Consider the following 57,671-nt stretch of genomic DNA (forward strand, 5'->3'; position numbering starts at 1 on the left):
CCCGGCGTCGGCTGGCAGGATCGCCGCGACGAGCGGGGCAGGCGCGTGCCGTTCTGGATCGACGGCGAGCCGCTTGCCGTTCGCGAGGTCGCGAGCCTCCTCTGGCGTCAGGGTGAGTTCAGAGAAGAGTCCGCGAGCTACCGTCACGGGGGCATGCAGTGTGCCTGGATCGCCCGGCGTCTCGGCGTCACCGACGAGCTGCGCGTGCGCGGTCGCGTCGTCGACGCTGAATGGGCCGACCGCTGATCGCCGCAGCGCGGTGAGGTGGCCTCCGAGCCCGAGGTCCTCGCCAAGATCACGCGCGAGCGCGCGAATGTAGGTGCCCGTGGAACAGCGCACGACCGCATCGATGTCGATGACGTTAATTGGGTCACCGTCGGGTCCGGCAACGCTCACGAGTCGTGGTTCACCGATCTCAAACGCGTGGATCGTCACTGGGCGCTTCTTCAACACCACGTCCTCGCCAGCTCGCACCCGATCGTAGGCGCGTTTGCCGTCTACCTTGATAGCGCTCACGGCGCTCGGGGACTGCTCGATGGCCCCCGTAAGCTTCGCGACGCCAGCGGCGATGAGTTCAGGCTGGGCGAAGACGGCTGCGACCGACCCGGGGGTCGCCGTCGCGGTGATATCGCCCTCCCTGTCGTCCGTGACGGTCGACTGACCGAGGCGGATCGTTGTGGTGTAGGTCTTATCGAGGCCGACGAGGTGCGTGAGCAGTCGCGTCGCAGGGCCTGCTCCGAGCACGAGGAGGCCCGTGGCCATCGGATCGAGTGTGCCCGCGTGCCCGACTTTCTTCGTTCCGAGCGCTCGACGGGTCTTCGCTACGACGTCGTGGCTTGTCCAGCCCTCGACCTTGTCGACAAGCAGGATAGCGCCCTGCGGCATCTCTTCAAACGTCACCCCACCAGCCTAACGTCAGCGGGGCTCACCGTCGGCCCGGGCTCATAGACTCGTGGGGTGACAATAGGCGAAACACCAAGGCAGCAGACACCCGAGCTGAGCCGCGCGCTCAACGAGTGGTTCGAGCGTGAGGCACGCGACCTGCCGTGGCGCGCACCCGAGACGACGGCCTGGGGCGTGCTCGTCTCCGAATTCATGTCACAGCAGACTCAGGTGGATCGCGTGATCCCCCACTGGCTCGAGTGGATGGAGCGCTGGCCGACCCCATCGGCACTCGCGGCGGACGAGCCTGGCGAGGCGGTGCGAGCATGGAAGCGGCTCGGCTACCCGCGGCGCGCGCTCTGGTTGCATCGCGCCGCGGTCGAGATCGCTGAGCAGCACGGTGACGAGGTGCCAGCCGATGTCGACGCGCTGCTCGCGCTCACGGGCGTCGGCCCGTATACGGCGCGCGCGGTGGCAGCTTTCGCGTTCGGTGACACGCACCCGGTCGTCGACACGAACACGAGGCGTGTCATCGCAAGGGTTGTGCACGGCCGTGCCGCCGCCGGCATGCCTGCTCCTCGAGACCTCGATGACATGTCGGCCTTGCTCCCAGCGGATCGGGAGGCCGCGGCGGTGTTCAACGCCGCGGCGATGGAGCTGGGAGCGATTGTGTGCACGGCGAGAGCGCCGCGCTGCGGAGACTGCCCGATCGCCGATCTCTGTGAGTGGCGCGGCGCGGGCTACCCTGACAATGCTCCACAGAAGCGACCGAAGCAGGCGGCGTTCGCGGGCAGCGACAGACAGGTACGCGGGCGGATCATGGAGCTCATGCGATCCGCCACAGCGGCGGTAACCCAGGACGAGGCGCTCGCGGCCGCGGCGGATGGGTCGGTCCGCGAACCGGAGCAGCCGCAGCGGGCCCTCGACTCACTCGTCGCCGATGGGCTCATCGTTGAGTTCGAGGGGCGGCTGCGGCTGCCCTAGGTACCGTTACGCGGCGTCGGGAAGGCCAGGCAGCGTGCCGAGGCCGTCGACTGCCGGAATCGCGGCGAGGAGGCGCTGCGTGTATGGATCCCGCGGGGAACGCCACACCTGTTCGACGGGGCCGTGCTCGACGATCTCGCCCTTGTTCATCACCGCGATGTCGTCCGCGATGGTTCGCACGACCGCGAGATCGTGGCTGATGAACAGCATCGACGCACCGGATTCGAGCGCCAGCCGGCGCATGAGGCTCGCCACCTTCGCCTGCAGGCTCGCGTCGAGCGACGCGATGGGTTCATCACCGATGAGCAGCTGCGGGCCGGAGGCGATTGCCCTGGCGATCGCGATGCGCTGCCGCTGCCCACCAGAGAACTGGTGCGGGAATCGGCTCTGCACGTCGCTCGGCAGCTCGACTTCGTCGAGGAGCCCCGCGACAGACCACGAGTCCTTCTGCGGGTTGATCCGCAGCCCGTCGGCGATCTGCGACCCGACCGTACGCCGCGGGTTCAGCGAGGCGTACGGGTTCTGGAACACCATCTGGATGCGCAGCAGCTCCTTGGGGCGGGTGCGCATGCCGAGGGTGCGAATCGGGGCACCGTTGAACCGGATACTGCCGGAGTGGATCGGCTCGAGCCCGCACACGGCGCGCGCGAGGGTCGACTTCCCACAGCCCGACTCACCAACGAGGCCGAGGACCTGTTGCGTCTCGAGTTCGAAGCTGACCCCGTTGACCGCGGTGAGCACACCGCGCCCTGGCAGCTTGTACTGCACGGACAGCTCGTCAAGGCGTAGCAGCGGCTGCCTAGCCGCCGAAGCGTTCTGCTCAGTCATTGCGCGCTTCCTCCTCGTTCTGGGCGTCCTCGATGGCGCCGGCGCCGGCGCCCTCGTGGCTCGGCAGCGCGTCGATGAGCGCGCGCGTGTACTCGTGCTGCGGGTTGCGCAGCACGTCGTAGCGGGTGCCCTCCTCGACGATCTCGCCCTGCCGCAGCACGGCGATCCTGTCCGCGAGACTCGACATGACGCCGAGATCGTGCGTGATGAGCATGACCGCGAGACCGAGCTCGTCGCACAGCCCACGCAGCAGGCGCAGCACGCCGGCCTGCACGGTGACGTCGAGAGCGGTCGTCGGTTCGTCGGCGATGAGGATGCTCGGCTCGCAGATGATCGCGACCGCGATCGCGATGCGCTGCAGTTGCCCGCCTGAGAACTGGTGCGGGTACTTCTTCAGCGCGGTCTCCGGCATCGGCACCTTGACCTTTTCAAGCGCTTCAAGCGCACGCACGCGCGCTTCGGCCTTCGAAACGCCAGTGTGGGCGCGCAGGTGATCGGTGAGCTGCCGCTCGATCGTGAGCATCGGGTGGAGGCTCGCGGTCGGGTCTTGGAACACCATGCCGATGCGCTGCCCGCGGATCTTGCCGAGCTCGCGCTCGGGAAGCGTGAGCAGGTTGCGCCCGCCGAACCGGATCTCGCCGCCCGTGCGCGCGTTTGCCGGCAGCAGCCCGAGCATCGCGAGCCCGGTGATCGACTTGCCCGATCCGGACTCCCCCGCGAGGCCGGTGATCTGGCCCGGGATGAGATCGAGCGATATCCCGTGCAGGATCTCTCGCTCACCGATCGAGATCGTGAGGTCGCGGATCGCGAGACCGTCTTCGACCGACACTTCGCGTGCGCCGTCGTGGGTCACTGGTGTGTGGCTCACATTGCCCTCCCCTGCACCGCGTCCTGTGCGCGCGGATCGAGGGAGTCGCGCAGCGAATCCCCAATGAAGTTGAACGCCATCACGACGGTGAAGATCGCGAGGCCAGGGAAGGCCGCGATCCACCACGACGAGAACTGCTGCACGCCGTCGGAGACCATCGCACCCCAGTCTGGCGTCGGCGGTGTCGCGCCGAGACCTAGGAAGCTCAGCCCGGCGAGCAGCAGGATCGCTGTGCCAACGTCGAGCATCGCGAGTACGAATACCGGCGACAGCACGTTCGGCAAGATGTCGCGGCGGAGCGAGGTGAACGGGCCATTGCCCAGCAACCTGCCAGCGACGACATACTCCTGCGTGCGCGCGGACAGCACGAGCGAGCGCGTCACACGTGCGTATGCTGGCCACGAGACGATGAGCATCGCGATCACCGCGTTCGTGAGGCTCGGGCCGAGGGCCGCAGTGATGACCATTGCGAGGATGATCGTGGGGAACGCAAACACGAGGTCTGCGATGCGCATGATCACTTCGTCGACGACCTTGCCGAAGTACCCGGCGATCGCGCCGAGCGTGCCGCCGACAATCATCGACGCAACGACGAGCGACAGCGCGAGCGGCATCGAGATGCGCGCACCGCTCACGACGCGGCTCAGCACGTCACGGCCAACCGCGTCCGTGCCGAACAGGTGCTCGGCGCTCGGCGGCTGCAGGCGATCGAACGCCTGCGCGAGCGGATCGTGCGGGGCGATCACCGGCGCAAAGATTGCGATGACCAGCCAAATGAGTGCGATGGAGACACCCGTGATGGCGAGTGGCGTGCGGAACGCCGGAGCGATCTTCAGCCAGCGGCGCCGCTTGGCGCGCTCGGCCAGAATATCGGTGCTCATGAGACCCTCACTCTCGGGTCGATGACCCCGTACAGCACGTCGACGAGGAAGTTCAGGCCGATGTAGACGACGCCGACGATGAGGCCGACGCCCATGATGGCTGGCAGGTCAAGCTTCGTGGCGGCGGAGAAGGAGTATTCCCCGAGCCCGTGCCACGAGTACACCTTCTCGACGAGCACTGTTCCCGAAAGCAGGGAGCCAAATGCGAGCCCAAGAACGGTGATGATCGGCACCATCGCGCCCCGCAGGACGTAGCCGAAGACCACCGTGCGGCGCGGGAGCCCCTTCGCGGTTGCGGCCTTCACGTAGTCCATGTCGAGCACCTCGAGCACCGCGGAGCGCGCGAAGCGGGTGAGCAGACCGATCGTGTAGAGCGCGAGCACTGAGGCAGGCAGCACGAGGTGGTAGAGGGCGTCCCAGAAGGTGCCCCACTGGCCGGAAAGTACGGAGTCGACCGTGTACAGGCCGGTGACGTGCGGCGGCGCGATTGCCGTCGGGTCGAGCCGGCCAGAACCGGGGAAGATCCCGAGCACGAAGAAGAAGACGTAGTAGACGACGAGCGCGAGCCAGAAGGTTGGCCAGCTCAGGCCGATGAGGCTCACAACGCGGATCACCTGGTCGACAAAGGTGCGGCGCTTGAGCGCAGCCCAGAGGCCGAGGCCGATGCCGATGATCGCCGAGAACACGATCGCGGAGAGCGCGAGTTCGATGGTCGCAGGGAACGCTGCGGCGAGCTCGTCTGCGACGGGCACGCGCGTCTGCGTTGAGACGCCGAGGTTGCCCTGCAGCACGTTGCCGAGATACGTGAAGTACTGCACGATGAGTGGCTGATCGAGCCCGTTCTCGGCGCGGAACTTCGCGACGATCTCTGGGTTCGCGGCGGCCTGCTCACCGAGCGCGGCCTGCACGGGATCGGCAGGCACGAGGTTGGTGAGCACGAAGGTGACGATCGTCACCCCAACCATAAGCAAAACCGTCAGGCCGAGGCGGACGGCCACGTACCTCACGAACGGGGGAAGCCCCCGCCGTGAGGTACGCTCGGCCGTCCGAATCGCGACGGTGCTGTTGTTACTTGATGAGGGCAAGATCCACTGTCCACACGGGGTTCGTCGTGATCGACTCGATCGACGGCGACGTGACCACGTTCTGGGCGGGCTGCAGCAGCGGCACGAAGGGTCCGCTCGCGTTCAGCTCGTCCTGCCACGCCTCGTATGCCGGGGCGCGGTCTTCACCCGTCGCAGCCTTCGCAGCGTTCGAGAGTTCGGTGACCTTCGGGTTGGCATCAGCAGCCCAGCCGGAGCGCAGGCCGACAAGCTCACCAGGGGAGAACACGGTGTAGTTCGATGCGTCCGGGAAGTCGGGGCCCCAGTACCAGAGACCGATGGTCTCGGTGCCGTTGCGGTACGCGTCGAGCTCGGTCGCCACGGGAGCCGGTGCGAGGGTGACCTCGATGCCGACCTCGCTGAGCTGTGCCTGCACGGCCTCAGCAACGTTCTGCAGTGACAGGCCCTGGACCGTGATGTCGTTCGGGAAGTTCAGCGTGACCTTCTCGCCGGCGTAGCCCGACTTTGCGAGCGAAGCCTTCGCTGCGTCGACGTCGCGCTGGTTACCCTGCTTCGCGTCAATCGCGCCAACGAACAGCGAGGGAATCGGGCCGCCGGGGCGAACCGAGCCTTCACCTGCAAGGGCAACGATCTTGTCGTAGTCAAGTCCGAGCTTGACAGCCTCAAGGAAGTCCGGGTTGCTGGTGATGTCGCTGACCTCAGGGTTCTGGTTGAGCAGCAGGAAGATCATGTAGCGCGACGGGTTCGAGACGACCTTGACGTCAGCGCCCGAGAGTTCGGCAACCTGGTCGGGGTTGAGATCGAGCGCGACCTGCGACTCGCCCTTCTCCACGTTGAGCTTCTGCGTCGGGCCCTCAACGTTGCGGAGGACGACGCGATCATACGCTGGCTTGTCGCCCGTGTACTCGGGGTTCGCCTTGAATACGACCTGAGCTGCCGCGTCAAACGATTCGAGCGTGTACGGGCCCGAGCCCGCGGACTCGCCGTTGAGGAATGCCTCTGCGCTGTCAGACTCGTCCGCGGAGCCGCCGTTGGCCTCAACGACCTCCTGGTTGACGACCGAAAGCGCCGGGTTCGGCAGGATGAACGGCAGCGCCGGGTTCGGGTTCTCCGAGGTGAGCGTGAGCGTGTCATCGCCGGTCTTCTCGACGGTGACACCATCGAGCAGGAACGAGGGGTTGCCGAGCATGCCCTGGACTCGCGTCAGGGAGAACACTGCATCGTCAACGGTGACGTCGGAGCCGTCGGAGAACTTGGCTCCCGGCTTCATCGTGAGGGTGAGTACCGTGTTGTCGGCGTTCATCTCGTAGCTTGCGAGCCCGTCGATGGGCTTCGTGACGTCTTCGCCTTCGAAGGTGAGCAGCGTTTCGTAGAGCGCCTTCGCGACGATCGAACCGGTCGTCTCGTACTGGCGACCCGGGTCTGCGGTCTTGAGGTCGAAGGATGCGTCAACGACGATCGACTTCCCGCCCTCACCCGCCGAACCCGTTCCGTTGTCTGCGCTGCCTGCGCAGCCAGAAAGTGCAAGCGCAGCAGCAGCAACCAACCCAGTTACTGCGAAGACGCGCTTCATCGAGTGCTTCATGTGTGGCCTCCATATTGTGCCATCCCGCGTTGGATAACTCTTTACAGAAGTTACGCGATCCGCGATTATTGTGTCAACTCAAGAACATGAGGACGAAATATGTCCTCTTCTATGCGAGTATGTGCGCAATAGATCCAAATATGAGTCGAGAAAGAATCGCTGGTGTAGACAGAATGCAACTTGACGACACACACATACAAATGGTCGACCTGCTCCGCCGCAATGGCAGGCTCTCGATCGCGGCTCTCGCAGAGCAATTGGGGGTTTCCCGGTCAAACGCGTACCAACGATACGATGCGCTGGTCGAAGCCGGCGTCATCACCGGATTCACGGCGACCCTCGACTTTCGCGCTGCCGGGTTCGGCGTCGCTGCGCTCGTGTTCGTCTCACTCAAACAGCAGCGGTGGCAGGAGTTCCGCGAGCGGCTCCCATCGGTGCAGGAGCTCGAGTACTTCGCAGTCACTGCGGGGCAGCACGACGGCATGCTGCTTGTGCGGGCGGCAGACGTTGCGGCCATACACGAGCTCGTCGCGACAAATCTCGCTCAGTGGGACTGCATCAAATCGACGGAGACCGTGTTCATCATGGACGAGCAGTGGGATCGGGTGAATCTCCGCTCCGGATTCGCAGGCCGGGCCCTCCGCGCCACCCGCGACCTCACCGACGGTTCGACCGGTGGCGGCCTGACCCTCGGGAGCCTCGTTGAGCCCGGTGAGGAGAACGAGGTGGCCCGCTAGCCGGACGCCTCAACGCGCAACGCCCCTCGGAAGTTCCGAGGGGCGTTGCGCGTTGAGGATTCGCTACGAACGATCTTCGTCGTCCTTCAGCTCTTCTTCGTCGAGGCCGTCTTCATCTTCCTCGTCGAAATCATCGTCAATTTCCTCATCGAGGTCGTCATCGAGATCGTCCTCGTCGTCTTCGCTTCTGGGCTTCTCATACGGGTCTGCGTCTCCCGCGTAGTTCGCACCAACAGCGAGCTCTCGCGCAGCGTCGTCGCGGCGCTGCGCCTCAGCGAGCAGCTCATTGAGGTGGTCAGCGGAAGCTGGCAGTTCATCGTGCAAGAACTCGAGCGTCGGTGTCAACCGCGTCCCCAGCTGCTTGCCCACTTCACTGCGGAGCATGCCCGTCGCCGCTTTCAACGCAGCCGCGGTGTCCCGCTGAGTCGCATCGTCACCGTAGACCGTGTAGAACACACTCGCGTTCTGCAGGTCCCCCGTCACACGCACCTCGGTAATGGTGACGAAACCGAGCCGCGGATCGCGGAGACCCTTATCAAGTCGGCGGGCGATGATCTGGTGGATCCGCTCCGCGACCTTACCTGCACGTGGATTACTCATAGCTCAAGCCTACCCGCGTCGACGCGTTCACCGCTGCACTCAGGGCGTCTTAGAACTCAGGAAGCCCGGTAGTGACCGGGCCGCCGAAGTGCTGCACGACGCCCTCGTGGAGCTGGATGATCCGGAGCGGACCATCAGTGTCCAGCAAGATCGCGGAGTTTCGGACAACCTCGGGAACAATCGGAGCGCCGTCCGCGTCGACAGCGTCGATCCGCAGCCACCACGTCGCCGAGATCACGTCGCCGATGCGACGCGCGGTGAAGAGGCCGGGGACGAGTGCAGTCTCAGTCTGCGCCGGCGCAGCGTCGTCGCCCGCGCCCCGCCCCGCTCGCACCGCGTTGAGCTCGTCCATGCCGGAGATCAGCGGGGCGCTCGCAGAGTCAAACATCGTAAGTTCAGCGTCGAGGAGCTGGTCGATTGCGGAGCGGTCGCCTCCGAGGTATCCGCCGTACATCGTCTCCACGAGGGCCCGGACGCGAGTAACAAGTTCTGGATCGTTCATGCTTCGAGCATAGGGGCGAAGGCGTGCGGCTCCCGCCTCCGTTCGCTCCAGCTCCGCCTGCCGGGCGAGTCGCGACGACGGCCCACAGATACGCGAGAGGCCGGGGAAGCTTTCGCTCCCCCGGCCTCTCGCACTCAGCTACGCGTTAGCCGCGCGGCTTCTCGACCATTTCGGTGGTCTCGATCTCATCACCGGGCTGGATGTCGTTGAACTTGCCGAGGCCGATACCAGCCTCGAAGTCCGTCTTCACCTCAGTGACATCGTCCTTGAAGCGACGCAGCGACTCGATGGCAAGACCATCGGCGATGACGACGCCCTCGCGGATGACGCGTGCCTTGGCGTTGCGCGTGATCGTTCCCGAACGCACGATGACACCGGCAATGTTGCCGATCTTCGAGGAGCGGAAGACCTCGCGGATCTCCGCGACGCCCGACTGGACCTCTTCGTATTCCGGCTTGAGCATGCCCGTGAGCGATGCCTCAATGTCATCAAGCGCGTTGTAGATGACGTTGTAGAACCGGATGTCGATGCCCTCGCGCGCAGCGCGCTCGCGAGCCTTGACGTCGGGGCGCACGTTGAAGCCGATGACGATCGCGTTGTCGATCGTGGCAAGATCCACATCCGACTCGGTGATCGCGCCGACGCCGCGGTGCAGGATGCGCAGCTGGACCGAATCGTCCACCTCGATCTTCATGAGCGACTCTTCAAGTGCCTCAACGGCACCCGACACGTCACCCTTGATGATGAGGTTGAGCGACTCAACCTTGCCATCCTCAAGCGCCTTCGTGAACTCTTCGAGGCTGATGCGCTTGCGAGCCTTCGCCAGCATTGCGTTGCGCTCCGCTGCCTCACGCTTCTCAGCGATCTGACGCGCGGTGCGGTCCTCGGAGGTCACGATGAAGTTGTCACCGGCGCGAGGCACCGAAGACAGACCCTGAACCTGGACGGGGCGTGACGGCAGTGCCTCGAGTACGGGGTCGCCGTTCTCGTCGTGCATCGCGCGAACGCGTCCGTATGCGGTACCGGCAACGATTGCGTCGCCGACACGGAGCGTACCCGACTGGATGAGCACGGTTGCAACCGAGCCACGGCCCTTATCGAGCTTCGCCTCAATTGCGACGCCGCGAGCTTCCTTGTCAGGGTTCGCACGCAGGTCGAGACCGGCGTCTGCAGTGAGGAGCACGGCTTCGAGCAGTTCGGCGATGCCGACATTGTTCTTTGCCGAGACGTCGACGAACATCACGTCGCCGCCCCACTCCTCAGAAACGAGACCGAACTCGGTGAGCTGCTGACGAACCTTTTCGGGGTTCGCGCCTTCCTTATCGATCTTGTTCACCGCGACAACGATCGGCACATTCGCCGACTGTGCGTGGTTGAGCGCCTCGATCGTCTGCGGCATGATTCCGTCATCAGCTGCGACCACGAGGATCGCGATGTCGGTAACCTGCGCGCCACGGGCACGCATGGCGGTGAACGCCTCGTGACCCGGTGTATCGATGAACGTGAGCGCGCGGTCGAGACCTTCGTGCTCGGTGTGCACCTGGTACGCACCGATGTGCTGGGTGATGCCGCCGGCCTCGCCGCCGCCAACGTTTTCCTTGCGGATCGCGTCGAGCAGTCGGGTCTTACCGTGGTCAACGTGACCCATAACGGTGACAACAGGCGGACGCGGCTGCAGCACGTCGTCGCCCTCTTCGGCGTACTCAGCATCGATGTCGATGGAGAAGCCTTCGAGGAGCTCGCGGTCCTCGTCCTCCGGCGAGACGATCTGGATCTTGTAGCCCAGCTCGTCACCGAGGATCTCGAACGTTGCCTGATCGAGCGACTCAGTCGCCGTCGCCATCTCACCGAGGTGGAAGAGGACGGTAACGAGGTTCGATGCGCTCGTGTCGATCTTGTCCGCGAAGTCAGACAGCGAGGCGCCACGGCGCAGACGAATCTGCGTGGAGCCGTTGCCGCGAGGTACGCTTACGCCGCCAAGTGACGGCGCCTCACGCATCTCGAATTCTGCGCGCTTCGCCCGCTTCGACTTTCGTGCCTTGCTCTTGGAGCCGCCACGGCCGAATGCGCCGGCAGTGCCAGCACCACGGCCACCACGACCGCGTCCGGCAAAGCCACCGGCTGGGCGAGGAGCGCCGAAACCGCCACCGGGACCACCGGCACCGCCTGGGCCGCCGCCTGGACGGTTGAAGCCGCCGCCTGCGCCGCCGGGACGCGGAGCACCGCCGGGACGGGGTGCGCCGCCGGGACGCGGTGCGCCACCGGGACGTCCGCCTGGGCCACCCTGGCCGCCGGGGCGCGGGGCCGCGGGGCGCGGGATGTTACCGGGGTTCGGACGGTTGCCGCCCATGCCCTGGTTTGCCGCGAACGGGTTGTTTCCTGGCCTGGGTGGGCGAGGAATGCCCATGCCCTGGCTCGAAGCGAATGGGTTGTTGCCCGGACGCGGGCCGCCTGGCTTCGCAGCACCGGGCTTCGCAGCTCCTGGCTTCGCGTCAGTCGGCTTTGCGTCACTCTGCTTCGCGTCGGCAGGCTTCGCGGCGGAAGCCGCTTCGCCCTTCGCTGCTGGCGCAGCAGGAGCCGGCGTAGCCGTCTCTGGTGCTGCGGGAGCCGCGGGAGCAGGTGCTTCCTTCGGCTCTGCTACTGCGGGAGCCTCAGCGGCCGCGGGTGCAGGAGCCGGAGCGCCGGGCTTCGGAGCTCCCGGACGTGCGGGCTTTGGTGCGCCTGGCTTCTTCGGCGCGGCGGCCTTGGCCGGTGCGGCCTCAGCAGCAGCATCGTCGCTCTTGACGAGCTCCGGATGGTCCTTGACGAATGCCTTGAGCTTGCGCACAGTCGGCGGCATGATCGTCGAGGACGGGGTTTTGACGAACTCATTCAGTTCATCATTCAAAATCTCAACCGCTTTTTTGCTCTCGATACCGAGCTCTTTAGCGATCTCACTTACGCGTGGGTTAGCCACTTTTCTCCTGTCTGGGTTCACGCCAGACAGGCGAGAACCAAAATTACCGGACGGGTCTCATTGTGAGCCGCTCATTACTTGTCCATCAGCATTTTCAGCCTGTTCTCTAGTGGGTGAGCGTCGAGCTTCCCCGACACCCTAAGTGCCCGCGTGAAGGTCCCACGCTGCACTGCAAGATTCAAGCACTCTGCGGTCTCGTGCACCCAAGCGCCTCGTCCTGGCAGCACAGCACGGTCATCGATAAACAGATGACCGTCACGCACCACCAAACGAAGGAGTTCCGCGCGCGTTGCCCGTGTCCGACAGGCAACGCAAGTCCGAATCGGATCCATCTTACCAGCTTCCCGCTGCGCACATACCCAGGCATCCCCTTTGTTTGGGGTATGCCTGGGTAATGCGACTGAGTTTCTTCGCCCTAGGACTCAATCATTCATGATCGAATCTGGCTGAATATCGATCTTCGCGCCCGTGAGTTTTGCGGCGAGGCGGGCGTTCTGGCCCTCCTTGCCGATCGCGAGCGACAGCTGGAAGTCGGGAACGAGCGCCCGCACCTGCTTGAGCGTTTCGTTGATCATGAAGACGTCGGTCACCTTTGCGGGCGACAGCGCGTTCGCGACGAACTTGGGCAGCTCAGGCGAGTAGTCGACAATGTCGATCTTCTCTTCGCCAAGCTCGCTCATAACGGCGCGCACGCGGCTCCCCATCTCGCCGATGCAGGTGCCCTTCGCATTGATGCCTGCCTGCTTCGCGCGCACGGCAACCTTGCTGCGGTGTCCCGCCTCGCGGGCGAGCGACACGATCTCGACGAGACCCTCGCCAAGCTCGGGAACCTCACGTTCGAACAGCTTCCGAACGAGGCCTGGGTGGGTGCGGGAAACAACGATCTGGGGGCCCTTCAGCCCCTTCGACACGCTCGTCACATACACGCGAACGCGGGTTCCGTGCGCATAGTCTTCGCCTGGCACCTGCTCTTCTGGTGGCAAGATCGCCTCAACCTCACCAAGGTCGATGTGCACCATGCGAGGGTTTGGGCCCTGCTGGATTACACCAGAGACGACCTGGCCTTCCTTGTCCTTGAACTGTCCGAGAACTGCGTCATCCGACAGGTCGCGCAGGCGCTGGTTGATGACCTGCTTTGCGGCGCTCGACGCAACACGGCCGAACTCGTCGGTCGTGACGTAGGCCTCGCCAATCACATTGTCTTCGTCGTCGTGCTCTGGCACGAGCACGGAGATCTCACCGCTCCGCCGATCGAGGGTGACGCGCACGTCCTCGGTGGGGGGAACGGGAAGGCCCTGATTTTCAGCGTGCCGCACATATGCAGTCTGGATCGCCTGCTCGATGATCTCGGCGAGCTCCTCGAAAGGGATCTCCCTCTCACGCTCAAGCCCTCGCAGCATGGCAAGATCAATCTTCACGGTGTCCTCCTGGATATTGAGATGTCTATTCAGATGTTCCGGCGGATGCTCTCGCTCGGGTAGTCCTCAAGAATAGCTCACCAGTGCGAATAAGACCTGCCGGTACGCTTGCAACATGATCAGCGTTCACGAGCACGAGCTTTCCAGCGACGCCCCGCACGCCCTGTCAACGCTCGGCATCGTACTGGTGGCCGCCGGGCGCGGCGAGCGACTCGGTGCCGGCAAGCCCAAGGCCTTCGTTGAGCTGCAGGGGAGCACGCTCATCGAACACTGTGTGTCTACGATCACCGCGCTGCCACACGGCGGCCACCTCGTAATCGTCGTGCCAGAAGCGCTCGCTGCCGAAACGCTCTCGCTCGTCTCGGCGACGGTCGAGCCCGGATCGCTCTGGGAGATATCGGTCACCCCGGGCGGCCGCGAACGTCACGAGTCTGTGCGGTTCGGGATCGATGCGCTCCATGACACGGCCAACGTAGTGCTCGTGCACGACGCGGCACGGCCGCTCGCTCCCCGCACACTGTTCGAGCGCGTCGCCGCCGAGGTCGCACGCACAGGCGACTCGGTCATTCCTGCGCTCCCCGTCGCAGACACGCTCAAGCGCGTCGGGGAGGGCGGCATCGTCCACGAGACGGTCGATCGTTCTCCGCTGGTCGCGGTGCAAACCCCGCAGGGGTTCCTGCGGGAGCAGCTGGCCGCGGCACACGACAGGCTCGGATCCGCAGCGCCTGACTCGTCGGAGAACGGCCCAACCGATGACGCGGAGGTCGTGCAGCGCGCCGGCGGCACGGTAAGGGTCGTCGCCGGCGACATGCTCGCCCACAAGCTCACGGTCCCAGGCGATCTCATGCTCCTCGAAGCGCTGCTCACCACCGAGACGGGAAACAGTCAATGACCACTCTGCCCGATATCCGCGTCGGCACCGGCTTCGACGTGCACGCTTTCGATGAGGGATCCCCGCTCCGCCTCGCCGGCATTGACTGGCCCGGCGAGGTTGGGCTCTCCGGCCACAGTGACGGCGATGCGGTCTGCCACGCCGTCGTCGACGCACTGCTCGCGGCAGCAGGGCTCGGAGATATTGGGGGCCTCGTCGGTGTCGACGAGCCCGGCACCAAAGACGCTGCGAGCACTGGCTTTGTGCGACTCGCCCTCGCGCTGCTCGCAGAGAACGGGTTTCGCCCAGTGAACGTCTCAGTGCAGATCGTCGGAAACCGGCCAAAGTTCGCGCCGCGGCGTGCGGAGGCTCAGCGAGTGATGACCGAACTCGTTGGTGCCCCAGTGTCTCTCAGCGCGACCACGTCCGACGGGCTCGGCTTCACCGGCCGAGGCGAGGGCATCGCCGCGATCGCCACGGCGCTCATCGCCCGTTCCGCCTAGCGCCCGCTCCGCGCACCGGCAGCGCCACGTGCACGGGTGTGGCCGTGCCGCGTACGACAGCGAATCCTCTGCCGGGCGGAAAGGCCGCTCGAGAAACCCTGCCGAACGTCTCCCGGAACGGCGTCTGCGGCTCGTTCTCATCGGGCTGCAGCGCAAGACCCCAGTTCGGCTGTTTCAGCGCCGCAAGGAGATCCCACGATCCGCCGCCGCCCAACTCAAACTCGAATAGCACCAGCACACTCGCACGGCGTGCGGCCTTCGCGAGCGCGATGAGCTGGGGCAGCGCGTCGCTCTCCTCGGCATCGCCTGGACGCTCGACGACGATCACGCCGCGGCGGCCAGGCAGCGGGAACTCCAGCGGTGCTTCCGGCACGGCCTGCGTTGCCCCCACAGGAACCGGATCAGGCGCGACGCCGCCGCCGAGCAGCCCGGTGAACGCTGGCGATGCCTGATGCGGCCTCCCGCCGAGAGCGATGACCAGGCGCCGCGCAAGCTCCCCAACCGCGGCCGCACCTCGCGCCACATGCTCCCAGTCGAGCGGGTCCGCGTGCGTGCCCGAACCCGAATCGAAGCTGAGCAGTACGCGATCCACCTGCTCGCCGCGCGCCGCCGCCCACCGCTCAACCGCGATGGCGCAGCTCCGCGTCGCTGTGGACAGCCCGGCGCCCGGCGGCCCTGCAATGACACCGAGGCCAGCGTGCGGCATACCGACGGCCCGCAGCGTGCGAGTGTCGATGCCGAAGACAGGGAGACCCTCGTCCTCGGCGGGCAAGTCAGCGAGGGCGATGCGATCGGGTGCGTTTCGAATCCGCGGCGCAGCCACAAGGTCGCCTGAGCCGAGGCGCTCCGCGAGCCGCTCCAGCGCGGCCGCCTGATCCGCGAGCGCCGGCGTCTCTCCGGCGAAGGCGAGTTGAATCTCGTTCTGTTGCCCAGCGAACACTCCCCTCCCTGGGCCAGCAGATTCGAGCACCTCGGCCCTCACGTCGAGATACGAGTAGTCGTTGGGTGAGGCGAGACGTAAGACGAGGCGCTCCTGCACGCTCGCGGCGAGCGCGCTGGACAGTGCAGCGGAACGCTCGGCGGTGAGCACGACGTGCACCCCGACGGCGCGCCCAGCACGCATGATTTCGGCGAGCTGGGTCGCTGCGACGCCGCGTTCACCGAAACCCTCGATGGCCTCGGTGAGCGCTGAGAACCCGTCGATGAGGAGCACCACCCTTGCCTCGCCCGCGGCGCGTTCACCGCCGGTGGCGCGGTAGGCGGCGAGGCTGTTCGCCCTGGCGGCGGCGAACCGGGCGCTGCGATCGTTCACCACCTCCCAGACATGTCGGATGACCCGCTGTGTGAGTTCACCGTCGCCGAGCTGCGCGACCGCGCCGACCGTCGGCAGCGGGGCGAGCGGATCCAGATTGCCGCCGGCCGCATCGATGCCGTAGATATGCACGCCGTCGGCGTTCGCAGCCGCGCTCGCCGCTGCCGCGATCGTGAGGAGCGATGTTGTCTTCCCCGTACCGCTCGCGCCAAAGATCGCAAGGTTTCCCATCACGTCGAGATCGATGCGCACTGGCTCCTGCGCTTGCGTCTCAGGCAGATCAATCAGCCCAACGGGTAAGCCGCCAGGCTGCGCGATCCCGGTAGCTCCAACTTCCGCGTGCGCTGGGCGCGGGAGTACCGCGTCGAGTGGGAGGAGCGCTGGGAGGGTCGGCAGCCAAGGCTTTCGGGGCACTGCAATGCCGCCAGCAGTCGCGGCTCCGACGAGAGCGTCGCGGAGGCGTTCGATATCGCGAGCAGCGCGCGCCACCGGTCGCGGCCCGCCAGACTGCGGTTCGCCTGGAATGCTCCAGGGCTCCCCCTCAACGAGCCCGAGAGAGCGCACCTCGAGACGCGGGAGGCGGGGCGCGGCACTTGCCCGGCCGCCGAGATATCCCGTCTGGAAGTGCTCCACCCGCCCGGGCCCAACTTTCATCGCACCCCTGCCGGGTGTTTCCGCGTCGAAGAGTGCCGCGTCTGGGACCCCGAGCACGTCCCCGGAGTCCGCCTCATCGGCCATGCGCAGGGCGATCCGCAGGTTGGTGTTTGCTCTGAGATTATCGGTGACCACCCCGGCTGGCCGCTGTGTCGCCATCACGAGGTGGAGCCCAAGCGACCGGCCACGCTGGGCGACATCGATCACCCCGTCAACGAACTCCGGCACATCGCTCGCGAGCGCCGCGAACTCGTCGATGACGATGACCAGCACAGGGGGCGCGGCAGGGTCAGACCGCTGCTCCATGGTGATGAGGTCTTTCGCGCCGTGCTCAGCGAGGAGTTCTTCTCGCCGACGCAGCTCGGCCCGCAATGAGGTGAGCGCACGCCTCACGAGGTATGGCGAGAGATCCGTCACGAGCCCGACGGTGTGCGGAAGATCGACGCATTCGGCGAACGCAGCACCACCCTTGTAATCGACAAGCAGGTACGTGAGACGGTCGGGGCTGACATTAGCGGCAAGGCTCATAATCCAGCTCTGCAGAAATTCGGATTTCCCTGCGCCTGTTGTGCCGCCGACCAGCGCGTGCGGCCCGTGCGTGCGCAGGTCGAGGATCGCTGGGCCCTCGGCGCCCTGTCCCACGACGGCGGCGAGCGACACTGGCGCGCGCTCCTCCCCCGCGCGCCAGTCACGCACGAGGCTGCCTGATCGCTCCCAGTTTTGCAGCAGCGGCGATCCGCCCCCGAGCAGATCGACCCCGTGCACCTCTCGCAGGTTCACAGCACGTGGCAGGTCGCTTTCGTCGAGAGCTCGGGCGGCGGTGTCGTCGACCGGCGCTACAGCTCGGGCGAGCATCGCTGCGGTTTCCGCGTCGAGCTGTTCCATCCGAGTGAGCGGCACACGATCGCGCTGCCTGACAAAGTTGACCGTGGCCGGGCTCGTGTCGTCGGGCGCACCCACTTCGACAAACGTACGGCAGGCCGCTGGCACTCGTTCAACTCTGTCTGCGACCCAGACCATGTGCACGCCGAGGTCTGGCCCGTCCTCTGCGAGCGCGATGAGTCTTGCCCTGTGAGCTTGTTCGACACCGCCGTCGAGAACGAGCACCACGATCACCGGGGTGAGGGGAAGCACCGTCACGGCCTCGGTTGCAGCGTCCTCCCCCGAGTGCTGTGGGAGGTGGGACCGCAGCGACGCGCCGCCGCCCGGTTTCGCTGCGACCTGCTGGCGCTGCCCGATGACGCCTTCGAGCGCGATCAGCAGTGCGAGGGAAGCCCGTTCGTCGTCAGCGAGTTGCCATGCGGGGGTCGGCCCGCCAACGGGGTCGACGTGCGGGAGCCACTTCAACCATTCCCACTCGCCGGGCGAACGCGTCTCACCTGTGAACGCCGCGACCGTGAGCTCCGCCGGTGAGTGCAGGCCAGTGAGCTGCACGAGCAACGCGCGTGCGAGCGCGTGGGCGCCCGGCTGTGGGCCGGCGAGCCCGATGGATCCGCACTGATCCAGCCGCTCCGTCACCGGGACCGGCGCGACGCGTGAGAATTCTCGTTCGATCTCTTCAATCGCCTCCCACTGCGCCCCGGCAGCCTCACCGCGTTTGGGCATCACAACCGCAGTCCTGCTGGGCAATTCCCCCTCACCGAAGCGCAGCTCGAGGAAGCTGCGGTGCTCAGGGCGACGGGCCCACAGCAATCTGCCCTGGTCTCGCATCGCTGCCGCAATGTCGTCGAGCCGGGGCGTCTCGGTCGCCCGCGTGGCGATTTCCTCGTCCCGAAGCGCGGCGAGTTGCTCGCGCTCAGCTGCGAGCGTCTCGGTGAAGATCCGGTCTTCGCCGCGCCGCCGGCGTCGTGCAGTCAGGCGGCCGTCTAGCCACGAGCCGATCATCATCATCGGTGAGAACGCCACCATCATAAGACTCATCGGGGAGCGAGTGATCGCATACAGGGCGCCGCCCATGAGCATCGGAGCGAGCATCGCGAGCATCGGAATACGGCTGCCCGCGGCCTGCTTCGGCGGCGCTGGCAGCTCGCGTGTACTGGGCTCGAAGTGGGGGTCGACCCGCGGGGCGCGCGTGTGCGGGCGCCGGTGATCGAGCGCATCGTCACCCGGGTGATTGGCTGGCCGCGCCGGCGTAATGCGGATTCGCACTGACCCCAACAGCACCTCGACGGCATGGTCTATTGGGAGGCTTTCTACGCGATGCCCTCGAACCTCAATCCCGTTTGCTGACCCGAGGTTGCTCAGAATCATGCGATCTCCCGCTTCGATCACCGCGTGGCGTCTGGATACGCTTCTGCTGCTCAGCAGGATGCGACTCCTGGGGTCCCTCCCGATGCTGTTGTCCCCCGGGATCAGGCTAAAGCGCACGCCGTCTTCGTCACCGCCAATGACCTCAACGACGCCGACCGCGGGAATCGTGCGGGGCAGGTTGCGGTCGAACTCCCCCGCGACCCGAATTTGCCACCCAGACTGCAAGCCGGATTGCCCGAGTGGGGCGACCGGGTCGAGAAGGTACTCGGAGGTGCCGTCGGGGCTGCCAATGATCGTGACGTGTCCGTGTCGCAACGCATGAAATGCTTCGATGTTGGAGTCGCGGTAGAGCCCTGTCCTGATGAGGGCGGCTGCGGTGTCCCGCACGGTGGTGGTGACGTTGCAGGAGATCGTGACGTCGTGCAGCGCGCCGCTTGGCAGGGCGAGGGCGAGCTTCAGCTTCATGGCGCGGTGCGCTCGCTGTGCCACAGGGCTGAGGACATGACGGTCACTCTTCGGGCGGAGTGTAGGGCCGCTCGAGCATTTCCTCGAGGTACGCGTTGCGTTCTTCGAGTTTCAGCGGGCCAGTAGACATCGTCGCGTCCGCAGAGCACGGGCTCTCCACACTGAGGATCAGGCCCTCCGCCTTGGAATTGAGCGACAGTACCGCGCCGTCCCTCCTGTCAGCACGGTAGAACGGATTATCCGGGCGCTCGGGGTAGAAAACGCTTGTCACGACCCATCCCTCGCTCTCCCACGCGGCCCGCATGCGGTCCGAGATCTCGGCCCAGTCCGGAACGTCCCGGACGACAAGACTTTGCACGAGCAGGCCGCCGCCGCCGCACGCTCGAGGCAGAAGCGAGCCAAAGATCTCGTACCTGGACCGCGGGTCATCAGTCCACTCGATCTCCTCACCCGAGAACGACTTGAACCAGCCGTCTTTGATCCCGCTGACAGCGATGGCCTTGTCGATCTCGGCTTCAACCCATTGCAGGTGCTCAACAAGCGTCCATCCAACAAAACGAGTCGGTTCAGAAATAATGGGTACCTCCATCCGGTCACAGCCCGAAACCGCTACTGCCAGGAGCGCCACACCAGCCACGGCGCTCGCCCGGCGTCTCCGGTTGATCTTCTTCATAGGCTTGAACTCGCTCTCATCGGGTAGCGAACGTGCGTCTGCAGCCCGCTGAACGGATCGGTAAAGGTCTCCACTCTCATCTCCTCAACCGCGCTGAACGTTTCAGAGGTCGCCGCTGTGATTCTGTCCGTCGTGATCTCGGCCGTGACCCACAAGGACTGTGTGTTGCGGTCGAAATACCCGTGCCCCACAGACGTTGCTGCGCCCCAGAGCCCCGGGGCCCGCTTATCGCCGATCGCGGCGTGTCCGTCAGTCTCCTTGAGCCCGCGCGCCGGGTCCCCGTCGGATGGGAATACGATCGCTCCCCCGTACACTGGCGACCGCGCTCCGAGCCCGAGCAGGGAGCGATCGTCGGCCGTGGGAACCGCGCGCTCGGCAAGCCCCGCTCCGGAAGGGGCGATTCGGTCAGCGCTGGCATTCGTCGCGTATATCGCTTTCTGGCCTTCCGGAAGTGTCCTCACATTCAATCGTTCAAGGCCCGGCACAGCCTCCACATCGATGCCTGCCGAGCCGAGCATCACAAAGGAGTCGACAGGGTGAGTCGTCTTCGTGAGCGCGATCGAGGCCACGGTCGTGCCGTACGAGTGAGCAACAACGCTGAGGAGAGGCGGTTCCCCGCCCGCCTGCCTCGCAATTACGAGGCCGTCAAGCTCAGACGTGAGTCTCCCCGCCCCCTGTGCTGCAGCCGCCGAGCCGAGGACGCCCAAACTCGGAAGCGCGTCAGGCGCGTCATACCCGAGCCATGCGACCACCCCCGGCGCTTGCCCTCGCCCGAGGTCGAGCGAGGCGGCTTTGGCATCGAAGAGATTCCTACTCGCGGTATCCCACGTAGGCAAGCCGTCGGGTGCATCATTACCCATTCCTCCGACTTGAAAAGTGGTGTGTGATGCGGTGTCGAGGTCGCCGTACCCCACTGCGGCCATCGGGACGTTCTCGCTCAGGCTGAAGGAGAGCAGCTGGACGGGAGGTTCGGGCCGGCGCTGACTCTCCTCGAGGTCGAAGATTCGTTGCACCTCCGCAACGAGCTTGAGTTGTTCCGGGCTGAGCAACTGCGGGTTTGCGCGGTAGAACTCAACGGAAAGCCGGTTGGCCCGGTCACGCGCCCAGGCTGGGAGTCCAGGCAGGTTGCCGATGACATAGGGGACCGTCTGGGTGAGCGTCTCCTGTTCTGCAGCGCTCAGCGCGCCCCACCACTGCTCGACCTTCTCAGGGCTGGGTGGAGTGTCCCACACACCGGATCCATCGTTCGTCGGAAAGATTCGCGAGAGTAGCGGATGCTCGACGCTTAAGGCATCGACGACCCGCGTGACGCCGCCGAGCTCACCGGTTAGCCCAACCGCAATTGCGCGCTTGCGCCCGCCTGGTATCCCTGCGCCAAGGGTGATGAGCTGGCCAAGCGGGGTGTCTCTGAGGGACCCGACGAGGGTGTTCTCTGCCTCACGCCGCTCCTCAATGAGGTCACCCCAAGCGAGGACGGCCGCCCTGATGTCTTCGACGTCGCTCTGCCACCGAAGTGCCGTATTGCGCCAGCGCGCTTCGTGGGAGTCCCGCATGAGCCTCACGATGACTTCACGCTCGGGCGGCGAAGGTGGCGCGTCGGCGGGCCGCAGCTGGGGTTCTGGCATGGCCGGTGTTGGCGGGGAGTCCCATGGGTACCTGAACGGGGCCAGAATCGCGGCGCAAATATCCTCGATATCGGCCATCGCGCTGGTGATGCCGTCGATGCAGGCGGTGGTCCGAGATCGCAGCCTGTCTGCACGGGCGTGGATGCTCTCTATCTCGCCTGCGTATCGGTTTAGCGCCATGCCTGCCCGCTTCGCCGAAGTCTCGAGCGCGGCAGCGCCCGGCAAGACGCTCTGCCCGAGTTTCACTTCCACCCGAGCTACGGCCTCGCTCTCGAGCTGTTTCAGGCTCGCCTGCGCGGCCACCGTGGCAGCAGAAAAGCTCACGGCGTCTTGCCGGGCGTCTTCAACGAAACGCGCGGCCGCTCGAACGCTGTCGCCCGAACCCGCTTTAGGGGTTCCCTGGAGTATCTCGCCGATCCCTGGAACGCGCGCGCTCATGTGCCGCCCTCACCCAGTGTGAATCCGGCGGGCAGCGCCGAGGCAATGGCTGTGTCGAGTGCGGCGCTCTCCTCCATCACGGCGGACACAGCAACGCTCGATGATTTCGCCGCGTCCGCAAGTGCTGCCCGAGCGACAGGGAATCCTCGAAGGTAGAGACTCACCTCGCCGCCCGCACCGCTAATTGTCGAGATCACCGCCGGCCGCTTCGCGCCGCCGTTGAGCATTCCGGCCGCTGCCTCGACGAGCTTTCTCCCCGCCTGGGAAAGGGCCGCGTCGCTGAGCCGCATGGCGCCTGACATGATCTGTCACCCGCCGAGCCGGTCAGTTGATCCTTGCGGCGATCTCGTCGTCCATCGAACGGTGCGCAGCGGCGGTCTGCGTGATGAACTGCTGGATCTCCGTCAGTTTCTCGATGACCCTGTTCGCGCTCGTCGTGTACTCGGTGTACGCGCCCTCAAACCGCTTGGATGCGTTGTCGGTGACGAAGCCCGAGCTGACAAGACCCTGGATCTGTCGCTGCAATTGCTGCAGCTTTGCGGTGATCTCGTCACGACCAGCTCCGAGCTGAGACGCAGCTGCTTCCATCTCTTGGTATGAAATATTGATGTTTGCCATGTGCCTGCTTCCAATCCGTTTCAGATTGCGAAGAGCCCCAGATTCGCAGCGCCTGCCATTGGACAGGCGATCGCGCGGTGCGATGCACTCAGACTACGTTGCGCAACACTCGTCGCAAAGGACTATCCGAAAATGTGCACAACGTACTGTAGGTACGCAAAACCGGCGGGCTCTGGAGAAAACCCCAAACGCCCGCCGGCTGCGGAAATACTAGCTCTTGTACGAACCAACGAGACGCACGGCCCCGCCGTCGACACCCTTCGCGCCCTGCTCGAAGCCGGCGAAGTCGCGGGCTGAGGTCGAAACGGTCCCAACGAGCCACGGGTCGAGGCCCTCGGCGGTGAGCGCGGTTGCAACGAGCTGCGCCTTGTCGGCTGCGACGACCGCGAACATGCCGACGCCGAGGTTCCATGCACCCTCAAGCGACTCGAGCGAGTGCCCACCGAGCTCGGCGAGGTGACGGAAGACGGGAAGCGGCGACCAGGTCGAGCGATCCACTTCGATCCACGACCCAACCGGAAGCACGCGAGCGAGGTTCGCCGCAATGCCGCCGCCGGTGACGTGGCTGAGTGAGTGGATCGCACCGGCAGTCGCCGGGTCCTCAAGCACGCGCAGCAGTGGCGCCGTGTACAACGCGGTCGGGGTAAGGAGCGCCTCACCGTAGCTCGCGCCGAGTTCAGCGCTGTGCTGCTCGTAGCCAATGCCCTTGTCCGTGAGGATGTGGCGGACAAGCGAGAAGCCGTTCGAGTGGAGACCGGAGGCCGCCATCGCGATGACCACGTCGCCGTCTTGCACGAGCCCCGAGTGCAGCATCTTGTCGGCCTCGACCACGCCGGTCGCCGCACCAGCAACGTCGTAGTCGTCGGGGCCGAGGAGGCCAGGGTGCTCTGCGGTCTCGCCACCGACGAGGGCCGTGCCCGTCGCCTCGCACGCCTCAGCGATGCCCCGGACGATGTCGGCAATGCGCTCGGGCACAACCTTGCCGCAGGCAATGTAGTCAGTCATGAACAGCGGCTTCGCACCGACAACGACGATGTCGTCCACGACCATCGCGACGAGATCCTGCCCGATGGTGTCGTGCTTGTCGATCGCCTGCGCGATCGCCACCTTCGTTCCGACACCGTCGGTCGACGAGGCAAGCAGGGGGCGCTTGTAGCCGAGGAGGGCCGACGCGTCGAACATGCCGGCGAAGCCACCGACACCGCCGAGCACCTCCGGCCCGTGCGTCCGCTGAACTGCCGACTTCATGAGTTCGACAGCGAGGTCTCCGGCGGCAGTGTCAACACCGGACTGGGCATAGATCGACGAGTTTTCGCTCACCCCATAAGGTTACCCTGCCGCGGGAGGCCCAAACCGCACTCCCTTTCGCCACCCGGTTCGTTTCCTGATCGTTCACACGGGCCGAGGTGTGGGAAACTATTAGCTGCGTCATTTGGCGCAAACACCTTACTCAGTGGAGCGAACTCGCAACATGTGCGGCATCGTAGGCATTGTCTCGTCTGATCACGTCAACCAACAGATTTACGACAGCCTCTTGCTGTTGCAGCACCGCGGCCAGGATTCCACCGGCATCGCGACGCTTGAAGGAGATCATTTTCACACGGTGAAGATGAAGGGGCAGGTCCGTGAGGGCTACCGCACCCGCGATATGCGCATGCTCATGGGCAACGTCGGCCTCGGCCACGTGCGCTACGCAACGAAGGGCGATGCGGCCCGCGAAGAGGAGGCGCAGCCGTTCTACGTTGGCGCGCCCTACGGCATCATCCTCGTGCACAACGGCAACCTCACGAACACCCGCGAGCTCACCGCAGAGCTGTACAACGTTGACCGCCGCCATCTGAACACCCACTCAGACACCGAGCTCCTGCTCAACGTCCTCGCGAACGAGTTGCAGTCGAGCATCTCGGGCCTCTCGCTTGATGCAGAGCAGGTCTTCGAGGCGGTCACGCGCCTGCACGAGCGCGTCGAGGGATCGTACGCCGCGATTGCCCTCATCGCGGGTTACGGTCTCGTCGCATTCCGCGACCCCAACGGTATTCGCCCGCTCGTCCTCGGTCACCGTCTCTCAGAGACCGGGCAAGACGAATGGGTCGTCGCGTCGGAGTCGCTCGTGCTCGAATCGGGCGGGTACCGGATCGTTCGCGACGTCGAGCCTGGCGAAACGATCCTCATCTCCGCTGACGGCAACATGGTGTCGCGCAAGTGCACCCCGAACTCGCAGCTCGTGCCGTGCGCGTTCGAATACATCTATCTGGCCCGCCCCGACTCGGTGCTCAGCGGCATCTCTGTCTACGACGCGCGCCTTCGGATGGGTGATGTTCTCGCCGAGCGGATCCGCGAGGAGCTGCCCGGCGTGAACATTGACGTTGTCATGCCCATCCCGGACTCCGGCCGCCCGAGCGCGATGCAGCTGGCCCGCAACCTTGGCATCGAATACCGTGAGGGCTTCTTCAAGAACCGCTACGTCGGCCGCACCTTCATCATGCCCGGACAGTCCGTGCGCAAGCGCAGCGTCCGCCAGAAGCTCAACGCGATGCACATCGAGTTCAAGGGCAAGGACGTGCTGCTCGTCGACGATTCGATCGTGCGCGGTACGACCTCGCGCGAGATCGTCGAGATGGCTCGCGCGGCCGGCGCACGCTCGGTGATCTTCGCGTCAGCCGCTCCGCCAGTGCTGTTCCCACATGTCTACGGCATCAACATGCCGTCGCGCGAGGAGCTCATCGCGCACGGGCGCACGCCGGCCGAGATCGCAGCTGAACTCGGAGCGGATCACCTCATTTACCAGACCGTCGAGGGCATGAACCGCGCGATCCTCGCGGGTCAGACCGAGGTCACAAAGCTCGAGGAGAGCTGCTTCACCGGCGAGTACATCGCGGGCAACATCGACGCCGAGTACCTCGCCTGGGTCGAAGCGACGCAGACGAGTTAGCAGGCCGGGGTGGCCGAGCCACCCCAAGCCCCTGCACTCAACAACGCCGCCGTGTTCGCAATGAACACGGCGGCGTTGTTTGTGAGAGCGATTCGCGGCGGGCTAAGCAGGTTCAGCTCAGAACCCGTCGCGGGCGATGCTACTCAGACTTCTTCGGAGCCTCTGGCTCCTCAGTCTTGTCTGCGGTGCCTGTCTTGTCGTCCTCCGAGCGAATTTCCTTCTTCAGGATCTTCATGGACTGACCCAGGCTCTTCGCGAGCGCGGGAAGCTTCGGTGCACCAAACAAGAGCAGCACAATAAACACAATGACGATAAGGGTGGGACCACCCAAGTTGCCTGGCATAAGTTACGTACTCCCTCGCTGTTCAACGCTTCCATCAAAACTACCGCAGTTCGGGCAGGGCCGCGCGGAGATTCCTGAGAGCGCACGCAGGTCCGCCAAGTTTCGGCGGACGCCAGAGGCTAGTTCGCGCCCCCAGCATCGCCCGGCTTCGAGGGCTCGGCTGCGACAGGCTCGCGGGCTGGCTGATCGTCGTCTGCGCGAACCTCATTCTTGAGGATCTTCATCGACTGTCCGAGGCTCTTTGCGAGCATAGGAAGCTTCGGTGCACCAAACAGCAGCACAACGAGGAATACGAGAACGATCAGATGCGGTCCGGTCAGTCCTTGCCCCATGGCGAGCCCCTTTCATATAAGAACTCGCTGATTATTGCATAGCTTGCTGCGGGTCAGTTGCGCCCGGGCTCAGCTTGCGGGTCGGCCTGTTCGTTGTCCTCTGCCGACTCGTTGACGGCCCCGTCGGCGACCGCTGCGGCAACGTCAAGCTCGTCGGGCGCTTCGATGCCCTCTCCGACGACCGTGAAGTGCTCGATGACGGCAGTGCCGCGGTTACGCTTGGCAATCGCCGAGAGCGTCAGGGCGAGCACGCCACCTATGGCGAGCCCAGCGACGCCACCGATGAGCAGCATAAAACCGGCGATCTGGCCCATTGTGTAGAGCGCCCCCTCGGGCACAGGAAACAGCGTAGTCAGGAGGGCGCCGACAATGGCGCCAGCGATCGCACCGACGATGAGCAGTCGCCCGATCCGAACGGATCGCTGAAGCTCGACGGTCTGCTGAATTTCGCTTGACATACGCCTATTCTCTCAGGTTTCGTTTGTGTGTTTCGTCGCAGTTGGGTTTTGTGCCAAGTTGCGACGCGCAACGCGGCAAGCAGGTGACCGCGGCAGGACCCCGGTCAGGAGGCCCGGCGGATCACCGGGAGCAGACCATCAAGGTTTGCGCGGGAACCGGAGGCGAACACCTTGGCGCCCGCCTTGGCTTCTTCCCAGCTCAGCCTGCCGGTCGCGATACCGATCCACGTTTCCGCGTCGGTTTCGATGACATTCGGCGGCGTACCTCTGGTGTGGGTGAGCCCGCCGACGCACTGAACAGCCCCGAACGGCGGTACGCGCACCTCAACCGATTTTCCAGGCGCGAGCTCGGCAAGTTCCTCGAGCAGGAAGCGCACCGCCGTCGCTGTGTCGGTTCGCTGGGTGCTTCCTGCCTCGACTGCGGCGAGCGCCGAAAGACCGTCTGTCGCTGAGATCCTGCGTCTGGCCATCAGCCCAGACTATCCTTGAGATGTGAAGATTCTCGTCTTGGGGCCGGGTGCCCGCGAACACGCCATCGTTCTTTCCCTTCTCTCCGAGGACGCGGGGCACAGCATTGTGTGCGCGCCAGGAAACGCGGGCATCGCGGCGAGCGGTGTTGAAACGGTGGATCTCGCGTTCACCGACCCCACCGCCGTGACGAAGTACGTCTCGGACCGTGGCTTCGATCTCGTGATCATCGGGCCGGAGGCGCCGCTTGTCGCTGGCGTCGCGGATCCGCTCCGCGCGGGCGGCGTGCCCGTCTTCGGCCCGAACGCCGACGCGGCGCAGCTCGAGGGGTCGAAGGCGTTTGCGAAGCGCATCATGGATGAGGCTGGCGTGCCGACAGGCCGCGCGGCCAAGGTTACTGACGCGGCCTCGGCCGGAGCCGTACTCGACGACTTCGGCGCCCCCTACGTTGTGAAGGCTGATGGGCTCGCAGCTGGCAAGGGCGTACTGGTGACAGAGGATCGCGACGCGGCTATCGCGCACGTCGCCACGTGGGCCCCGCACGGCGAGGTGCTCGTCGAGGAATTTCTCGACGGGCAAGAGGTGTCCCTGTTTTTCTTCGCAGACGGACGCGACGTTGTTCCGCTGACTCCCGCGCAGGACTACAAGCGAATCTTCGACGGCGACCAGGGGCCGAACACCGGCGGCATGGGCGCTTACTCTCCCCTGCCCTGGCTGCCAGGCGGCACCGAGGCCTTTGTTGAGGAAATCAAGCAGACAGTCGCTATCCCGACCGTGCGCCAGCTCGCGGACGAGGGCACCCCGTTCATCGGACTGCTCTACTGCGGCCTCATCGTCACCCCGAAGGGCGTGCGTGTCATCGAGTTCAACGCCCGCTTTGGCGACCCCGAGACGCAGGTGGTGCTCGCCCGCCTCGAGTCCCCGCTGAGCGCGTACCTGCTCGCCGCCGCGCAGGGCGAGCTCGCTTCGCTCCCCGAGCCCACGTTCTCCGACGAGCCCGCAATGATCGTGGTACTCGCTAGCGAGGGCTACCCGGGAGACACGACTACCGGGCGCGAGATCACCGGCCTCGACGCTGCGGCCGCAGTCACCGGAGTGCATCTCGTACACGCGGCAACGGCGCGCACGGAGAACGGTGGGTGGATCGCGACCGGCGGGCGCGTGCTCGGTGTCGTGTCGCGCGGTCAAAACTTCGCGGAGGCGCGCGGGCGGGCCTACTCAGCCATGAACGAGATTGATCTCGAGGGCGGCCAGTTCCGCTCGGACATCGCCGAGCGGGTCGCCTAGCCGCACACCCACGCCGCTATTCGGAGCGTGGGTGTGCGTCGCCCCGGATGATGCTGTCAAAGTCGGGCTCGGCGGCTGACTCGACTTCTGGCTCGGGCTCTGACTCGGGCTCGGCGCCTGCAGTCTCAACTTCGGGCTCGGGCTCAGCGTCTGCAGTCTCGACTTCGGGCTCAGGCTCAGGCTCAGCGTCTGCAGTCTCGACTTCAGGCTCAGGCTCAGCGTCTGCAGTCTCGACTTCAGGCTCGGACTCAGGCTCAGGCTCAGGCTCAGGCTCAACCTCAGCCTCAGCCTCAGCCTCAGCCTCAGCCTCAGGCTCAGGCTCAGCTGCAGCCGGTACAGTCGCTGCCTCGCTCGCCGCGGCGACGCTGGCAGGCTCAGCCTCCGCCAGCACATCCCTGAGCGAGGTGAGCAACTCGATCCAGCTCTGCTGCGCGTCTGCCGAACGCTCGGGAGCGTCCGCAAACAACCCAAAGCCGGTCTCCGTGACCATCACATCGGTCTCGTCGCCCTGTGAGCGGAGTGTGATGAGCACCGCCGTCTCGTGCGCATCGTTTCCGTCTCGCCAACGAAAGCCCAGCGCGTGACCTTCGATGAACACGTCGATCACGCCGACAGCGTTACGACTCGCCGCGTCTGGCCCGTCCCCATCTGTCCAGCGCTCGGACACCGCGCCACCGAACTCAGCGGCAAGCTCGGCGTCCGGCCACCACAGATGCAGCTTCTCGACCTCTGCGAAATACCGCCATGCAGTTTCGCGCGCTGCCTTCGCGCGCATCCGCGCAATCACTGGTGCAACGGCCGCCATGTCACTCACCCTCCCGCTGTATGTGCCCTCATCTTATTCTGCGCAGCAGACAAGCGGCACGCCTCCAGATGTGTCGGCCACGGCCGCGGGGTGGGAGAATGGAGCGGTGAACGCTCTCCCCGCTCCCCTCGCGCTGCCAGGCTGGTCCCACACCTACTCTGGAAAGGTACGTGACCTGTACGTACCCGAAGGGGTAGCCGCCGAGACATCCCCATACCTGTTGGTGGTCGCGAGCAACCGTGTGAGCGCGTTCGATTTCGTGCTTGAACCGCCAATCCCTGGCAAGGGCGCACTGCTCACTGCGCTGTCGAACTGGTGGTTCTCGCGGATCCCGATGCCGAATCATCTCGCCGTGGGAGACGCCGCACCCACTCTCCCCGACGCGGTCGCGGATCGAGCCGTCGTGTCACGACGGCTCGACATGTACCCGATTGAGTGCGTCGTTCGCGGAGCACTCACCGGTTCCGGGTTCATCGAATACCAGCAAACTGGCGCCGTGTGCGGCATCACGCTTCCCGAGGGGCTGTCAGACGGCGACCTGCTCGATGAACCGATCTACACCCCCGCGTATAAGGCCCCGTTCGGAGAGCACGACGAGAACATCACGTTCGAACGATCCGCCGAGCTCGTTGGCGCCGATATCGCAGAGGCGCTCCGCTCAGCCTCGCTGGAGATCTTCACCGCGGCGCGGGAGCTCGCGGCCGAAAGCGAAGTCGTGCTGGCCGACACGAAGTTTGAGTTTGGCAAAGACCCGGTCACCGGGGAGCTCGTGCTCGCCGACGAGGTCCTCACCAGCGACTCATCGCGCTACTGGGACGCGGCGACGTACTTCGATGAGGCGCTGAGCGGTTCAGAGCGGCTCGCGTCGTTCGACAAGCAGATCGTGCGTAACTGGCTGTCAGCAAACTGGGACAAGCAGGGTGAGCCTCCCGTCCTCCCGGACACGATCGTCGCGCAGACCTACGCGCGCTACCTCGACCTCTACGTGCGGCTCACGGGCACGCAGCCGCCGGCCACCACAGCAACGCCCTAGCGCTTCTGGGCGGCTCAAGTCCGCTCACAGCCCGGAGGCAAGCCACGCCAGCGTGCCGGCGACGGGTTCGGCCCGCGCCGCCCGGTAGCCGGTCCCGGCCCAGAGGTGGAGCCGGTCGCTATCCCCCGCCGCCCCCGCACGCTTTCTCAACTCGCGGGTGAGGTGATGCACAGCAGGGTAGCCCGTTATCTCCCTGTGCTCGTGGCGCTCAATGAAACCGTTGCGCAGACCGCGAGCTGGTCGGCCAGTAAACACGCGGGTGAGCGTGGTCTCCGTGAACGCCTCCGAGGCGAGTGCTTCACGGTGGGTGGTGGAAGTTCCCGCTTCGTCAGTTCGGAGCAGGAGCGTACCGACGGCCACGCTCGCAGCCCCCGCCGCAATGAGTTCGTTGACTGCCTCAGGCCCGTCAACCCCGCCAGTGGCGACAAGCGGTAGCCGCGTCACGGCGCGCACTGCGGCAACGAGATCCGCCGTTCTCCCATCGCTCACCGTGTGCCTGGGGTCCCATGTTGCCGAGTGGCCGCCGGCCCGCGGCCCCTGCACGATCAGCCCGTCGACGCCCGCCTCATCCGCGGCGCGGGCCTCCGCCTGCGTCGTGACCGTCGCGAGCACTGCAGAACCCGCACGCTGCAGTGCGGTGATGTCCCGCCATGCCGGTATCCCAAACGTCAGCGACACCACTTCCACTGGGTCCTGTAGCAGGAGCGCAAGCTTGTCTGCCCAGGCGTCATCGTCCTGCTGGGGTTCGGCGTCGAGCTCAAGCCCGTAGCTGGCGGCCTCATCAGCGATCTCAGCAGCATAGCCAGCGAAGAGTGCCCGTTCGCTTTCGGTTGCGCCGAACCCGGCTGGGTCAGGCACGAAGAGGTTCACACCGAGCGGCCCTGCGAGTGGGCGCAGCGCAGCGATCTCCGCTGCCAGGGCGGGGACGGTCTTGTACCCTCCCGCGAGAAAGGGGTACGCGCCGGCGCTTGCTGCCCCGGACGAGAGCGCTACTGTCGTCGCTCCGCCTGCCATGGGTGCGGCGATGAGTGGGAGCTCGCTCGAGAGAAAGGATGCGGTCACGTTGGTCCTCCGATGCGTTCATGCGCGGACGGTCTGGGAGGCGGAACAGCGCCCCTACAGCCAGGGTAGACTTGAACGGTCCGCATCCCGTTATTTTCGCGAACCTGGAGGCACTCCTTGCCCACGATTGTTGTTGATGTCATGCCTAAGGCCGAACTCCTCGACCCCCAGGGTAAGGCGACGACGGGGGCGCTCGAGCGTCTCGGTCACGGCAAGTTTGAGAACGTCCGCATCGGCAAGCGTTTCGAGCTCACCGTCCAGGGCGAAGTGACCGAGGATGTCCTCGCTGAGGTCCGCAAGATGGCCGATGAGATCCTGTCGAACTCGGTCATCGAGGACGTCGTCGCGATCTCCGTCGACGGCACCGCAGTCGAGGCGCGCTAATGGCGACCCGCATCGGTGTAGTGACGTTCCCTGGATCGCTTGACGACCGCGACGCGCAGCGCGCAGTGCGCCTCGTCGGCGCAGAGCCTGTCGCGCTGTGGCATGCGGATCACGATCTGCAGAACGTCGACGCGATCATCCTCCCCGGCGGCTTCAGCTACGGCGATTACCTCCGCCCGGGCGCCATTGCCGCGCTCGCCCCGATCATGACCGAGGTCGTTGACGCAGCGGGCAAGGGCATGCCAGTGCTCGGCATCTGCAACGGCTTCCAGATGCTCGTTGAAGCTCACCTGCTTCCCGGCGGGCTCATCCGCAACGCGCACCAGCAGTTCATCCGGCGCGACCAGCGCATCGTTGTCGAGAACTCGTCAACCGCATGGACCAACACCTTCAGCGTCGGCCAGGAGATCACGATCCCGCTGAAGAACGCTGACGGGGGCTACATTGCGAGCGATGAAACCCTCAAGCAGCTTGAGGGCGACGGCCTCGTTGCGTTCCGCTACGCGGGGATCAACCCGAACGGTTCGCTCAACGACATCGCAGGCCTCACGAACGAGCGCGGCAACGTTGTCGGTCTGATGCCCCACCCCGAGCACGCAATCGAGGAGGGCTTCGGCCCGAACACCCCTCAGGCGATGCGCTCAGGTATCGATGGTCTCGGGTTCTTCGAGAGCGCACTCAACACGATCGCAGCACGCGTCTAGCACGAGCGAGGCGCCTACGCAGGAAGCCGGGATGAGCTCACGCTCTCCCGGCTTCTTGCGTATCTTGAGCTATACCCGGTAGTAGATCGCGACCTTATGGCCGCCGTGCTCGATGACCTCGACCTCGGTACCGAAGACGCGCTCGAGCACCTCGGGCGTCATGATCTCCTCTGGCGTGCCCGATGCGACGAGCTCGCCCTCCGCGAGCGCAATGATGCGGTCAGCGTAGGCCGAGGCGAAGTTCACGTCGTGCACAACGAGCACGATCGTCTTCCCGAGCGCATCGGCCGCCGCGCGCAGCTGCTTCATCATGCCAGCAGCGTGCCGCATGTCGAGGCCGGTGAGCGGCTCATCGAGCAGCACGTAGTCCGTATCTTGCGCGAGCACCATCGCGACGAACGCGCGCTGCCGTTGCCCGCCCGAGAGCTCGTCGATGAAGCGGTCTTCCATACCGGCGAGATCGAGAAACGCAATCGCAGCGTGGATCGCGCGCCTGTCGGCCTCGGTTGTGCGGCCCGCGGAGTGTGGGAACCGCCCGAAGGTGACGAGCTGGCGCACGGTGAGCCGCGCCATGAAGTGGTTCTCCTGACGCAGGATCGAGACGACCTGCGCGAGGGTTTTCGGCTTCGCGGTTGCGACGTCGAGGCCGCCGACCGTGACCTGGCCTTCGTCGGCGCTGAGGAGCCTGCCGATGATGGTGAGCATCGTCGACTTCCCCGCACCGTTTGGGCCGATGAGCGCGGTAATGCCGCCCGGTTCGATCGTGAGGTCGATGGGCCCGAGGACGCGCTTGCCTGCGTATCCCTTCCCGACTGACGTGAGCTGGATCAACGCAGCCCCTTTCTGAGCAACACTATGAGGAAGAGCAGCCCGCCGGCGAACTCGATGATGACGGTGACGAGGCCGCCAGCGGAAAAGATGTGCTTGAGCACGAACGTCGCACCGAGCAGTGTGACTAGCCCAATGCCGATCGCGAGCGGCAGGGTCTCGCCGTGGGTATCGTTGCGGGCGAACTGGTAGGCGAGCGTCGCGACGAGGAAGCCATAGAACGTCATCGGACCGACCATGGTGACGGAAACGGAGACGAGCACAGCGACGAGCACCAGCACAATCACTACTTCACGCCGGTAGTTGACCCCGAGACTCACCGCCGCGTCGCGGCCGAGCGCAACGACGTCATAGGTCTTCCTCCTACGCCAGATGTACACGAAAATGCCAAGTGCGATCGCGGAGGCGTATGGCAAGTACGAGATGTTGCCATTGCCGATACTGCCGAAGAGTCTCGCACTCAGCACATCGAACTCGCTCGGCGTGAGCAGACGCTGCATGAATGTTGAGACGGATCCGAAGCCGATCCCGAGGACGACGCCAACGAGGAGCAGCAAGTGCAGATTCGCGCGCTTGCCCGAGAACAGCCAGCCATACAGCACGGTTGCGAAGATCACCATGAGACCGCTCTGGGCAAGAATCTTTGGGATCCCCTCTAGCCCCGTAGCCGCTGTCCCGAACACGAACACCAGTGAGGTCTGTGTGAGCACGTACAGGGCGTCAAACCCGAGAATCGACGGGGTCAGGATGCGGTTGGAAGTCGCAGTATGAAACAGCACAGTTGCAACCGCTTGGCAGACGGCGACAAGGGCGATCGTCCCGAGCGAGGCCAAGCGGGAGCGCACGATCACCCAGAACCCGGCGCTGCCCGGCTGTGCTGGATTGCCGTACGTCAGGATCGCGACGGCAAGCAATATGGCCACCAGACCGACAATGGCGATGGGCAGCAGCTGGCGCCAGCGCGGAAGGGCTTCGAATGGCGCAACGGGGAGCTCGCCCTGTGGGCTCAGGCGGATCAGGCTACCCACGTTTGCGTCCCCTCAGCAGGATCGAAATGAAGACCACGGCACCAATCATTCCAAGCACCATGGAAACTGGAATCTCGAATGGCATCCGAATCGTCCGCCCGATCAGGTCGCACGTCGTCACGAGCGCGACCCCTCCCAGGCATACCCATGGCAGATTGCTGCGCACGTTGTCCCCGCGTAGCATCGCGACGACGTTGGGCACCACGAGCCCAAGGAACGGTAAGAAACCGACGACGACAGTTGTGACTCCCGCCGCCACTGCGACAAGGGCCGTTCCCGCTACGAGCACTGTTTCGTAGCGCAGACCAACGCTCGTTGCCACGTCTCGTCCGAGACCAGCGACGGTAATCCTGTCCGCAAGGAGAAACACAAGGATGGTGACGATTGCGACGACCCACAAGACCTCGTAGCGGCCGCGCACGACACTCGTGAAGCTCCCCATGAACCAGGTGCCGACCATCTGCAAGAGGTTGAACTGCACGGCGAGGAACGTCGTGAGTGCACTCACGACTGCACCAAGCATGATGCCAATGAGCGGCACCACGAGGGTCGAACGGATCACTATGCGGCGGAGGATGAGCATGAACGCCATCGCTCCGACGAACGCGAACACACTGGCGACAACCATGCGCCCGAGCAGGCCGACACTCGGAGCGACGATTGCGGTGAGCAAAAGTCCGAGTGCTGCCCACTCGGTAGTACCGGAGGTGGTCGCATCGACAAAACGGTTTTGCGTCAGCATCTGCATGACGAGCCCACTTGCCGCCATCGCGGCGCCTGCGAGCAGCAGCGCGAGCGTTCGTGGCACACGGGTGATCCACATCATCTCGGCGCCAAGGTCACCGTTCGTGATGTCGTAGACCCCAACGAAGAGCGAGAGCGCGAGTAGTGCAACGACGACGAGCGTCGCCAGCATCAACGGCCAAGGAGAGGAGCGCTTCTCAGCCGCGACTGCTTCGGGATCTTCGAGTGAGGCCACGAGGGTTCCCCCACCGTCACCCGTGGCCCGAACGCGGGGACGCCCGCTCTCGCGAGCGGGCGTCCCCTCACCACCGCCACCGGTGGCACGGTTGCTGAGTCTCATGCTGCTGCGAATGCGTCCTGGATACGCTCAAACAGCTCGGTGTAGGCCTGGATGTCTTCGGTGAGGTAGAAGTTCGCATCGAGGTAGACGATGTTGCCCTTCGTCACTGCGGGAACGTTCTTCAGCGCTTCTGAACCGGCGATGAGCTCGGCCGCAGGAGCCGACCCTTCGTCGCGGTCCTCGGGAGCGAAGGCCGCGTCGCGGTCCAGCGCGATGATCCACTCGGGGTTTGATGCAGCGATTGCTTCAACAGAAATGTCGTCACCCTGATGATCACTTGATGCGCCCTCAACCTCGAGTGCGGGGGTGAGCCCAAGCGCCCCGAATACGGGTCCGACCGAACGGCCGATGCCAGGCGCGAGGTAACCGATCTTGCCGCCCGACGTGTTCACGGCCATGACCGTGTCCGTGCCGTTGTAGGCATCCTTCGCGCCGGCGATGGCATCGTCTAGCTTGGTGTTGAGGGCCTTTGCGTCGTCCTCATGGTCGAAGATTTGGCCAAGGATCGTCGTGGTGCGCTGGAGCTCGCTCATGAGGTCCTCGCCCTCGCGCGGGGCGATGTCGATGACGGCGGCGTTGGGATTCTGAGCCTTGATGTCATCGTAGGCGTCGCCGAAGCGGTAGCCGGCAATGATGAGGTCCGGCTCAGCGGCCACAATGGCCTCGAGATTGGGCTCGCGATGCGACCCGATATCTACGACGGAGTCATCGTCGGAGTAATTCGGCCAGACCGACCCCATGATGCCCTTCGGGGCGGCAGCGAGTTCGACGTTCCAGCTGTCGAGCGTTTCGAATACGTGGTTATCGAGCGCGACGACGGTCTTAGGATTCACTGGCACCTCAACGGTGCCGTAGTTGTCGGTAATCGACACAGTCGATGCGCTGTCCGTCGTCCCTTCCGGCTCTTCAGCCGGTGAGGAACTGCATGCGGAGAGTACGATCGCGGCACTCGCAGCAATTGCTGCGATGCTCAGCAGGCGCGGCCTGCGGGAGGTTCGGAGAGTCACGGTGATGAATTCCTTAGGACGGTTTTCGGTTCATGGCGCACCAACTTCCGGGCGGAAGCGAAGCGGTTCCGAGAGAGGGCCCGTGCACTTGGGCATATTCCCCCGTCGGATCCTGCTTAGGTAAGCCTAACCTCATATTCATCTGATGTTCAAGTGCTGCGGTGATTTGATGCCCGGACCGGGAGTTTTACCCTCAGGACCGGTCGGCACGGACCAGCAAGCCTAGCTTGACCTCCCAGCAGGCTACACGAGTGAGGAGAGTCCGTACGACATGAGCCGAAGCTCGGAGCCGTCCTGACGCGTAATCACGCGGTCCCTTTCTGGCAAACGCTGAAAACCAAGTCGGTCATACAGGCGCCACGCGGCTTCCATCATGGGGCTCGTTTCGAGCACCAGTTGCCCAGCCCCGCGGATGCGCGCGAGCCGCAAGCTGTGCAGCGTCAGCACGGCACCAATGCCTCTGCCGCGGGCAGTCTGCGCGACGCCGAGCAGCCGAATGTCCATGTCGTCTGCTCGCGCAACCCCCGTGAGCTGCTCGCCGGGTCGCGGCGTCGTCACCGTCCCGAGGAGCTCCCCGGTTTCGGTGTCTTCCGCCACCCACACCTGGTGAAGCTCAACGCGCGCAGCGACATCAGCAATATCCGCGAGGTACGACTCGTCGAGGTGCGGATAGTCGTCCCGGTACGCAGCGAGCACGAGGGCACTCACCGCGGCAATCTCGGTCTCGCGAATGAGGCGCACCCGAACATCGGATCGCTCCTGCAACCCGTATCGGTAGGTGAGCGAATCGCCGTAGCCCGAGGCAGAACGTGCGGCGTCGAAGTCAACCGTCCGCTCGAACCCAAGCCGTTCATAGAGGTGCTGCGCCGGGTTCCGAACGCCGGTGTCGAGCCTCAGCGCCTGCGCGCCCCACTGCAGCGCTTCCTCGAGCCCGCCACGGACAAGCGCAGCACCGATCCTCTTCCCCTGCGCCGCGGGAGACACGGCGACGAGCCGAAGCTCAGCCTCGCCGGGCTGCGCGAGCTTCGCATGCGAGCTTTCGCTGCGCAGCACCGAAGCCACACCAAGGACCCGGTCCCCCTGCGCGGCAACGATCACTCGGCCGTCAGCGTGCCGCCCGGCGGTGTCACTCACCGAACGCTCCCACGCCTGGTTGCCCGCGAGCTCGGCAGCGTACACCCCCGCCCCATACGCTGCGCGGAGCAGGTCGACCTCTTCCTGGTGTTCCTCAGTTCGAATCGGCCGGATCATGATGGGGAGCTCAGAAGTCACCCAGTAATTCTAGGGCTGTGCGGCAACCCATCGCTCGCGGGGAGCACGGGTCAACCAACGTAGACGCCCCCGGAGGGGCCTACCCGTGTCGCGTCGCAGTATCGAAAGGAGAGCTGCCAAGCACCTGCGCCGGGTCGTTGGAGCACAACGTCGCGGCTACCGGCCGCATCAAGCTGGCCCTGCCAGGAGAAGCCGGCGTCATCGAATAGGCACACCTGAGCACCGGGAACCCCCGCAACATTGAATGCCACACCCGCCGTTGAGTCATTCGCCTGCAGACGCGTAACCGTCGGAAGTGTCAACGTGAAACTCACACTCGGTGAACGGCGCACCTCGTGATCGCGTGTTTGGCTCACGAAGACGGAGTGCGTCCCCACCGTGAGCCCCAAGCTTCCGAGGTCAGCAGACCATGCGCCGTCGGACGACACGTCCACGGCGATCTCGATCCCCGAGACAGCCAACATGAGCGTCCGCGCCGGATCCGCAGCGCCCCGCACCACGGGAGCAAAGGAACCGTCGATCGGTCCACTGAGTTCAACGGTCGGCCAAATATCTGGCGCCGTTTGGGCGAGCTCGCCGGCCTCAACCCCGCCCCCAGCAGCTGGCGCGCGCTCGGTTTGCGCTGCGTCCGACTCCGGCCGTTCGTCGTCGCCAGGTGGCGCCGTGCTGCTCTCAGTATCTGGCGCCGGTTCTTTCACCTCACGTGGCACCGCGGGCTCAGAGGTCGGTTGACTCGGAGGGTTAGCTGGGGCCTCGGGAACAGTTGCAGAGGTGTACTGCAGGAGCCCAGCAACCACCGATACGACCACCACCCCGCTCACCAGCATCGCCGCGACGCGAAGGGGCTCGCCCTGACCTTGAAACACCACCTCTTTCGCCCGCTCCCGCGCTCGGGAGAGCACCCCAACGTTGGACGCCGCGATGGCTTTGAGGCTCAGATCGGTTGCGAATACACTCCCACCGACGAGCGGAAGCAGCGCGAGTGCAATACCAAACACCGCGTTCTCCTGCCGCAGCTCTGTCTCGCGAGCGCGGCATGCGCGGCACTCAGAAAGGTGCTCCCGAATGTGCTGGCGTTTAACCTTCGTCCAGCCACCGCGAACGTAGCGGGGAAGATCCTTGGCAACCTTCACGTCGTCTTTCGCTGGCTCCAGCGCAAAGCGCGCAGATAGCCATGCCTCTCGCAACCCCTCTTTCGCTCGCCGATACAGCTGAGTCGTCGAGTTCGGGCTGAGACCGAGGCTCACAGCGACTTCTGCTCGCGGCCTACCTTCCACATCGAGCATCCACAGCACCTGCCGCCAGCGTTCCGGAAGTTGCTCGAAAGCGCGCCGAATATCGCGTACCGCCTCCTCGTGTTCGATCTTCCCGGTCTCGTCGTCAATCGGTTCTTCCTGAAGGTCGACGCCGGTGGCCACTCGCCCGAGCTTCCGATGGGATCGGGCCGCAAGATTTCGGACTGTCGCGAGAAGGTACCCTCTGAAGCTGCCCTGTGGGCCGTCGCCCTGTTGCAGCTTGTCCCAGATCGCTTCAAACGCGTCAGACGCTATGTCTTCGGCGTCTGCATGGGCGAATGGGCGCGCGACCGACACCGCAAGCGTCCGATACCGCAGCCATAGCTCACCGTACGCAGCACGGTCGCCAGTGCGGGCAAGTTCGAGCAGCCCGCCGTCATCCTGTTGTTCCTGCCCTAACTCGAAGGGGACAGTTGATGCTGTGTGTTCCACTCGCTGAATTCCACCACCACTCACTCTGCTGGGTGTGCTGCGCCCAGAATGTCGATGACGAATACCATCACATCGTCTCCCGCATGCCCCATCTGGGCAAGGGCTGTCTCACCGTAGCCATCGGCAGCCGGAACGAGAATCATCACCTGCGACCCGACGCGCTGCCCTTCGAGGCCCTTGGAGAGCCCGGGAATCATCCCAGTCGTGATGTAGTCCGTGGGATCACCCGCCCACGTCGATTCAAATTCCTCGCCGGTGCGCCAGATAGTGCCGGTCGACCGGAGGTAGACCCTGTCACCCGTGCGCACCTCTTCACCCTCGCCCGCAACGAGTGTTGCGGTCTGAACACTGTCGGGTGCCGGCGCGCCCTCCGGGATCGTCACCGTGGGCTTGCCAGATTCTGAGATATCCACCGCGGGGAATGAGGCAGGCGGCTCAGCGCGTTCACCCTCGGCGCGTTCCAGGAGATCTTCTTTGGTGATCGTCCCTGGGATGCCAGGCACGGCCTGCTGCAGGTCAATCACGACCAGCAGTGAGCTCTCTTCCGCGAGTCCGGGGACTCCGGCGGCGAGCACCCTGCCCTCACCGTAGACATCTCCTGCTGGGAGCACCGCGGCAATCCGATCCCCAACAGTCGCGCAAGAAATGGCGCGCATGATCCACTCGCTGCTTGTGTCGCTGTGGCTCAGCCGGGCCGACTCAGCAGATATCCGCTCGCCGTCCTCTCCGTTGAACACCGACACAACCGATTGGACAGAGTCGCCAGCTTTGAGCTGCTCCCCTCCGCCCTCCACGAGCACGCTACGCTGCATCGACTTCACCCTTTCGGGCGCATCGGAGGTCAGGGCGAGGTCCAGCGAACCGAAGGTGCCAGCAACTTCGACCGCTTTGCTCTGCTTACCTGCCGGAGCGCACTGCGGTTCAGCACCGCCCACACCTGAGCATGCAGCAAGCCCGGCAATAGTGAGGGCGAGCACGGGGATAACCGCGAGCGAACGCTGATTCATGAGTCTCCTTAGAAGAGGGTGAAAACGTATCTGTGGACCTGGGACACCGTGTACGGGGCAGGGTCCGGGTTTGGGTTGGCGTCGCCCTGCAGCCAGAGCACTCGCTCGCCGCCAGCATCTTCCATCCGAACGATGCGATGGGTGACGGTCCTCTCACTGCCGCGACGCTGGGTGGTGACGATGTCGCCTACGACCAGGTCGTCTGCCGCTGTCGACCGGGTGAGAATGGTCTCTCCGGCCACAATCGTCGGCTCCATCGAGCCGCTGGTGATGCGATACACGCGCACTCCAAGCAGCTGCGCTGCCAGGGAGGCGACAATGAGCACGCCAACGAGGGCGGCGATCCCGATGACCGCCACCCTCGCTGCGCGCCCCGCTTTAGGGCGCGCTACACGTGTCACAGTTTTCAAGCTCGTCCGGGTTCGTCGTGGTGATGTGCGACACAGCGTCTCTGTCCGAGTTGCCCGTGCCACTCACACTCATGGTCGCTTCGGCACGAAGCGTCACGCCCGCGGGTGTGCCGCTCTTCACGGCGACCGCAAACTCGATCTTTACCTGGCTGCGTTTCGGTACGGAGCCAGACCATTGCACTTTGCCACCGTTCAGGGTTCCTCGAACCGGCTCGTCATTTCCGACGGTGACTGCGATGCTCTCGGGGTCGACGTCGACATCGCTCAAGAACGAGCTGATATCGACCGCCACCGAATAGTTCGCCGGATCGGCGAACGTATTGCGTGCGACTGCCTGGTAGCGGATCGTCTGCCCGGCCATCACGGCGCTGCCGGTGAACGGGTTGGAGTTCAACGAAATCGTCTGGTAGCGGCCGACGTTTTGGATCCCCTCGATCACCGCGGGTGCCCACACGTAGAGCCCGTTCGGGGTTCCGCCAGGAACGACCGACGCTACGTTTCCGGATTTGTCGAGACACGCAGCGTAGGTGTAGCCACCACACGCAGCGCCGCCGCCGTTCTCTCCCCAGGACAGGATCGTGCCGTCATCGAGCACCACCGAGGCAGAGTCCTTGTTCCCGCCGATCATCAGCGCCTTGCGCTTGGAGCTGTCCTGGGCTGGGTCCCACACCTTGCCGGTGAGATGGTCCGAGTTCGCCGGCGTGCGACTACCGTAGTTCAGGCTGAAGGCCCCACCCCACAGGCGGTTTCCGTACGCCCAAGCGGTTCCGTCGTCGGTGATGTACTGCGTAGACCCAAACCGGGCGGTTGCTTCCATGACGTTCGTCGCCTTCAGCGTCGGAAGCGTGCCGTTTGTCGAGGTGTCGCGGAGCCCATCGTTGCCGGAGGAGTTGTTCTCCTCGCTGCCCCAAGCGTAAAGGTTGCCCTGCTTCGTGAGCAGGTGGCCGTGCGCGTATCCCCCTCCAAGGGATTTCACGCCTTCCGCTTTGGCGAACGCCGTAATCTCGGGGACCAGGATTGGAGTGCTGCAACGGAAGTCGCTATACACAGCGCTCACGGTGGTGCACCCCGCGGCGTTGAGGTTCGTGTTGGACGCGCCAGCACCGTTCCTAAACGACCGCCCCCAGAAATAGACATTGTCCTCGTCATCGACGGCGTAGTACCCCTCGTACCCGGAGTACACGACGACAATGTTCGGCTGCGCGCCGCCCGGCCACTTGGTGACCTGGGTAGCGACGCGCAGGGCTGCCCCGCCGTTGCCCGTAGTGCCCTGTCCGCGCTGGGAGAGCGCGTTGTCTCCGACCGTCCAGATGGTCCCGTCAGATTTCGTATACGCGGCTCCGTACTCGACGGACGCGACGCTGGTTACGTCCGTGTCCATAATCGCGTCGGACCAGTTGCTCGTCACGTTCTGCGGCGTGGTGCCTGCGGGAACGATCCGCCCGGGGTCGCCGAAGCCCTTCCCGAACATGTAGAGGCCACCGTTGTTCTGTCCCCATCCGAAGAGGTTGCCGTGCTCGTCGATCGCGTAGTTCGCGTAGGCCGAAGAGGCCATCGCCTTGATGTTCTCGAGCGCCTTGAACTGATTCGGTTTGTGCTCGTTAAAGGCGGCGCCGGTCGTGTAGTCAATGCCGTTTGTCCCGCCTCCCTGCCCCGCAGAGCTGACGCCGGGGCCAGTGTTGCCGTAGTAGCCCCAGATCCAGAGGTTGCCAGCGACATCGAGCACCTGCATGGTGTCGAGCGCAAAGGATGGAACGACGGACGCGAGGGGGCTCGTCGGGGGTACGGACACCCCGTTCGCCTGGGCGTATAGACCGTCTGAGTACCCAGCCGAGCTCTCTGAGATCAGTGGGGAAGCTGTCGCAACCAGCAGCGCCGCCCCGAGCAATCCGATCCCACCGGTGATGGCACGCTTCGCGCTACGTCGCCTCCGCTGCGAGCGCAGCGGAACGTTCTCTTCTACCGAGACGCCCATTAGAAGCTCTCTCCTTCAATACGGATGCCGAAATCGGTGTCAACACCGGAATATGCGGCAAGTTTCGTTTTCGTTGTGTCATCCGGGTCGTAGGCGAAGGTCGCCTTCACGGTGAACTCCGCCTCGTCGCCGGCCAGCAGCACACGCGATATGTCGCCGCGCACCGTGCCGTCGCCGTTCGGGTCGTTGTTTTCATCGGCGCCGAGCATCTCGTTATCAATGACGACCGTGCCCTCGTCGTCGGTAACGGTGAAGCTGAGCTGGGTGAAGAGATCCGGGTAGATCTCGTCCTTGCCCGGCGCAATCCGATACTTCACCTTCGCGGATGAGGGATCGCAGATGACAAAGAACAGCTGTCCCGTTCCTGCGCCCTCGTTCCGGACAACGACAGTCCACTCCATGCCACCGCGGATGAGATCCTCTGCGGTGCTCGCCGATTCGAGCACGAGCGGATCGTCACGCGTCGCATCAACAAAGCCCGAGGACTCGCTTGCGACCTGAATGTCGTACTTGGTGAACTGCGAGGGGACCTGGGTCGCGGCCCCCTGGCCGAAGAGTCCTCCGGCCCAGGCGGCGAGGCCGCCGATCGCGAGGACCGCGACCGAGGCGGCAGCGCCAATGGCGACGCGCTTTCGTTGCCCCTCCCGAGGGGGTGTCGCAGGCGCGACTCCCCCCGTGGCATCGAATGTTTCCACGTGATTCTCACTTTCGAACTGGTTAGGCAATGTCCGCTCCTTCCACGCGCGAGCGCTTGTTCCTGGCGAGCAGCAGCCCGCCGCCGAGCAGCGCAAGCAGCCCGAGGATGATGAGCGGGGCGATGTCGCCTCCGGTCATCGGGATGGTTTCTCCCGGATTCAGCGGGGTGACCGGGTTCTCCGTGACTGGCTTGTCAGGAGAGTGCGGGCTCAGAACCAGGTTCTTGAGCGTCGCAGGGGCGACCGCGGTCTCCTTGACCTGCACGGTGTAGCGGATCTCGAGGGTACTGAGGGCGGGTACAGACCCGCTCCAGGTCAGCTTCGTGCCCTTGATTTCCACCGTCGTGCCAGCTGGCGCGACCGGCTCGCCGACAAGCACCGCGTCGTCGAGCACATCAGCGAGGTCGTCCTCGAAGGAAACATCGCTGAGACCGTACGGGGTCGGGTTGCTGACCGTCACCGTGTAGTTCACTCGCTCGCCTCGGCCTACCGCTGATCCGCTCTGCGGGTCAGAGGTCTTGACGAGGTTCACCACGCCAACCGGGTTCTCCGTGACCGGTTTCTCCGGCGACTGCGGGCTTGTCACGAGGTTCCGCAACGTTGCCGGTGGCACGGCTGTCGAAGAGACAAGCACGGAGTACGTGATGGTCACGGTCTCCCCGGCGGGAACCATACCCGTCCAGCTCAGGCTCATCCCGTTGAGGTGAGCCTTCGAACCGTCCGAGACCTTCGGCGACCCGATGAGTGATGCGTCGTCGAGGATGTCGGAGAGGTTGTCCTCAACATGCACGCCAGCAATGTCGGCATCACCCGGGTTGGTCACGGTGACCGTGTAGTCGACCGTGTCACCAGGCTTCACCGCAACGCCCGACGTCGGATTACTGCTCTTACCAAGCACGACCGTCGCAACGGGGTTCGTTGTTTCCGGGTCTACCGGGGAGTCCGGGCTCGATACGACGTTCCTGAGGACCGCCGGCGCAAACGCGTCATCGTTCACGCGCACTGAATACGTGAGAGTGACGACATCGTTCGCAGGCACGTCTCCCGACCAAATAAGGTCAGTCCCCTCGAGCGACACCGCGCCTGAGGAGGCCACCGGGTCTCCGACCAGCGTCGCGTTGTCGAACACGTCGCTCAGATCATCGGTCACGGTTGCGCCCTCGAGCGGAGCGGCGGCATCGTTTGCGATGAGCACGGTGTACTCGACGGTGTCGCCTGGTTTCACTGCGACCCCGTCACCTGGCACCGAGGTCTTCGCGAGACGGAGCGTCCCGACCGGGTTCACAACCTCGGGTATTTCGGGCGAATCCGGGCTCGTAACGATGTTCCGGAGCACCTGTGGGGCGGTCGCATCCTTGTTCACGGTCACCACATAGGTGATCACGATCTCGGAGTCAGCCGGAACGGTCCCGTTCCAGCTAATGCGATCGGCGGCGACAGTCGCGGTTGAGCCGTCCGATACAGCGACGCTCTCCCGATCCAACACCGCGTTGTCGACAATGTCTGCGAGATCATCCGTCACGCTGACGTTGTGGATCGGAGCCGCGGTCGTGTTCCGCACCGTGACCGAGTAGGTGACGTCGTCACCTGGGCGCACGGCCACACCGTCGCCGGGCACCGTTGACTTGCTCAGCGAGACCGTCCCGACGGGGTTTTCCGTGTCGGGCTCGTCGGGCGAGTTCGGGCTGGTCACGAGGTTGCGCAGCACCGCTGGGGCGAGCGCGTCCTTGTTCACGGTGACGCTGTAGGTGAGCGTCACCGAGCCGTTGGCTGGCACGTCGCCGCGCCACTGCAGTTGCTGGTTACCGTCGATCGTCACTGGCGTCCCATCTGAGGCCTCAGCCTCGCCGACGAGCGTCGCGTTGTCCAGGACGTCACGCAGGTCATCGGAGATGCTCGCACCAGCGATATCAACGTTGCTCGTGTTCTGAGCGGTAACGGTGTAGGTGACCGTCTCACCCGGCTTCACAGCTGTCCCGGACGCCGGGGTGACGTCCTTCGTTATCCGCAGCGTGCCGACCGGGTTTTCGGTTCCAGGCCCCTCCTCGTCATCGACAAAGAGTTTGTTGCTCAGCACGGCTGTTCCGTCGGACTTCGGATCGGTGAGCACGGTGTAACTGATCGTCACGGTGTGCCCGGCCGGGATCTCGTGGTCCCAACTGATGACCTGGTTCTCGAACGCGACGGCTGGCACCTCGCCACCGGCGGTCCACCGCGCCTCTGGCCCGGTCACGAGCTGAGCTGCGCTCAGCACGTCACTCAGGTCATCTCGGAGCGAGACCCGCTCGTCGCTCGTCATCCCGTTCATTGCGGTGAGCTCATAGGTGAGCTGCTGGCCCGGTGCCACGATGGTGCCGGAGCCGACCGGGTTGCCTCGCTCGTCGAGCAGTCGCTTCGCGGTCACAATGTCCCCGACAGGGTTCTCCGTTTCGGGAATGATCGGCGAATCGGGGCTCACAACGCGGTTGCGAAGGACATCACCCTGCGAAGCGCTCTCCTTCACCTTGACGGTGTAGGTGATCGCTACGATCTGCTTCGCGGCGAGGTCGCCGCTCCACACGATCTCTTGCGTGTCAGCGTCGTAACGCACGTCACCGCTATAGCTTTCTGGACCGCCGACGAGGTCGGCCGCGCCGAGCACTCCGGCGAGCTGATCGACGACCCGAACGTCCGCAATAGCAGCGTCGACCGGGTTCTTTACGGTGACCGTGTATGTCACGGACTCACCCGGTTTCACGGCTGTGCCGTCGCCGACGTCTGAGACCTTCTCAAGCACGACGGTGCCAACCGGGTTCTCGGTCGACGGGGTGTCATCCGAGTCGGGGCTCGTGACGAGGTTTCGCAGCACCGCCGGTGCCGTGACCTCGTCGAGCACGCGAACGAGATAGGTGATCTCGATCGAGCCGTTTGCCGGGACGGTTCCCGTCCACGAGAGCTCATTCCCTGTCACCGTGGCAGACGATCCATCGGAGACCTGCGGGGTGCCCTCAAGCACCGCGGAGCTCAGCACCTGCGACAGGTTGTCGACGACGCGCACACCTTCCTGCTCCGAACCCGAGGGGTTCGTCACGGTGATCGTGTATGCGACGGTGCTGCCCGGTTTGACGGTCTCACCGCTCTTGGGAACCGAGCTCTTCGCAAGGTTCACGGTGCCGACTGGGTTCTCAATACCCGGGGTGTTCGGCGAGTCAGGACTCGTGACCGCGTTCCGGATCTTCGCGGGCGCCTCGGCGGTGTCCTTCACCGTAACCGAGTAGGTGATCGTCACGGCACCATTCGCGGGAACCGAACCGGTCCAGCGCATGGTTTCGCCGTCGAGCGATACGTCTCCTGCCGAGGGCACAGCGTCGTCGTTCCAGCTCGCGTTTCCGAGGACGTCAGAGAGATCATCCGAAACGGTGACGTCGTCGAGCGCGGCAGCGCTCGGGTTCGTGATCGTGACGGAGTACGTGACCTTCTCTCCCGGTTTGACGACGGTGCCGTCGCCCTTGTCGTTGATCTTTGAGAGCAGCAGCGACCCAACCGGGTTCTCAGTCTCAGGCTCGTCGGTCGAGTGCGGGCTCGTCACGACGTTTCTGAGCGTCGCCGGAGCGAGCGCGTCATCGTTCACTGTCACCTTGTAGGTGATGACGATCTCACCGTGGCTCGGCACAGTACCGTTCCACGAGATCGAGCTGCCGACGAGGGCGGCCGTTGAACCGTCCGAAACCGCGATGTCACGCTCAAGGAGCGTCGCGTCGTCGAGGATGTCGGACACGTCGTCCGTGATGCTCACGAGCGTCGCGTCGGTGTCCGTCGTGTTTTTCGCGGTGATCGTGTAGAACACCTCCTGGCCGGGGCGCACGCTCGATCCGGAAGCCGGGGAGACCGTCTTCTCTAGGCCGATCGTGGTCACCGGGTGCTTGACGCTCGGCTCATCTGGTGAGTCCGGGCTCGTGACAAGGTTGCGCAGCACGTTGCCGCTCTCCGCATCGCTGTTCACGACAACGGTGTAGGAGATCCGTGCTTCCTGACCAGCTGCGAGGTCGCCAATCCATGTGATCGTTTGCGCATCCACATCGAGCGATGCGGTGCCTCCTCCTTCGATCACCTCGGGCTCTCCCTGCATGCTGGCGTAGGGAAGCACGCGGGCGAGGTCATCTACCGCTGTGACCCCGGTGAGATCGACGCCCGAGGTGTTGCGCACCGTCACCGTGTAGGACACGGCGTCGCCAGGCTTCACGCCAGCGCCCGCTGCCGGGTCCGACATCTTCACGAGCTCAACGGAGCCAATGGGGTTGACCGTCTCAGGTGTGACGGGCGAGTCGGGGCTCGTCACCACATTCCGGAGCTGCTGCTCCCCCTGCACATCATCATTCACCTTGACGGTGTAGCGGATCTCGACGGTGCCGCCTGACGCGACATCGCCTGTCCAGGTGAGCGTATTCTGCTTGAGCTCAAGCGCGCCGCCACCCGAAACGATCTCCGCATTGCCCTGCAGGGTTGCGTTGTCGAGAACGTCGCTCAGGTCATCAGCCACGGAGACATCCTTGAGATCGGCTCCACTGTCGTTCGTGATCTTCACGGTGTAGGTGATCTCGTCTCCGATGCGGACGGTGGATCCGGCTGGCACGTCGGTCGATTTTTCAAGGCCGAGCGAGCCAATCGGGTTTTCCGTCTCCGGCTTTTCGGGCGAATCGGGGCTCCAGGCCACGTTTCGCAAGGTCACCGGCGGCGTAATGGTGTCATTCACCTTCACGACATAGGTGATCGTGACGTTCTGCCCGGCCGGGACATCTCCCTTCCAGTGGAGCTGACCTGCGTCGCGGGTAACTTCACCCGACGAAGCGCTCGGCTCGGTTGTCACGACAGCGTGCGCAAGCACATCGTTGAGATTGTCGTAGACGTCGACGCCGTTGACGTCGACCGCGCTCGGATTCTTCACCGTCACCGTGTACGTGATCTCGCTACCAGGCTTAGCCGGCCCGGCGGGCGACACTACGGACTGCTTCTCAAGACCGACGACACCAACGGGGGTCTCGGTCTCCGGTTCCTCGGGAGAAACCGGGCTTGCGACATGGTTCCGCAGCACTTCGCCGGCCGCGACGTCTTCGTTCACCACAACGGTGTACGAGATCGTAACGGTTGCGCCGTTGGCGACATCACCCGTCCAGCTCAGCGTTTCCCCGACGATTTCAGCGTTGCCGCCCCCGACCACATTCAGGGAGCCTGGTACGAGCGTCGCGTTGTCGAAGACATCGGAAAGGTTGTCCGTGAGTGATGCACCCGCAACGTCAACACCTGAGGTGTTGGTCACGGTCACCGTGTAGGTGAGCGGCTCACCGCGGTTGACCGCTGTGCCAGCGGGAACATCGGTGCTCTTCGCGAGGGTCACTGCGCCGATCGGGTGTTCCGTCTCCGGTGTGATCGGTGAATCAGGGCTGCTCACGACATTGCGTAGCGCACCCTCGAAGACTCCCTCGTTCACGCGCACCGAGTAGCTGACAAGCACTTCCTCGCGGGGTGCGAGGTCGCCCGCCCACGTGATCGTGGTGCCATCGATCGTCGCGCCACCGTCGGGGCCTGACTCGAGGGTCGCGCTGTCGAGCACGTCTGAGAGGTCATCGGTCACAACGACACCGGTCAGCGGCGCATCCGCAGCGTTCCTGATGCTCACCTGGTAGGTGACGATGTCGCCTACCTTTACAGCGGTCCCCGCCCCTGGTGTCGATGTCTTCGCGAGCTCGATGCTTCCAACAGGGTGTTCGGTGACGGGCGGATCCTCCGGATCGTTTGTCATGTCGGTACTGGTCACAACGTTCTTCAGTACGGCAGGGGCCGTCGCGTCGTCATTCACCGTAGCGACGTAGCTCAGCTCCACCGAGCTGTTCCCTGCGACGTCGCCGACCCACACGAGCTCGTTGCCCGAGAGTGTCATCCCGGCTGGTAGCGATGCGGTGTCGATCGTCGCGTTCGCGAGCACGCTCGTCACGTCGTCAACGACCCGGACGTCCCGAATCACCCTGGGGGTGTCGTTCGTCACGGTGACCGTGTAGGTGATTGCCTCACCCGGTCGCACAGTGCTACCCGACGTGGGATCCGAGGTCTTCGCGAGCGTCACCTGGCCCCGCGGATTATCCGTCGGGTGTGTGGTTTCCGGGCTCGTCGGCGAATCGGGGCTCGTCACGACGTTGCGGAGGACAGCGCCCTCAGGCGAGATCACCTCGTTGACCTTGACCTGGTAGGTGAAGGTGATGGCGGCCCCGGCGGCGATGCCACCGGTCCACGAGATCGTCTTCGCTACCGGGTCGAAGACACCGGGCGCGACCGGCTCAATGAGGGTCGCGTTCCCCAGCACTCCGCTGAGGTCGTCGATCACCGTCACGTCGTCGAAGTCGACAGCCGAGGGGTTCTTGGCGACCACGGTGTACGTGATCACGTCACCCGATTGCACCGTTGCGCCCGATGCCGGCGTCGAGACCTTCTCGAGATCGATGGTGCGCACCGGGTGTTCGGTTGTCGGCGGGTTCTCCGGGTCGTTCTCCATGTCCGGGCTCGTCACGACGTTTCCGATGACCGCTGGTGCCGTGGCGTCCGCGTTCACGGTGACCTCGTAGCTGAGCGTGACCGTCTCTTGCGCGGGCACGGTCCCCGTCCAGCGGATCGTGTTGCCGTCGAGCACGGCGCCTGCTGGCAGGCTCGCCGCAACAACCGTCGCCGGGCCGCTCACGACGTCCTCAAGTACGACATCTTCCATGTCGAGCTCGGTGTCGTTCGTAGCACTCACCGTGTAGGTGATGGTGGATCCTGGCAGCACCTGGCTGCCAGATGCGGGGTCAGAGTTCTTCTGCAACTCGACCTTGCCCCTCGGGTTTTCCACCTCGTGCGTTGTCCCGGGCGGATCCTCGCGCACCTGGGCGCTCGCCGCGTGGTTGCCGATCCGCTGACCGTTCGGAGCGCTGTCGAGCACGCGCACGGAATAGGTAATCGTCACGATCTCTCCCGCAGCGACATCACCCTGCCAGGTGAGGATCGAGCCGGCTACCGTTGCACCCTCGCTCGGGGTGCCAACGAGCTTCGCGTACGGAAGCACGGCGGAGAGATCATCGGTCACCGTAACGTTTTGCTTCGCAGCTACTGCGTCCTTGTTCGTCAGGGTGAGCGTGTAGTCGATCGTGTCGCCTGGCTTCACAATCGTGCCGCTGGCGGGGGTGGCCGACTTCTCGAGGGTGAGTTCGTCCTCGACTGGGATCACGGTCGTCGGCCCCTCTGGGTCAACGTTTTCGGGAGACTCCACGCCGTTCACGAGCGCCTCGCCACCCGCAAGCGGGTAGAGCTCTTCAGCGGTCTTTGTCGTCACCTCGTAGGTGATCGTGACCGTGGCACCCGCCGGCACGTCGCCGCGCCAGCTCAGCAGCGGCTCCGCATAGCTCGCCTCCGGTGCTGCAAGGTCGTTGCCGTCCCTGTCCTGCATCGAGACGACGATGTTCTCGGGGGATCCCGCGAACTGCAGCAGCTCTGTCAGGTCATCAGTCACGCTCGCGTCTGCAAGCGGAAGCCCGCCGACGTTCCGCGCGGTGACGGTGTAGCTCACGCGCTCGCCGGGCGAGGCAAGCCCGTTCTCGTCCTCATCGGTGGCAGTCTTTTCGAGCAGCAGCGCACCGTCGATGGGTGTTGTAACCGTCAGGCCACCGGTCCACTTCTCGCGATCGGCAGCGTCGGCAGCGTCACGGACACTCGGAACCTCGGTGGTCTCGTCGCCGACGCGCTTCGTGGTTGTGACGGTGTTCACGAGAGCAGCAACCGGCTCAGTGAACTCCTGCACGTCCTCGTCGTCTGCGACGACCTCGGACTTCACGGTCGCTGTGTACGTAATCGTGAACGCCTCGCCCGCGGCGAGGTCACCGGTCCAGGTGATCTTGTCGCCGTCGAGCGTCGCGGTGCCCGTGGAGGCCACAACGTCACTCACCTCGGCGTCGTCGATGACGTTGCTGAGGTCATCGGTGAGCGTGAAGTTTTCGAGGGCTGCGCCGGTCGTGTTCTCCAGTGAGATTGTGTACTCGGCGACATTACGCCCCTCGATCGCACTCGGGGAAGCATTGCCAGGTGCCAGAGAGGTTGTCTTCGTCAGCGTTACGGCGTTGATTCCCGTAAACACGTACACGTTTCCGCTCGCGCTCACGACTGCCCTGTGGCGCTGGACACCGTCGTCACCGACCGCTGTGCCCGCGCGGACCGCGCCGCCGAGGATACCGAACGTGCCGAACATGGATTCGCCGCCGTCCTTGGTCGCGAGCGGCTTGATCGCCGTCGTCGAGGCTGGCCCGCTGACCTCAAAGAGCTGCACGGTCCCCGTATTCGGGGTGCCGTCGAGGTTCAGCGCACCAACGAACAGCTCCGAAGTCGTCTCGTTGAGATCCAGCGTCGAACCGAAGTAGTACTGGTGCGGGGCTGCCGAGAGGCTCTTACCCGCGAGCGTGCCGTCACCGTTATATACGTAGACGGCTCCCTGAGTCGTTGTGGTGTCCGTGGCAATATCGCCCGGCTCGGTTCCTTCGAACGACACCTCCGAGGGCGAGCCCGCGACGATGCGACCGTCCGCCGTAATGGCGATCGCACGCCCAAGGCCAGCCCAGGAGCCGCCCTCGAGCGCAGGCGGAAACGCAACATTCGCCTGGTTGACGTCAGGCGAAACAGTGAAGTTCAGTGAGCCGCTCGCGATGTTCCATGAGCTGATCTGGCCCACCTGGTAGGCGTTCCCGTCTCCCGCGATTTCCCTGTGCTGCGCGGCAGACACGACTGCGAGATCACCGGCTGTTGCGACGATCTGTCCGTAGACGTCGTCGACGTTCACGCCACCGGTCGGAAGCAGCATGGGTGCCGCGACGGCGTCCGCACCGACGATGGCTGAGACCGAGACCGAGTACGCTGCCCCGGCGTTCGCCTTACCGTCCACCCGAGAGTTCGGGGCACCAATCACGACGTGTGATCCGGAGAGACTCACGGACTCGCCAAACGAGCGCACCTCGGCCACGCGGGGGTCACCTGCTGGAGTGATTTTCGTTGGAGTGGTCGTCCAATCGCCATCGACCTCCGTGTAGACGTAGACCTCCTGCGAGTACCGGGCACCTACGATGGCGATCCCGGCGGCCTCATCAATGTCTACCGAGTAGCCAAAGCCCTTGGCATCGGCTGGGGTCACGAGTTGGGTCTCGGCGAAGTCTCCCGCGCCGGGCCCTTCCCAGGTACGGACCGTTACGAGCCCGCTACCGGGCTGCTTGGTCCCACGCTGCTGCGTGAAGATCACGGAGTCACCGCTGAGCTCGACGTCGTATCCGGTGCGTGCGGTATCGGAGCCGGCAACATCAGCTCCGAACTGGGCGACCTCGGTGTACCGATCCGAGTTCGTGGCGTCGAAGGGAGTGATGTCCGCCGTCGTCGTAGCGGCCATCGCCGCGCCAGGGGCAGCGATGAGCATTCCCCCAAACAGCGCGGCTGTCGCAACGGACGCGATCCCGACTCTCATTCGCTCCCACACGCTCTGCGCCCGGGGGCGCTCATGTGTGTCTCTCACGTGTTTCACGTTTCTCCTCATAACCCCGTCTACTTCAGTCGATGAAGGCTGGTCTTTCAGTTCGAACTTCACCTCGCTTAGGCGCGCCCTGTTGGGCACGACTGCACGGATCCCGTGCATGGCGGGGCTCAGCCAGTTCTGGCAGCTAATGACTAGGTTCCAGTTGCCCCACAAAAGTGACGCTGGCTTACGAAATTCTTTTTTTTCGCTTCGCCTCCCGTCGTAACCACCCGAGGTGGCTCGGGTCAGTCGGCGCGGTTCGATTGCAGTAGCGCAAGCGCGCTCGCGCCTCTCACACGTGCGCTGACCGCGGACCGCAGCTATAGCGCGGGTCGCGCAGCGAAATACTGCCGCCAAGGCGCTGGCAGTTCATCCAGGGCGTCGTCGGCTCAATATCCCTACGGAATACCACCCTTTTCGCAGAAGACAGACTCTCTCTACGGTGCAGCGTAGGCAGACTCCTGTCCCACTGAGGACGCCTGGAGTATTAAATCTTTGGAGATTGAGTAGCGATTTTGTCGAAGTTGAGCAGTTCTTATGACTTAGTGAGAGGAGACACAAAAAACCCCAGGCGCCCTAGCGCCTGGGGTTCTTCGTTGCTCGCGGTTACTGCTGCGGCGGGAGTGGTGCGCCTGGCACCGAGAAATCTGGCTGTCCATCCGGACGTGCCGGAATCGGTCGGCCGTCGGCAAACGTCGGCCATGGCAGCAGCACTACTTGTTCCTGCCCCGCCGCCGGTGCGCCGGGTGAACTCGGCTGCGGTGACGCCGGCTGTGCCGGCTGCTCGGCGTGCACTGAATCCGATGCAGGCAGCTGCGCGCCACCCTGGAAGGGCGCGGGAGCGAGGGCCTGCCCATCAGCGACTGCGCGTGCCGCAGTCGCTGCGGCACGCTTCGCCGCGCGCTCGTCTGAATTGTTGGCCCAGCGAAGCAGCAGCGTCACCGACAGGCCAAGAGCCGTGAGAATAAGCACTGCTGTCGCGATCTTCCAGTAGAGATCGGGAACGCGCAGGTTGAAGGCTTCGATGCCTACGGGAGCGGTGAACAGAATGCCCGAGAGCACCGCAAGCACGCTCGTGATGAATGCGAAACTGTTTCCCGCATCATCATTGGCCTTGCCGAGTCGGAGCAGCACCTCGCAGCACAGGATCACGAGCCTCGTGACGATGATCACAAAGAACGACTTCCAGAAAATCTCGAGAATCAGACCGTACGAGGTGTACGGGGTCATCCAGATCACGACGAGCAGCAGCCCGAGGATGTAGGTATTCGCGATCAGTGCGACCGGGGCGTACCACTCGCTGACACGCTCACGATTTGTGTCGACCGCCGTCAGCAGGACAAACACGGCGAAGAGTGCAAACGTCGAGAACACGCGCTCGAAGCGGCCCTCGAAGTCCCCGATGAACAGTAGCGAGATCGACGCAAGCGTCAATCCGATGAGCAGGATGATGCTCACTCGCAAGAACGTCGACGGCTTCTTCGAGGCGGAGCCCGATGGCTGCGGGATAGCTGGCGCGACTCCCGGAACGGTGCCGGCAACGGCGCTGGGAACAGCGTCCTGCGTGGTTTCCAGCGGTGCGTGATTATCACTCATGCGAACAGTCTCCCACTTCCAGGCCGTGAAGTGCCAGAAATGCTTTCGCGAGCGAAACCCCTGGCCCCGCTGCAACGCTTCCCCGCAGGGGGAAAACTGCTCACGCAAAGCCGCATAGACTTAGGGGGTGACTGACTTCGCTGCCTCTTCATTCCGCCCCGATACGGTCGCCGATGCGGCTGCCACCCCTGAGAAAGAGCAGCCGTACGCGGCACTCGGCCTCAAGCCCGACGAGTACGACAAGATCCGTGAGATCCTCGGCCGCCGCCCGACCTCTGGCGAACTCGCCATGTACTCGGTCATGTGGTCTGAGCACTGCTCGTACAAGTCCTCAAAACCCTACCTGCGCCAGTTCGGCAAAAAGGTCAACGACAAGATGCGCGAGCGCCTGCTCGTCGGCATCGGCGAGAACGCCGGCGTCGTTGACGTCGGCGAGGGCTGGGCGGTGACCTTCAAGGTCGAGAGCCACAACCACCCCTCATACATCGAGCCGTTCCAGGGCGCTGCGACCGGCGTTGGCGGAATCATCCGCGACATCATCTCGATGGGCGCGCGCCCCGTCGCCGTCATGGATCAGCTCCGTTTCGGCGCGATCAACGACCCTGACACCGCACGTGTCGTGCACGGCGTCGTCTCCGGTATCTCCTCGTACGCGAACTGCCTCGGCCTGCCGAACATCGGCGGCGAGACCGTCTTCGATGGCGTCTACCAGCAGAACCCGCTCGTGAACGCACTCGGCGTCGGCGTTCTCCGCCACGAAGACCTCCACACCGCGAACGCTTCCGGCCTCGGCAACAAGGTCGTACTCTTCGGCGCCCGCACCGGCGGCGACGGCATCGGTGGCGCGTCGATCCTCGCGTCTGACTCGTTCGACGAGGGTGGCCCCACCAAGCGCCCAGCCGTTCAGGTCGGCGACCCCTTCGCAGAGAAGGTGCTCATCGAGTGCTGCCTTGAACTCTTCCAGGGCGAGCTCGTCGAGGGCATCCAGGACCTCGGCGCCGCAGGCATCTCTTGCGCAACGAGCGAGCTCGCGGCGAACGGCGACGGCGGCATGTTCATCGAGCTCGACAGCGTGCTCCTTCGCGACCCCTCGCTCACCGCAGAGGAGATCCTCATGTCGGAGAGCCAGGAGCGCATGATGGCAATCGTCGCGCCCGAGAAGCTCGACGCATTCCTCGCAGTCACTGAGAAGTGGGACGTCGAGACGAGCGTGCTCGGCGAGGTCACCGACACGAACCGCCTCATCATCAACTGGCGCGGGGAGGAGATCGTCAACGTCGATCCCTCGACCGTCGCGGTCGACGGCCCGGTCTACGACCGTCCGGTCGCCTACCCCACCTGGATCGACGCGCTCCAGGCCGACTCCGTGAACGCGGCAGGCCTCGCCCGCAAGGACTCGGGCGACGCGCTCCGCGAGCAGCTCCTCACCGTGTCGTCCTCGCCGAACCAGGCCGACGTGTCGTGGGTGACAAACCAGTACGACTACTACGTTGGCGGCAACACCGCCCTCGCCTTCCCCGATGGCGCCGGCATGATCCGCGTCGACGAGGAAAGCGGGCTCGGCATCGCGATCTCGACCGACGCGAACGGCCGCTACTGCCAGCTCGACCCCTACGTTGGTGCGCAGCTCGCACTCGGCGAGGCATACCGCAACGTCGCAACCTCCGGCGCTGTCCCGACCGCGGTGACGGACTGCCTGAACTTCGGCAGCCCCGAGAACCCCGAGGTCATGTGGCAGTTCTCGCAGGCCGTCGAAGGCCTCTCTGACGCGTGCCTCTCGCTCGAGGTGCCCGTGACCGGCGGCAACGTGTCGTTCTACAACCAGACGGGCGATACCCCGATCCACCCCACCCCAGTGGTCGGTGTGCTCGGCATCATCGACGACGTCGCGCGCCGCGTGCCCTCGGGCTGGCAGGATCAGGGCGAGCACCTCTACCTGCTCGGCGTGACCCGCGACGAGCTCGACGGCTCAGCCTGGGCCGAGGCCGTGCACTCACACCTTGGCGGGCTGCCCCCGAAGGCCGATCTCGCAGCAGAGCGCACGCTCGCCGAGCTGCTCCACGCCGCAGCGCAGGGCGGCCTGCTCTCGGGCGCGGTTGACCTGTCCGAGGGCGGCCTGGCGCAGGCTGTCGTCGACGGCGCGCTCCGCTTCGGCGTCGGCGCTCGCGTGTGGATCGACGAAATCATGGAGCGCGACGGCGTCGACGCCGTTGCAGCGCTCTTCTCGGAGTCGCAGGGCCGCGTGCTCGTCGCGGTTCCCCACGAGGAGGACGTGAAGTTCCGTGGCCTCTGCGAGGGTCGCAACTACCCCGTGCTGAAGGTCGGCGTGACCGACCTCAGCGGTGACGACGCAGCGATCGAGCTCCAGGGCCGCTTCACGCTGCCGCTCGCTGAGCTGCGCACCTCGGTGCAGGCGACGCTCCCCGCGGCGTTCGGCGCGGTCATCGCCGAGTAACACTCGCACTGCAAAGGGGAGGGCGTCACCGACTGGTGGCGTCCTCCCCTTTGTGCTGCTGAGGCCTGCAGAGGCCTGCAGACACTTACTGGGCCTGCTAAGGCTTACTGGGCTTGCAGAGCCTTATTCTGGGCTACACAGGGCGACTCAGGGCGGCGCTGGGCGGCTCAAGGTCCCTCTTGGGCGGGGCTGGGCGGCTTAGGCGTGCTCGTGCGCACCCCGGCTTGGCTTCCTGCGGTCGTGACCGGCAGCGCGCCCACCGCGGGCAGGGAACCCGCCGCACTAGCGACGCTTTCTGCAGTATCTCTGTCCAAAACCACGTTTTTCGTGAGATCTTCTGCAGATCTCAGAGTTAACGCAGCGGGGCCCAGCCGCGGCCCAAGCCGCCAGCCGTGGCCCCAGCCGCCAGCACCGGCCGCGCCCCTCAGACCGCCGCAGCGGCGCGGGCGGCGGCCGGCAGCGCCTCCGCGATCCGGCCGATGACGCTGTCGTCGTGCGCGGCGCTCACAAAC

At 64.8% G+C, this 57,671-nt stretch carries 46 protein-coding genes (2 of these 46 cut by a window edge); 10 read left to right on the forward strand and 36 right to left on the reverse strand.

The window, feature by feature from the left end:
• Positions 1–885 carry the 5' portion of a tRNA pseudouridine(55) synthase TruB gene (gene truB / locus SD72_RS07255; RefSeq protein WP_042543773.1) on the reverse strand. The gene continues 105 nt to the left of window position 1, outside the view, so the window shows 885 of its 990 coding nt (coding positions 1–885); it begins with the start codon at positions 883–885; the stop codon falls past the left edge of the window.
• 72 nt (positions 886–957) lie between these two features.
• Here truB and SD72_RS07260 point away from each other — a divergent pair, with 72 nt between their 5' ends.
• Complete coding sequence (locus SD72_RS07260; protein WP_269745572.1) at positions 958–1,866, forward strand: A/G-specific adenine glycosylase; 909 nt, start codon at positions 958–960, stop codon at positions 1,864–1,866.
• Between the two features lie 6 nt (positions 1,867–1,872).
• Here SD72_RS07260 and SD72_RS07265 read toward each other — a convergent pair whose 3' ends face one another.
• The 5 genes from SD72_RS07265 to SD72_RS07285 all read right to left on the reverse strand — a co-directional run bounded on the left by SD72_RS07265 (position 1,873) and on the right by SD72_RS07285 (position 7,092).
• Positions 1,873–2,694 (reverse strand): ABC transporter ATP-binding protein, encoded by an 822-nt coding sequence (locus SD72_RS07265; protein ID WP_042543774.1) that lies wholly within the window; start codon positions 2,692–2,694, stop codon positions 1,873–1,875.
• On the reverse strand, positions 2,687–3,562 hold the full coding sequence (locus SD72_RS07270; RefSeq protein ID WP_232299677.1) for an ABC transporter ATP-binding protein: 876 nt from the start codon (positions 3,560–3,562) through the stop codon (positions 2,687–2,689). Before SD72_RS07270 ends, SD72_RS07265 begins: the two co-directional genes overlap by 8 nt.
• Entirely contained in the window at positions 3,559–4,443 is an 885-nt protein-coding gene (locus tag SD72_RS07275; RefSeq protein ID WP_042543775.1) for an ABC transporter permease, read from the reverse strand. Before SD72_RS07275 ends, SD72_RS07270 begins: the two co-directional genes overlap by 4 nt.
• On the reverse strand, positions 4,440–5,441 hold the full coding sequence (locus SD72_RS07280; protein WP_232299678.1) for an ABC transporter permease: 1,002 nt from the start codon (positions 5,439–5,441) through the stop codon (positions 4,440–4,442). Before SD72_RS07280 ends, SD72_RS07275 begins: the two co-directional genes overlap by 4 nt.
• Before the next feature lie 70 nt (positions 5,442–5,511).
• Positions 5,512–7,092 (reverse strand): ABC transporter substrate-binding protein, encoded by a 1,581-nt coding sequence (locus tag SD72_RS07285; protein WP_042543776.1) that lies wholly within the window; start codon positions 7,090–7,092, stop codon positions 5,512–5,514.
• A gap of 173 nt (positions 7,093–7,265) precedes the next feature.
• Between SD72_RS07285 and SD72_RS17940 the strand changes: the two genes are divergently transcribed.
• Positions 7,266–7,829, forward strand: coding sequence for an Lrp/AsnC family transcriptional regulator (locus tag SD72_RS17940; RefSeq protein WP_269745573.1), 564 nt, complete (start codon positions 7,266–7,268; stop codon positions 7,827–7,829).
• Between the two features lie 63 nt (positions 7,830–7,892).
• Here SD72_RS17940 and rbfA read toward each other — a convergent pair whose 3' ends face one another.
• From rbfA to nusA, 5 genes are all read right to left on the reverse strand, one after another.
• Positions 7,893–8,429, reverse strand: a complete 537-nt coding sequence (gene rbfA / locus SD72_RS07295) for a 30S ribosome-binding factor RbfA (protein WP_042543777.1) — start codon at positions 8,427–8,429, stop codon at positions 7,893–7,895.
• A 49-nt stretch (positions 8,430–8,478) separates the two neighbouring features.
• The gene (locus SD72_RS07300; RefSeq protein ID WP_052492538.1) at positions 8,479–8,931 is read right to left on the reverse strand and encodes a hypothetical protein; all 453 of its coding nucleotides are present in this window, start codon (positions 8,929–8,931) and stop codon (positions 8,479–8,481) included.
• A gap of 145 nt (positions 8,932–9,076) precedes the next feature.
• Positions 9,077–11,887, reverse strand: a complete 2,811-nt coding sequence (gene infB, locus SD72_RS07305; protein WP_042543778.1) for a translation initiation factor IF-2 — start codon at positions 11,885–11,887, stop codon at positions 9,077–9,079.
• 74 nt (positions 11,888–11,961) lie between these two features.
• Positions 11,962–12,219 carry a YlxR family protein gene (locus tag SD72_RS07310; RefSeq protein WP_042543779.1) on the reverse strand — a complete coding sequence of 86 codons (258 nt, stop codon included), beginning with the start codon at positions 12,217–12,219 and terminating at the stop codon, positions 11,962–11,964.
• A gap of 90 nt (positions 12,220–12,309) precedes the next feature.
• Positions 12,310–13,305 carry a transcription termination factor NusA gene (gene nusA / locus SD72_RS07315; protein WP_042543780.1) on the reverse strand — a complete coding sequence of 332 codons (996 nt, stop codon included), beginning with the start codon at positions 13,303–13,305 and terminating at the stop codon, positions 12,310–12,312.
• 115 nt (positions 13,306–13,420) lie between these two features.
• Here nusA and ispD point away from each other — a divergent pair, with 115 nt between their 5' ends.
• Positions 13,421–14,197, forward strand: coding sequence for a 2-C-methyl-D-erythritol 4-phosphate cytidylyltransferase (gene ispD / locus SD72_RS17945; RefSeq protein WP_042543781.1), 777 nt, complete (start codon positions 13,421–13,423; stop codon positions 14,195–14,197).
• Positions 14,194–14,679, forward strand: a complete 486-nt coding sequence (gene ispF / locus SD72_RS17950) for a 2-C-methyl-D-erythritol 2,4-cyclodiphosphate synthase (RefSeq protein WP_042543782.1) — start codon at positions 14,194–14,196, stop codon at positions 14,677–14,679. The genes ispD and ispF overlap by 4 nt, the downstream gene beginning before the upstream one ends.
• On the opposite strand, the gene SD72_RS07330 is transcribed toward ispF, so the two are convergent.
• The 6 genes from SD72_RS07330 to purM all read right to left on the reverse strand — a co-directional run bounded on the left by SD72_RS07330 (position 14,660) and on the right by purM (position 24,034).
• On the reverse strand, positions 14,660–19,360 hold the full coding sequence (locus SD72_RS07330) for an FtsK/SpoIIIE domain-containing protein (RefSeq protein ID WP_042543783.1): 4,701 nt from the start codon (positions 19,358–19,360) through the stop codon (positions 14,660–14,662). The two genes, ispF and SD72_RS07330, sit on opposite strands and share 20 nt — an antisense overlap.
• Positions 19,361–19,403: 43 nt before the next feature.
• Positions 19,404–20,033, reverse strand: coding sequence for a hypothetical protein (locus SD72_RS07335; RefSeq protein ID WP_042543784.1), 630 nt, complete (start codon positions 20,031–20,033; stop codon positions 19,404–19,406).
• Positions 20,030–22,096 (reverse strand): alpha/beta hydrolase, encoded by a 2,067-nt coding sequence (locus tag SD72_RS16905; protein ID WP_052492539.1) that lies wholly within the window; start codon positions 22,094–22,096, stop codon positions 20,030–20,032. Before SD72_RS16905 ends, SD72_RS07335 begins: the two co-directional genes overlap by 4 nt.
• On the reverse strand, positions 22,093–22,398 hold the full coding sequence (locus SD72_RS07345; protein ID WP_042543785.1) for a hypothetical protein: 306 nt from the start codon (positions 22,396–22,398) through the stop codon (positions 22,093–22,095). Before SD72_RS07345 ends, SD72_RS16905 begins: the two co-directional genes overlap by 4 nt.
• A 22-nt stretch (positions 22,399–22,420) precedes the next feature.
• Positions 22,421–22,714 (reverse strand): WXG100 family type VII secretion target, encoded by a 294-nt coding sequence (locus tag SD72_RS07350; RefSeq protein WP_042543786.1) that lies wholly within the window; start codon positions 22,712–22,714, stop codon positions 22,421–22,423.
• 210 nt (positions 22,715–22,924) lie between these two features.
• On the reverse strand, positions 22,925–24,034 hold the full coding sequence (purM, locus tag SD72_RS07355; RefSeq protein WP_042543787.1) for a phosphoribosylformylglycinamidine cyclo-ligase: 1,110 nt from the start codon (positions 24,032–24,034) through the stop codon (positions 22,925–22,927).
• 151 nt (positions 24,035–24,185) lie between these two features.
• On the opposite strand from purM, the gene purF reads away from it, so the two are divergent.
• Positions 24,186–25,646, forward strand: coding sequence for an amidophosphoribosyltransferase (gene purF, locus SD72_RS07360; protein ID WP_042543788.1), 1,461 nt, complete (start codon positions 24,186–24,188; stop codon positions 25,644–25,646).
• A 139-nt stretch (positions 25,647–25,785) separates the two neighbouring features.
• Here the strand turns inward: purF and tatA are convergent, their stop codons facing one another.
• The 4 genes from tatA to SD72_RS07380 form a co-directional block, all read right to left on the reverse strand.
• On the reverse strand, positions 25,786–25,989 hold the full coding sequence (gene tatA, locus SD72_RS07365) for a twin-arginine translocase TatA/TatE family subunit (RefSeq protein ID WP_042543789.1): 204 nt from the start codon (positions 25,987–25,989) through the stop codon (positions 25,786–25,788).
• A 119-nt stretch (positions 25,990–26,108) separates the two neighbouring features.
• A complete protein-coding gene (locus tag SD72_RS18465) occupies positions 26,109–26,321 on the reverse strand; it encodes a twin-arginine translocase TatA/TatE family subunit (RefSeq protein WP_042543790.1) in 213 nt (70 codons plus the stop codon).
• A gap of 53 nt (positions 26,322–26,374) precedes the next feature.
• Positions 26,375–26,779 carry a hypothetical protein gene (locus tag SD72_RS16910; protein ID WP_052492540.1) on the reverse strand — a complete coding sequence of 135 codons (405 nt, stop codon included), beginning with the start codon at positions 26,777–26,779 and terminating at the stop codon, positions 26,375–26,377.
• Between the two features lie 104 nt (positions 26,780–26,883).
• Positions 26,884–27,249, reverse strand: coding sequence for a sterol carrier family protein (locus SD72_RS07380; RefSeq protein WP_042543791.1), 366 nt, complete (start codon positions 27,247–27,249; stop codon positions 26,884–26,886).
• Positions 27,250–27,271: 22 nt separating this feature from the next.
• Between SD72_RS07380 and purD the strand changes: the two genes are divergently transcribed.
• On the forward strand, positions 27,272–28,534 hold the full coding sequence (gene purD, locus SD72_RS07385) for a phosphoribosylamine--glycine ligase (protein ID WP_042543792.1): 1,263 nt from the start codon (positions 27,272–27,274) through the stop codon (positions 28,532–28,534).
• A gap of 16 nt (positions 28,535–28,550) precedes the next feature.
• Here the strand turns inward: purD and SD72_RS16915 are convergent, their stop codons facing one another.
• Positions 28,551–29,339 (reverse strand): SRPBCC family protein, encoded by a 789-nt coding sequence (locus SD72_RS16915; protein WP_052492541.1) that lies wholly within the window; start codon positions 29,337–29,339, stop codon positions 28,551–28,553.
• Between the two features lie 106 nt (positions 29,340–29,445).
• Between SD72_RS16915 and SD72_RS07395 the strand changes: the two genes are divergently transcribed.
• Positions 29,446–30,372: a phosphoribosylaminoimidazolesuccinocarboxamide synthase gene (locus SD72_RS07395; protein ID WP_042543793.1), complete on the forward strand. Its 927-nt coding sequence runs from the start codon at positions 29,446–29,448 to the stop codon at positions 30,370–30,372.
• Between the two features lie 24 nt (positions 30,373–30,396).
• Here SD72_RS07395 and SD72_RS07400 read toward each other — a convergent pair whose 3' ends face one another.
• Positions 30,397–31,434, reverse strand: a complete 1,038-nt coding sequence (locus SD72_RS07400) for a nitronate monooxygenase (protein WP_084766910.1) — start codon at positions 31,432–31,434, stop codon at positions 30,397–30,399.
• A 117-nt stretch (positions 31,435–31,551) separates the two neighbouring features.
• On the opposite strand from SD72_RS07400, the gene purS reads away from it, so the two are divergent.
• Entirely contained in the window at positions 31,552–31,818 is a 267-nt protein-coding gene (purS, locus tag SD72_RS07405) for a phosphoribosylformylglycinamidine synthase subunit PurS (RefSeq protein WP_042543794.1), read from the forward strand.
• Positions 31,818–32,522 (forward strand): phosphoribosylformylglycinamidine synthase subunit PurQ, encoded by a 705-nt coding sequence (purQ, locus tag SD72_RS07410; RefSeq protein ID WP_042543795.1) that lies wholly within the window; start codon positions 31,818–31,820, stop codon positions 32,520–32,522. Before purS ends, purQ begins: the two co-directional genes overlap by 1 nt.
• A gap of 69 nt (positions 32,523–32,591) precedes the next feature.
• Here the strand turns inward: purQ and SD72_RS07415 are convergent, their stop codons facing one another.
• The 12 genes from SD72_RS07415 to SD72_RS07470 all read right to left on the reverse strand — a co-directional run bounded on the left by SD72_RS07415 (position 32,592) and on the right by SD72_RS07470 (position 54,704).
• Positions 32,592–33,353, reverse strand: a complete 762-nt coding sequence (locus SD72_RS07415) for an iron ABC transporter ATP-binding protein (protein WP_042543796.1) — start codon at positions 33,351–33,353, stop codon at positions 32,592–32,594.
• Positions 33,350–34,378 carry an iron chelate uptake ABC transporter family permease subunit gene (locus SD72_RS07420; protein WP_052492542.1) on the reverse strand — a complete coding sequence of 343 codons (1,029 nt, stop codon included), beginning with the start codon at positions 34,376–34,378 and terminating at the stop codon, positions 33,350–33,352. The genes SD72_RS07415 and SD72_RS07420 overlap by 4 nt, the downstream gene beginning before the upstream one ends.
• On the reverse strand, positions 34,371–35,294 hold the full coding sequence (locus SD72_RS07425; RefSeq protein ID WP_157000508.1) for an iron chelate uptake ABC transporter family permease subunit: 924 nt from the start codon (positions 35,292–35,294) through the stop codon (positions 34,371–34,373). Before SD72_RS07425 ends, SD72_RS07420 begins: the two co-directional genes overlap by 8 nt.
• 164 nt (positions 35,295–35,458) lie before the next feature.
• Entirely contained in the window at positions 35,459–36,469 is a 1,011-nt protein-coding gene (locus SD72_RS07430) for a siderophore ABC transporter substrate-binding protein (protein WP_042543798.1), read from the reverse strand.
• 243 nt (positions 36,470–36,712) lie between these two features.
• Positions 36,713–37,741, reverse strand: coding sequence for a GNAT family N-acetyltransferase (locus SD72_RS16920; protein ID WP_157000506.1), 1,029 nt, complete (start codon positions 37,739–37,741; stop codon positions 36,713–36,715).
• A gap of 50 nt (positions 37,742–37,791) precedes the next feature.
• The gene (locus tag SD72_RS07440; RefSeq protein ID WP_042543799.1) at positions 37,792–39,468 is read right to left on the reverse strand and encodes a sigma-70 family RNA polymerase sigma factor; all 1,677 of its coding nucleotides are present in this window, start codon (positions 39,466–39,468) and stop codon (positions 37,792–37,794) included.
• Positions 39,469–39,488: 20 nt separating this feature from the next.
• On the reverse strand, positions 39,489–40,475 hold the full coding sequence (locus tag SD72_RS07445; RefSeq protein ID WP_052492544.1) for an FKBP-type peptidyl-prolyl cis-trans isomerase: 987 nt from the start codon (positions 40,473–40,475) through the stop codon (positions 39,489–39,491).
• Positions 40,476–40,483: 8 nt separating this feature from the next.
• Positions 40,484–40,876 (reverse strand): signal peptidase I, encoded by a 393-nt coding sequence (locus tag SD72_RS07450; RefSeq protein WP_198141904.1) that lies wholly within the window; start codon positions 40,874–40,876, stop codon positions 40,484–40,486.
• Complete coding sequence (locus SD72_RS07455) at positions 40,854–42,860, reverse strand: DUF7927 domain-containing protein (protein WP_042543800.1); 2,007 nt, start codon at positions 42,858–42,860, stop codon at positions 40,854–40,856. The genes SD72_RS07450 and SD72_RS07455 overlap by 23 nt, the downstream gene beginning before the upstream one ends.
• Complete coding sequence (locus SD72_RS07460) at positions 42,860–43,555, reverse strand: hypothetical protein (protein ID WP_042543801.1); 696 nt, start codon at positions 43,553–43,555, stop codon at positions 42,860–42,862. The genes SD72_RS07455 and SD72_RS07460 overlap by 1 nt, the downstream gene beginning before the upstream one ends.
• Positions 43,556–43,577: 22 nt before the next feature.
• A complete protein-coding gene (locus tag SD72_RS07465) occupies positions 43,578–53,060 on the reverse strand; it encodes a DUF7927 domain-containing protein (protein WP_042543802.1) in 9,483 nt (3,160 codons plus the stop codon).
• Between the two features lie 654 nt (positions 53,061–53,714).
• A complete protein-coding gene (locus SD72_RS07470) occupies positions 53,715–54,704 on the reverse strand; it encodes a hypothetical protein (protein ID WP_042543803.1) in 990 nt (329 codons plus the stop codon).
• Between the two features lie 127 nt (positions 54,705–54,831).
• Between SD72_RS07470 and purL the strand changes: the two genes are divergently transcribed.
• On the forward strand, positions 54,832–57,159 hold the full coding sequence (gene purL, locus SD72_RS07475) for a phosphoribosylformylglycinamidine synthase subunit PurL (protein WP_042543804.1): 2,328 nt from the start codon (positions 54,832–54,834) through the stop codon (positions 57,157–57,159).
• A gap of 424 nt (positions 57,160–57,583) precedes the next feature.
• On the opposite strand, the gene hemL is transcribed toward purL, so the two are convergent.
• A protein-coding gene (gene hemL / locus SD72_RS07480; RefSeq protein WP_084766941.1) for a glutamate-1-semialdehyde 2,1-aminomutase crosses the window boundary here: on the reverse strand, positions 57,584–57,671 show its 3' end. It continues 1,268 nt past the right edge of the window; only the last 88 of its 1,356 coding nucleotides appear in the window; the start codon falls outside the window, past its right edge; the stop codon is at positions 57,584–57,586.

The sequence above is a fragment of the Leucobacter komagatae genome (assembly GCF_000834055.1).
GTDB lineage: Bacteria > Actinomycetota > Actinomycetes > Actinomycetales > Microbacteriaceae > Leucobacter > Leucobacter komagatae_A.

Coding starts and splice junctions, on each gene's coding strand:
- tatA (WP_042543789.1), bottom strand. CDS start 25,989: ATGCCAGGCAACTTGGGTGGTCCCACCCTTATCGTCATTGTGTTTATT.
- SD72_RS16905 (WP_052492539.1), bottom strand. CDS start 22,096: ATGAGCGCGCGCGTTCCAGGGATCGGCGAGATACTCCAGGGAACCCCT.
- ispF (WP_042543782.1), top strand. CDS start 14,194: ATGACCACTCTGCCCGATATCCGCGTCGGCACCGGCTTCGACGTGCAC.
- SD72_RS07335 (WP_042543784.1), bottom strand. CDS start 20,033: ATGAAGAAGATCAACCGGAGACGCCGGGCGAGCGCCGTGGCTGGTGTG.
- SD72_RS18465 (WP_042543790.1), bottom strand. CDS start 26,321: ATGGGGCAAGGACTGACCGGACCGCATCTGATCGTTCTCGTATTCCTC.
- SD72_RS07380 (WP_042543791.1), bottom strand. CDS start 27,249: ATGGCCAGACGCAGGATCTCAGCGACAGACGGTCTTTCGGCGCTCGCC.
- SD72_RS07455 (WP_042543800.1), bottom strand. CDS start 42,860: ATGGGCGTCTCGGTAGAAGAGAACGTTCCGCTGCGCTCGCAGCGGAGG.
- SD72_RS07350 (WP_042543786.1), bottom strand. CDS start 22,714: ATGGCAAACATCAATATTTCATACCAAGAGATGGAAGCAGCTGCGTCT.
- SD72_RS07465 (WP_042543802.1), bottom strand. CDS start 53,060: ATGAGAGTCGGGATCGCGTCCGTTGCGACAGCCGCGCTGTTTGGGGGA.
- SD72_RS07310 (WP_042543779.1), bottom strand. CDS start 12,219: ATGGATCCGATTCGGACTTGCGTTGCCTGTCGGACACGGGCAACGCGC.
- SD72_RS07285 (WP_042543776.1), bottom strand. CDS start 7,092: ATGAAGCACTCGATGAAGCGCGTCTTCGCAGTAACTGGGTTGGTTGCT.
- SD72_RS07300 (WP_052492538.1), bottom strand. CDS start 8,931: ATGAACGATCCAGAACTTGTTACTCGCGTCCGGGCCCTCGTGGAGACG.
- purF (WP_042543788.1), top strand. CDS start 24,186: ATGTGCGGCATCGTAGGCATTGTCTCGTCTGATCACGTCAACCAACAG.
- SD72_RS07470 (WP_042543803.1), bottom strand. CDS start 54,704: ATGAGTGATAATCACGCACCGCTGGAAACCACGCAGGACGCTGTTCCC.
- SD72_RS07265 (WP_042543774.1), bottom strand. CDS start 2,694: ATGACTGAGCAGAACGCTTCGGCGGCTAGGCAGCCGCTGCTACGCCTT.
- SD72_RS16910 (WP_052492540.1), bottom strand. CDS start 26,779: ATGTCAAGCGAAATTCAGCAGACCGTCGAGCTTCAGCGATCCGTTCGG.
- purQ (WP_042543795.1), top strand. CDS start 31,818: ATGGCGACCCGCATCGGTGTAGTGACGTTCCCTGGATCGCTTGACGAC.
- SD72_RS07425 (WP_157000508.1), bottom strand. CDS start 35,294: ATGCTGGCGACGCTCGTCGTCGTTGCACTACTCGCGCTCTCGCTCTTC.
- SD72_RS07445 (WP_052492544.1), bottom strand. CDS start 40,475: ATGAATCAGCGTTCGCTCGCGGTTATCCCCGTGCTCGCCCTCACTATT.
- SD72_RS07275 (WP_042543775.1), bottom strand. CDS start 4,443: ATGAGCACCGATATTCTGGCCGAGCGCGCCAAGCGGCGCCGCTGGCTG.
- rbfA (WP_042543777.1), bottom strand. CDS start 8,429: ATGAGTAATCCACGTGCAGGTAAGGTCGCGGAGCGGATCCACCAGATC.
- ispD (WP_042543781.1), top strand. CDS start 13,421: ATGATCAGCGTTCACGAGCACGAGCTTTCCAGCGACGCCCCGCACGCC.
- SD72_RS07330 (WP_042543783.1), bottom strand. CDS start 19,360: ATGAAGCTGAAGCTCGCCCTCGCCCTGCCAAGCGGCGCGCTGCACGAC.
- SD72_RS17940 (WP_269745573.1), top strand. CDS start 7,266: ATGCAACTTGACGACACACACATACAAATGGTCGACCTGCTCCGCCGC.
- SD72_RS07345 (WP_042543785.1), bottom strand. CDS start 22,398: ATGTCAGGCGCCATGCGGCTCAGCGACGCGGCCCTTTCCCAGGCGGGG.
- SD72_RS16915 (WP_052492541.1), bottom strand. CDS start 29,339: ATGGCGGCCGTTGCACCAGTGATTGCGCGGATGCGCGCGAAGGCAGCG.